Here is a 56687-nt window from a genome sequence, read left to right as displayed (position 1 = left end):
AGTCAATCAGGGCGTTACGGAAGGTCCGACGCTGCTGATTCACTGCTGCGCCAGCGCTTCCAGCTGGTCACGGAAGCCGGTAACGGACAGGGCCCGGTTATCCGCGCGCCACCGGTCTTTTGCCGCCGGCGCAGAACTCTGGACACCAATCAGCTGCCAGCCGCTATCGGTTTTGAGCATCAGCGGCGAACCACTGTCACCCGGCAGCGTATCGCACTGGTGCGAGAGAACGCTGGTTTGCGCCCAGCCCGTCACAATACAGTCGGTGTGCGTATAAAGCGTATCCAGGTGATCGACAGGATAGCCTGACTGCGTCACCTTTCGGTCGGCGGCTTTCAGCGCGGCCGTAAGCGCGGCTTTGTCACCGTCAAATAGCGGCAGCGGCGTAATGCCGGAAGGCGGGTAGCGTAAAACGATCAGGCCGAAATCCCACGAGGCGGCCGCCGGCGGCACTATCCAGCCGTCGCCGTCCGGTTTCAGGCGTTTACCGAGAGACGGATCGACCCGTCCTTCAATACCGTGAATTTCATAGCGCCAGGTCCCTTTTTGCGACACAAACCGCAGGGCAACCGCTTTATCCGGCTTGCCGTTCGGGGGCGTTAACAGACAGTGGCCTGCCGTCAGGGCAAGCTGCGGGGTGATCAGCGTCGCGGTACACAGGTTACCGCTGGCGGTTTCCAGTTGACCTATGGCATCCCAGGGCGCCTGGGTGGGGTCGGTAACGCGGGTACGATCGTCATGACCGAAAAAAAGCGTCTTTAGCTCTTTCGCGCTAATGGTGCCATCACCGCCATCATCCGCATGTGAGAATCCAGAAAAAAGACCAAACGTTCCCAGTAACAACACAACAGATTTACGCATATCACACTCTGGTGGGGGTAATTATGATTATTAAAAGTGAACCCTATGAAAATACTATAGACGGGACAGCGCTAAAGTGGGAGTAAAATCAGCGTGCTACATTCAGGAAAGATAAAAATGGCTGGCGATGAGCGCGCATAAAATAAGCAGGATCAGAATCAGCTCAAACCGATAGCGTCGCAGCATACGCCCTCCGGATAAAAAAACGGCGCGGAACCTGTTCCGGTTCAGCGCCGGTTTACCAACGTGCCCCGAAGGGCACGGTTTAGCCTGTACGCTTATGCAGCTGGCTGTGCAGCGGGTTTAGCAGCGTGATGTTTTACTGCTTTTTTGTGGTGCTTTTTAGCAGCCTGCGCTTTCTGCTCTACAGCCGGTTTAGCGGCTTTTTTGTGGTGGTGCTTTTTAGCAGCCTGTGCTTTCTGTTCTACAGCCGGTTTAGCGGCTTTTTTGTGGTGATGCTTTTTAGCAGCCTGTGCTTTCTGCTCTACAGCCGGTTTAGCGGCTTTTTTATGGTGCTTTTTGGCAGCCTGAGCTTTCTGCTCGGTTGGTGCTGCGGTTGCTGGTGCAGCGGCTTCTTTTTTCGCTGCAGCTTTGTGATGTTTCTTATGGTGAACCGCTTTTGCTGGCGCAGCGGTGGTGGTTGCAGCAGGTGCGGCAGCCGGTGCAGCAGTTGCGGTAGTGTCAGCAGCAAATGCAGCAGAAGACAGACCCATAGCAGCGGCAACAACCAGAGCTAATACTTTATTCATTCTCATACCCTCGAATTTGGTTTTTCATTTAACCCCACTGCGGGGCCGTTGAAATAACTATATGCCTGTAAATTCGAGGTTTCCGTGAGTGATTGGTATCGGCGTGTAACCATATGTACATCGCCTGGGTTCCCCACAAAATAATGCCAGCATGGATGACCCCCTCTCCCTTGAGGGAGAGGGCTGGGGTGAGGGGGAACATACGGCTGTGGTGGTCATTCCGTTCACTTTATGTTCCTTGCTACTCTGTAACGACCACACCGGTGAACGTGCCAGGGCGGCTCAGCGATTTACAGCCGGACCAGGGCATCGCTGAAAGCCTTTAGTCGTTCTGAAACAAGGTTATCGCTTCTGCTTAAAAAATTTACTGGCGGTTCCTCACTCCTGCCAAACAGGTTACAAATAGCGCGAGGTGAGATGTTCGCGGAAGTAACGAATATTCAGATCTTCGCCCGTCGCCTGGGTAATCAACTGCGACGTGCTGAAGCGGCTGCCGTGCTGCCAGATGTTCTGGCGCAGCCAGTCAAACAGCGCCGAAAAATCGCCTTGAGCGATGGAAGCCTGCAGGCCCGGCAGCGCCGTTTTCGCAGCATGGAACAGCTGCGCGGCATACATGGCGCCAAGCGTGTAGGACGGGAAGTAGCCAAAACCGCCGTCGGTCCAGTGGATATCCTGCATACAGCCGTTGCGGTAGTTATCTTTGGTCGATAACCCGAGCCAGGCCTGCATTTTCTCATCCCACAGGGCGGGAATATCGTCCACCTCAATCTCGCCGTTGATCAGCGCGCGCTCGATCTCATAGCGCAGCACCACGTGTGCCGGGTAGCTCACTTCGTCCGCATCGACGCGGATATAGCCCGGCTTCACGCGCTGGTTCCAGGCAATAAAGTTCTCTTCGCTGAACGCCGCCTGGCTGCCAAAGCGGGCGTGCACCGCAGGGAGGAGATGTCTGAGGAAGGCTTCACTGCGTCCCAGCTGCATCTCGAAGAACAGGCTCTGGGATTCGTGGATCGCGGTTGAGCGGGCGAGGGCAACAGGCTGCCCGGCCCACGCGCGCGGCAGGTTCTGCTCGTAGCGCGCGTGTCCGGTTTCGTGGATCACGCCAAACAGCGCGCTGAGCAGTTCATCCTCGTCATAGCGCGTGGTGATGCGCACGTCCTCCGGTACGCCGCCGCAAAACGGGTGCGCGCTCACGTCCAGGCGACCGCCGTTAAAATCGAAGCCGAGCATCTTCATGGCTTCCAGACCCAGCTCACGCTGGGTCGCCGTCGGGAAGGGGCCCTGCGGGGGAATAAAGGCGCGCTGGGCCTGTTTTTCCACCACGTTTGCCAGCAGGTCCGGCAGCCAGGATTTCATGTCGCCGAACAGGACGTCCAGACGCGCGCTGGTCATGTCGGGTTCAAAAATATCCAGCAGCGCGTCGTACGGCGTACAGCCTTTGGCTTCTGCCCGCAGGCGAGCTTCTTCGCGGCTGAGTTTAACCACCTCTTTCAGGTTGGCGGAAAAGCCCTGCCAGTCGTTGGCGGGGCGCTGCGTACGCCAGGCGTGTTCGCACCTGCTGCCCGCCAGCGATTTGGCCTCCACCAGCGATTCCGGCAGCAGGGTCGCCTGCTGGTAGTGGCGCGTCATTTCACGCAGGTTGGCCTGTTCGACGTCATTCAGATCTTCCCCTGCCGCCGCTGCTAACAGGTCGCCAACCTTTTTATCGGTTAGGATCTGGTGCTGCAGGACGCTCATTTCCGCCAGCGCCTCACCGCGCGCGGCGCTGCCGCCGGGCGGCATCATGGTGAACATGTCCCAGCTGGCGATGGAGGAGAGGTGAGAGAAGCGAGAAAGGCGCTGGAAGGTTTTCACAACTGACTGATAGGCTGATGATTTTTGCAATTCTTATTACCTCTTGCCGGGGATGTGTTTCAGTGAGCATACAATGAAACGGACCCAATTCCCCAACACTTCCTCCGTAGAAACCGTCTCCCGGACTTCCGGAAGACGGTTCTCAGTGGGCACTTAGGCCTTATCACGCATAACCTGTTGCAGGATCGCCAGCGCCTGGGTGAACTGGGCATCCGGAATGGTCAGCGGATAAAGGAAGCGGATCACGTTGCCGTACTGGCCGCAGATCAACAGCAGCAGGCCCTGGGCGAGCGCCTTTTGCTGGATAGCCTGCGCGATGGCGGCTGAAGGTTGACGGCTCTCGGGATCAAAAAACTCCGCCGCAATCATCGATCCTCTTCCCCTTATTGCCACGAGCGCGGGGAAGGTGCCCTGAATTTCCTCCAGCGTAGCGTTCAGCCGCTCGCCCAGAAGGCGGGCGCGGGCGCAGAGCGACTCGTTGTCGATAACATTCAGCACCGCGTGCGCGGCGGCCACCGCAAGCGGGTTGCCGGCATAGGTTCCCCCAAGACCGCCGGGAGCCGGCGCATCCATGATCTCGGCGCGGCCCACCACGCCGGACAGCGGCATTCCGCCCGCCAGGCTTTTAGCCATCGTCATCAGGTCGGGCTTGTCCGCGTAGTGTTCCATGGCAAACAGTTTACCCGTGCGGGCGAAGCCGCTCTGCACTTCGTCGGCAATCATCACGATCCCGTGCTCGTCACAGATCCGGCGGATGGCGGCCACCAGCTCTGGCGGAGCGACGTTGAACCCGCCTTCACCCTGAATGGGTTCAAAAATAATCGCCGCCACCTGTTTCGCCTCAATATCGGCTTTGAACAGGCGTTCAATCGCCGTGACGGCATCCTGCGTCGTGATGCCGTGCAGCTCGGAAGGATACGGCACGTGATAAACCGACCCCGGGAAGGGGCCAAATCCCAGCTTGTAAGGCGCGACCTTGCCGGTGAGCGCCATGGTCATATAGGTTCGGCCGTGAAAGCCGCCCCCGAAGGCAATCACGCCCGGTCTGCCGGTATGGGCCCGGGCGATTTTAATGGCGTTTTCCACCGCTTCCGCGCCCGTGGTGAAGAACGCCGTTTTGGCCGGGCCCTGCACCGGGGCCAGCTCGTTAAGCTTTTCAGCTAATGAAACGTAGCTTTCATACGGCACAATCTGGTAGGCCGAGTGGGTGAACTGGTGAAGCTGTTTTTCCACCGCGGCCACCAGTTCGGGATGACGATGGCCGGTATTCAGTACCGCGATCCCGGCGGCGAAATCAATATAGTCGTTGCCTTCCACGTCGGTAAGCGTGGCATTCTCCGCCGAGCGGGCAAAGAAATTACACATTACGCCTACGCCGCGCGGGGTGGCAGAAAGTCTGCGCTGATGAAATTCCTGGTTACTCATGTCATATACCCTTTTGTCGAAACGATCATACGCCAAGACGATCGCGCAGGCTGTAATACGCCGCGCCCATCGCCGTGAAGGGGATCCGCAGGCTGCGGCCGCCAGGGAAGGGGTAGTGCGGCAGGTTGGCAAACGCATCAAAGCGTTCGGCGTCACCGCGCAACAGTTCCGAGATCAGCCGTCCGGCCAGATGGGTGCAGGTCACGCCGTGGCCGCTGTAGCCCTGCATGTAATAGATGTTTTTATCCAGACGACCAAACTGCGGCATACGCGACAGGGTCAGCAGGAAGTTGCCCGTCCAGCGGTAGTCGATTTTGACGCCAGCCAGCTGAGGGAAGGTTTTCAGCAGCTTTGGCATCACCAGGCGCTCGACATCGTCCGGATCGCGCGCGCCGTACACTACGCCGCCGCCGTACAGCAGACGGTTGTCGGCGGTGAGACGGTAGTAGTCCAGCAGGTAGTTGCAATCTTCCACGCAGTAGTTATTGGGGATCAGCGTGCGGGCGACCTCTTCCGGCAGCGGGGCGGTGGTGACCACCTGCGTGCCGCAGGGCATGCTGCGTTTTGCCAGCTCCGGTTCGATTTTATCGCCCAGATAGGCATTCCCGGCGACGATGACATAGCGGGCCGTCACCTGGCCCCGTTGCGTACTGACCACGGCCGGGCTGGTGTGCTGAATGGCGGTCACCGGGGACTGTTCATACACCCGCCCGCCGTTCAGGCGAATGGCGTCCGCTTCGCCGATCGCCAGGTTCAGCGGATGAATGTGCCCCCCGCTGCGGTCCAGCAGCGCGCCGGTATAGCGTTCGCTGTCGACTTCCCGGCGGATGGCGCTGGCGTCCAGCAGCTCCAGCTGCGTGTTGCCGTAGCGTTCCCAGTTGGCTTTTTGCTCCTCCAGCGTCTCCAGCTGCTTATGGTTTAGCGCCACAAACAGCCCGCCGGGACGATAGTCGCACTGGATCTGATAGCGCTGGATACGCTCCCGGATAATTTCCCCGCCTTCAAACATCATGCTCCCGAGGGCTCTGGCGGCATCGGGGCCGTAGTTTTTCTCAATAACGTCGATATCGCGGCTGTAGGAGTTAACCAGCTGGCCGCCGTTGCGCCCGCTGGCGCCATAGCCGATGCGCGCCCCTTCAAGGAGCACCACGTCGTAGCCCATTTCGGCGAGATGCAGCGCGGAGGAGAGGCCGGTATAGCCGCCGCCCACCACGCACACGTCGCAGCTGATTGACTCGTTAAGCGTCGGGAAAGGTTCGTACGCGTTCGCGCTGGCCGCGTAGTAGCTGGTGGTATGTTCGGTCATGATTGAGGCTCCAGGGCAATCCAAATGGTTTTCAGTTCGGTGAATTTTTCGAGCGCGTGCAGGGACTTATCGCGACCGTTGCCGCTCTGCTTATAGCCGCCAAAGGGGACGGTCATATCCCCGTCGTTATAGTTATTGACGAAGACCGAGCCAGCCTTCAGGCGGCGGCTCATGCGGTGCGCGCGGGAGAGATCGCGGGTCCAGACCGCCGCGCCAAGCCCGTATTCACTGTCGTTGGCCAGCGTTAAGGCTTCCTCTTCGGTTTTAAAGCGGGTAACGACCAGCACCGGTCCGAAAATCTCTTCCCGGCACAGCGGGGAGGCGGGGTCGATGTCGACAAAAATGGTTGGGCCTACCGCGGAAGGCCAGGGGTGTTCCCGCCCGTCCAGCAGCAGCGTCCCTTTCCGGGTTCCCTCGCGAATAAACGTGTGGACGGTATCGGCGTGCGCAGCGTCGATGAGCATGCCCATCGTGCTGTCGGGGTCGAGCGGATCGCCCGGCTGCCAGTGACGGGCCTGCTCTTTGAGCCTTGCCAGAAAGTCATCGGCGATGCTGTCTTCGAGCAGCAGGCGGGTACCGGCGATACAGACTTGCCCCTGATTGTAAAAAATGCCGGCGGCGGTCGCGCTCACGGCCTTGTCCAGGTCAGGACAGTCGGCAAAGATAATGTTGGCGCTTTTGCCGCCAGCCTCCAGCCAGACGCGCTTCATGTTGCTTTCTCCGGCGTCCTTCAGCAGCTGCTTGCCGGTTCGGGTCGAGCCGGTAAACGTCAGCACCTCGACCTCTGGATGCAGCGCCAGCGCCTGGCCCGCTTCGTGGCCGTAACCGCTTATCACATTCAGCACGCCGTCCGGCAGGCCCGCTTCTTTCGCCAGCCCGGCCAGGCGCAGGGCGGTGAGGGGCGATTTCTCCGACGGCTTCAACACCACGCTATTGCCCGCGATCAGCGCCGGGCCCAGCTTCCAGCAGGCCAGCAGCAGCGGAAAGTTCCAGGGGACGATGGCGGCGACAACCCCGATCGGCTCGCGCACGATCATCGCCAGCTCGCCCGGCCCGGTAGGCGCCACTTCGCCGTAGACTTTATCCGCCGCTTCGGCGTACCAGCGGATGGCGCGCGTCGCGCCGGGAATATCGTCGCGCAGGCTGTGGCGGATGGGTTTACCGGTGTCCAGGGTTTCCAGCAAGGCCAGCTCTTCGCCGTGGCGTTCCATCAGATCGGCGAGCTTATTGAGCACGTATTTGCGCTGCGCCGGGGACGCCTGCGACCAGTCGCCGCGCTCGAATACCTCACGCGCGGCCTGAACCGCGCGGTCCACGTCCGCCTGCTTGCCCCGGGCTACGTGCGCCAGCGTCTTTTGGGTAGCGGGATTGACGGTATCAAACGTGGTATTATCGGCGGCGTCGCAATAGGCACCGTTAATAAATAATCGGGTCTCGATGGCGCTGTTTTTTGCTTTATCCTGCCAGTAAGTCAGGTGCTGAAAATGCATATTCACTCCTTTCTTTCGCAATCAGATAAATAAAGTCATGGCCGTTTCAGGCAATACGAAGCCGTAAGGCATCCCGGGAATTAACCCGTAAAATGCCGATATCGATCGTTTTTATGTGTCCCGGCGTAAGCGCGCTTACGCCGGGAACGAGTGGTGATTAGAACGTGGTGGGGGTGTGGGCACTGATAATGCGGCAGATGCCTGCCGAGGTATTGCTGAAGCTGTGCGGTATGCCGGTATTGATGGCATAGCTCTGCCCCGCAACCAGGTGATAAGGCTGGCCATTTATGGTCAACACTATTTCACCTTCCAGTATCGTACCGATCTCCTCACCCTGGTGTTTGATCCTCTCTCCGGTCGTGGTTCCAGGCTGGTAAGTTTCAAAAATCATCGCCAGCGTACGGTTCGGATTTCCGTTATGAACCAGCTTCATCGAAACCCCCTGACTGCCAATTTCGATAAGGTCTTCCTGATTAATAACCACCTGCGGTTCATCAGGTTTTTCCGGTTCCGAAAAGAATTCCGAGAGCGACAGCCCATAAACTTTCAGCAGCTTTTGCAGCGTACTGATGGCAGGACTGACTTTATCCTGCTCAATGGTGCTGATGGCACTGTGTGTTAACCCAGACAGTTCGGCGGCACGCCGCTGCGAGAGACCCAGCTGCTGGCGGATCTCAGACAGACGTTTCCCTGGCGCCAGTCCGTCATCGCTCATAGTTGCATTTCCTTTACGGTAGTGGTCAAAGCCGTTGCTTCTCGGCAATGTGGCTTTGACAGGCGGTGATAAAACCTTCAAACAACATACGGGACAGGGCGTACTCGCTGCTGTTCCATTCGGGGTGCCATTGCACGCCGAGGGCAAAAGGGTGGTCATGAACGCTGACCGCTTCGACCAGCCCGTCCGTCGAGCGGGCCTCCACGCGAAGCCGTGGTCCTAACGTCCGTGCACCTTGCCCGTGTAACGAGTTTACCCAAAATGTGTTACAGCCTGGTATTAATTGAGACAGCAGTCCTCCCTCCTGAACCTGAACTTCATGAGACGGGGCGTATTGTAGCTCAACCGGCAGCTCAGGATCTTCCCGGTGCTCAAGCAGGTCGTTCTGCTCGAACAGGCGGCGATACAGCGTCCCTCCCGTCGCAACAACCAGCTCCTGCAGCCCCCGGCAGATGGCGAAAATGGGGATGCGCCTTTCGAGCGCGGCGGCAATCAGCGCCATACTCAGAAGATCTCGCCCGGGATCGGCGTCAGGCTCATCGCCGTTTTCACCATAAAGGTGCGGCTGCACGTTACTTGGGCTGCCCGGCAGGTAAATTCCGTCCAGGGTGGGCAGCAGGGCAGCAAGGAGCTCTGGCTCTGCGAGCGCATGCGGTAGGGCAATTGGTAAGCCCCCCGCGTTTATAATGGCATTCAGGTACTTTTCTTGCAGGGTTTGGGTCTCATGACCCTTAAGCCTGTTTCTACACATCACCACGCCAATGACTGGCTTGTTCATTATATTTTCCATTATCGCTCTCACAAAGTGGACTAAATTTAGGCCATTTTCGCCTGCTAAACGGCCTTTTCGTTCAATATTTTCTCAATCTAGCAACGGGATCTGCCTTTTGCAAACTTAATTTAACATTTGACAAACAATTTATTTGCATACAGATTCGATAGGGTGGACATTATATTTGACGGTCCAGCGCAGCGAACACACATCCCAAAACGGTGGTAAATCATGGAAACCAATATCGTAGAAGTTGAGAACTTTGTGCAGCACACGGAAGAGAGGCGGGGCAGCGCCTTTACGCAGGAGGTGAAGCGCTATTTAGAAAAGTATCCTGACACCCAGTTTATTGATGTCCTCCTGACCGACCTCAACGGCTGTTTTCGCGGTAAACGCATCCCGGTTGCCGGACTGAGCAAGCTTGAAAAAGGCTGCTATTTCCCGGCATCGGTTTTCGCCATGGACATTTTGGGGAACGTCGTGGAAGAGGCGGGCCTGGGGCAGGAGCTCGGCGAGCCGGACTGCATCTGCGTGCCGGTGCCGGGTACCCTGACGCCGTCCGCCGCCGACCCGGAATACATTGGTCAGGTGCAGCTCACCATGGTCGATGAAGATGGCGCTCCCTTTGACGTTGAGCCGCGGAACGTACTCAACCGACTCTGGCAGCAGCTGCGCCAGCGCGGTCTGTTCCCCGTGGTAGCGGTAGAGCTGGAGTTCTATTTACTTGACCGTAAACGCGATGCCGACGGCTATCTGCAGCCACCCTGCGCGCCGGGCACCGACGTGCGCAACACGCAAAGTCAGGTCTACTCGGTTGATAATCTCAACCACTTTGCCGACGTGCTGAACGACATTGACGAACTGGCGCAGCTGCAGCTGATCCCCGCCGACGGCGCGGTGGCTGAGGCCTCCCCGGGCCAGTTTGAGATTAACCTGCACCACACGGAAAACGTGCTCGATGCCTGCGACGATGCGCTGGCGCTAAAACGTCTCGTCAGGCAGATGGCGGAAAAACATAAGATGCACGCCACGTTTATGGCAAAGCCGTATGAAGAGCATGCGGGCAGCGGGATGCATATCCACATCAGCATGCAGAACAACCGAGGCGAAAACGTGCTCGCAGACGCCAGCGGCGAGGATTCCGCGCTGCTGAAACGCGCGCTGGCCGGGATGATCGATCTGATGCCAGCCTCCATGGCGCTGCTGGCACCGAACGTTAACTCGTACCGCCGTTTCCAGCCGGGTATGTACGTGCCGACGCAGGCGTCATGGGGACACAATAATCGCACGGTTGCCCTGCGCATCCCCTGTGGCGATCGCCATAACCATCGGGTCGAGTACCGGGTGGCGGGCGCAGACGCGAACCCGTATCTGGTAATGGCGGCAATTTTTGCCGGTATTTTGCACGGGCTGGACAACGATTTACCGCTGCAGGAAGAGGTGGAAGGCAATGGTCTGGAGCAGGACGGCCTGCCGTTCCCGATTCGTCAGAGCGATGCGCTGTGGGAGTTTATGCAAAACGATAGCCTCCGAGAGCGTCTGGGCGAACGTTTCTGCCACGTCTATCACGCCTGCAAAAATGATGAATTACTGCAGTTTGAGCGCCTGATCACCGAAACTGAAATCGAGTGGATGTTGAAAAACGCCTGATGACGTGCCCCGGCAAGGGGCCGCTTTGTTACATCTTGTACGTATTACCATACGGCCTGCGCGGAGCCTGGCCGAACTGTTCGCTGGCACGCCAGCTATCTCCCGGGAGTCGCGTTATGGAGCGCAGGCGGCACAGGGATTTTCTTAACGACACTGTGTGACGAGGTAGGAAATGATGCAGATGTTCAACTATCCGCAGGGCGAAGGGGGCCAGTCTGGCGCCTGCTGTGAGTGCGAGCCAGAGACGGTGAGCTGGTACGATCGCGTGAGTTCTTTACAACTTCCCCCTTTGCTAAGCAGGTTTGCGTTAAGGTCAACGCGATTGCAAACCACGGTAAGCATGGGGGGGACGGTTTATGGCGACTAACACCTCTCTTGATTCGCCGCGCATGGCCGGAAGAACCCGGCTGCGCAGCTCCCTCAAGCTCTGGCAGGTGGTCATGATGGGGCTGGCTTACCTCACCCCGATGACCGTGTTTGATACCTTCGGCATTGTGTCCGGTATCAGCAATGGTCACGTGCCCGCCTCGTATCTCCTGGCGCTGGCTGGCGTCATGTTTACCGCCATCAGCTACGGCAAGCTGGTACGGCAGTTCCCGGAAGCGGGCTCCGCGTACACCTACACGCAGAAATCGATCGGACCTCACTTAGGCTTTATGGTTGGCTGGTCATCGCTGCTGGACTATCTCTTCCTGCCGATGATTAACGTGCTGCTGGCGAAAATCTACCTTTCCGCGCTGTTCCCTGACGTCCCGCCGTGGGTCTGGGTGGTGGGGTTTGTGACCATCCTGACGCTGGCGAACCTGAAGAGCGTGAATCTGGTCGCCAACTTTAACACCCTGTTTGTGCTGGTGCAGGTCGCGATCATGGTGGTGTTTGTCATCCTCGTGGTGCATGGCCTGCACAAGGGGGAGGGCGTCGGCACCGTCTGGTCGCTCCAGCCGTTTATCAGCGAGAACGCCCACCTGATCCCGATTATTACCGGCGCGACGATCGTCTGCTTCTCTTTCCTCGGCTTCGACGCGGTCACCACGCTGTCGGAAGAGACGCCAAACGCGGCGCGCGTGATCCCCAAAGCCATTTTCCTGACCGCACTGTACGGTGGGCTGATATTCATTGTTGCCTCGTTTTTCATGCAGCTCTTTTTCCCGACGATCGCGCGCTTCAAGAACCCGGACGCCGCGCTGCCGGAAATTGCGCTGTACGTGGGCGGCAAGCTCTTCCAGTCGGTGTTTCTTTGCACCACGTTTGTCAATACGCTTGCTTCAGGCCTGGCCTCGCACGCCAGCGTCTCACGCCTGCTTTACGTGATGGGGCGTGATAACGTCTTTCCGGAGCGGGTGTTTGGCTACGTGCATCCGAAATGGCGCACGCCGGCCCTGAACGTCATTATGGTAGGGATGGTTGCCCTGTCAGCCCTGTACTTTGACCTCGTAACCGCGACGGCGCTGATCAACTTCGGTGCGCTGGTGGCGTTTACGTTTGTTAACCTGTCGGTGTACAATCATTTCTGGCGGCGCCAGGGGCTGAACAAAACGTGGAAAGATCGGTTCCACTATCTTCTGCTGCCGCTCGTGGGTGCCGTCACGGTCGGCGTGCTGTGGATAAACCTCGAAGCGACCTCCCTGACGCTTGGCCTCATCTGGGCGGCTCTGGGGATCCTTTACCTGACATGGCTCACGCGCCGTTTCCGAAAACCGCCTCCGCAGTTTGAGGCCGGCAAGATAGAGCAGGCCTGGGACTCCTGAACGAGAAACGGCACCAGTTCGCTGGTGCCGTTTTTATGGATATCAGCCCGCCCGCATGTTATCTCAAACGCTGATGCAGACTTGCCCCCACCAGCAGCGCGGCACAGAGCATCAGCGCAATAAACCCGCCCACGCCGTTCCAGCCGTAGCTATGCCAGAACACGCCGCCGAGCGTCCCGGCGATGCTGGAGCCCAGATAATAGCTGAACAGATAAAGCGACGACGCCTGGCCTTTGGCACGACGGGCGCGCGGGCCAATCCAGCTGCTGGCGACCGAGTGGGCGGCGAAGAACCCGGCTGAGAAGAGCAGCATCCCGGCAAAAATCAGCCACAGGGAGGAGAAGAGCGTCAGCAGCAGGCCGAGCAGCATGAGTGCCGTAAAGAACAACATGACCGGACCGCGTCCGTAGCGCGCGGTCATCGCGCCGGCTTTTGGTGAGCTCCACGTGCCGGTCAAATAGGCAACCGAGAGTAAACCGACAACGGCCTGATTCAAATGCCACGGCGAGAGCATCAGCCGATAGCCAATATAGTTAAACAGCGTGACGAAGGCGCCCATCAGCAGGAAGCCCATCAGAAACAGGCGCGGCAGCCCTTTATCGCGCCAGTGCAGGCGGAAGTTGATAAACAGCGTTTTCGGGCGCAGCGATGTCGGGCGAAAATGGCGCGATTCCGGCAGAATTTTCCAGAACATCAGCGCGGAGGCCAGCGCGAAACACCCAATCACCGCCAGCGCAATACGCCAGCTAAAGAAGTCCGTGAATACCCCGCTCAGCAGGCGTCCGCTCATCCCGCCAATCGAGTTCCCGCTGATGTAAAGCCCCATCGAGAAGGCAACAAAGCTCGGGTGGATCTCTTCACTCAGATAGGTCATCCCGACCGCCGCCACGCCGCTGAGCGAGAGCCCAATCAGCGCGCGCATCACCAGAATGCCGTGCCAGCTGGTCATCATGGTCGAGAGTAGCGTGCAGACCGAGGCCAGCATCAGCGCCGTCACCATCACCGGTTTACGGCCAATGGCGTCGGACAGCGGCCCGGTAAAGAGCAGTCCAATCGCCAGCATGCCGGTTGATATAGAGAGCGAAATGCTGCTGCTGGCAGGCGATACGCCAAACTCATGGGAGAGGACGGGCAGGATCGGCTGAACGCAATAGAGCAGGGCGAAGGTGGCCAGACCGGCGGAAAAGAGCGCCAGCGTGACGCGCATAAATTGGGGGGTACCACGTTTAATGAACTGAACCGGCTGCGATGCTGGAGGTAAATCATTGATATCGCTTGCCGGATCGACATCAATAGTAGTTGTACGACTCACACAGTTTCCTTGCTTAAACATCCCCGTGATTTCTGGTGACGGGTATGACCACCCCTTCAGGGTAGGAAAATGTAAATATTCTGTCTAATATATTAATAATCTCAAATGATACTTTAGAAATATGAATATCGAGCTGCGTCATCTTCGCTATTTTGTCGCCGTCGCCGAAGAGCTGCATTTTGGACGCGCGGCGGCGCGGCTGAATATCTCTCAGCCACCGTTAAGCCAGCAGATCCAGATCCTGGAGCAGCAGGTTGGCGCGCGCCTTCTGGCCCGCACTAACCGCAGCGTGAGCCTGACGGCGGCGGGCAAGCAGTTCCTGATCGACAGCCGACAAATTCTGAGCATGGTCGATGAGGCCGCTGCCCGGGCAGAGCGGCTCTATCTCGGTGAAGCCGGCGAGCTGCGCATCGGGTTTACCTCGTCGGCACCGTTTATCAGCGCCGTCTCAGAAACCCTTTCGTCATTCCGCCGACACTTTCCGGATGTTCATATCCAGACGCGCGAAATCAACACCCGCGAGCAGATTGCGCCGCTGAACGAGGGGGCGCTTGATCTGGGGCTGATGCGTAACACCCAGCTCCCGGACACGCTGGCGTGGGAGGTGATCCTGCGCGAGCCGCTGATGGCGATGATCCCGCACGATCACCCGCTGGCGTCGCGTCCGGCGGTGTCGCTGGTGGAGCTGGCAAAAGAGCCGTTCGTCTTTTTTGACCCGCAGGTCGGAACGGGGCTGTATGACGATATCCTGGGGCTGATGCGCCGCTACGATCTTGCCCCGGTCATTACCCAGGAGGTGGGGGAAGCGATGACCATTATCGGTCTGGTCGCCGCCGGGCTGGGCGTATCTATTCTTCCGGCCTCCTTTAAGCGGGTACAATTGCGCGAAATGCGCTGGGTGACCATCGCCGAAGAGGACGCCGTTTCAGAGATGTGGCTGGTGTGGTCAAAGCATCGCGAACAGAGCCATGCCGCACAGCGATTCAAACACCAGCTCATCAGCGCCTCTGCCGGGCGACATTTACTGGAAAAAGGGGGCAGAAATGTGCGGTAAATCACATGGCTAAGTAAATATTTGACGACGGACAGGGAAGTGCTTCACCATAGCAAACAGTTTATTTCGAAGCTCGAAAATAAGGGAGTACGAGGTGGTTGCTGATAGTCAGCCAGGGCATATCGATCAGATTAAGCAGACCAACGCTGGCGCGGTATATCGCCTGATTGATCAGCTTGGTCCGGTTTCGCGTATCGATCTATCGCGCCTGGCACAGCTGGCACCTGCCAGTATCACCAAGATTGTCCGCGAGATGCTGGAAGCACACCTGGTCCAGGAGACAGAAATTCAGGAGCCGGGCAGCCGTGGCCGTCCGGCCGTCGGGCTGGTGGTTGAAACAGAAGCATGGCACTACCTGTCACTGCGCATCAGCCGCGGGGAGATCTTTCTCGCGCTGCGCGATCTGAGCAGCAAGCTGGTGGTGGAAGACCGGCTTGAGCTGCCGCTCAACGCGGAGCAACCGCTCCTCGACGCCATTGTCTCGCACATCGATCGCTTCTTTATCCGCCATCAGCAGCGGCTTGAACGCCTGACGGCGATTGCCATCACCATGCCGGGGATTATAGATACCGAAAACGGTATTGTTCACCGCATGCCGTTTTACGACGATGTCAAAGAGATGCCGCTGGGCGAGGTGCTGAAAAACCATACCGGCGTGCCGGTCTATATTCAGCATGACATCAGCGCCTGGACGATGGCGGAGGCGCTGTTTGGCGCATCGCGCGGGGCGCGGGACGTGATTCAGGTCGTCATCGACCATAACGTCGGCGCGGGCGTGATCACCGACGGACGCCTTCTTCACGCCGGAAGCAGCAGCCTGGTGGAAATTGGCCACACCCAGGTCGACCCGTACGGCAAGCGCTGCTACTGCGGCAACCACGGCTGTCTGGAGACCATTGCCAGCGTGGAGAGCGTGCTGGAGCTGGCGCAGGTTCGGCTTAGTCAGTCCATGAGCTCCTCGCTGCATGGACAACCCCTGACGGTCGATTCCCTGTGCGCCGCCGCGCGCCAGGGCGATCTGCTGGCGAAAGATATCATTACCGGGGTAGGAAATAACGTTGGCCGCATTCTGGCGATCATGGTGAACCTCTTCAACCCGCAGAAAATTCTGATTGGCTCGCCGCTCAGCCAGGCGGCGGAGATCCTCTTCCCGGCGATCTCGGCCTGTATCCATCAGCAGTCGCTTCCCGCCTACAGCAAAAATATTGCGGTTGAAAGCACCCAGTTTTCTAACCAGGGCACGATGGCAGGCGCGGCGCTGGTCAAAGATGCAATGTATAACGGCTCGCTGTTGATCCGCCTGTTACAGGGTTAATTCTTATCCGCAGATGTACGAAAAATTGCGCTATCTCAAGCCGGATAGCGCACGCATCCCGTAGACTTCCTCCACTGAATTATTTACCTGGTTTATATTTCGAAGCATACCCAAGAGGTGGAGTGAGTCATGCTTAAGCGTTTCTTTGTAACTGGTACAGATACCTCTGTCGGCAAGACCGTCGTATCACGCGCATTGCTGCAGGCACTCGCAGCAAGCGGTAAACGCGTGGCAGGGTACAAACCGGTCGCAAAAGGGAGTAAAGAGACGCCAGAGGGATTGCGTAATAAAGACGCCCTGGTGCTGCAAAGCGTCTCGTCGCTGGAACTGCCTTATCACGCGGTTAATCCCATTGCGTTAAGCGAAGAGGAGAGCAGCGTAGCGCACAGCGGCCTGATTAATTATCCCCTGTTGTCCGACGGTCTGGCGAGCCTGAGCGCGAAGGTTGATCACGTGGTGGTCGAAGGGACGGGCGGCTGGCGCAGCCTGATGAATGATTTGCGCCCGCTGTCTGAGTGGGTCGTGCAGGAGCAGCTACCGGTGGTGATGGTGGTGGGGATCCAGGAAGGGTGCATCAACCACGCGCTGCTGACGGCCCAGGCGATTGCCAATGACGGTCTGCCGCTGATTGGCTGGGTAGCAAACCGCATCAACCCGGGCCTGGCGCACTACGCTGAAATCATCGACGTGCTGAGCGCCAAACTGCCCGGGCCGCTGGTGGGTGAACTGCCGTATCTGCCTCGCGCCGAGCAGCGCGAGTTAGCGCAGTACATCGATCTCTCTGCCCTCGGTGGCGTGTTGACCGTAGATCGAGTCGTGGCGTAACGTCCGCGACAGCACGGACGCCACCACGCAGGCGACCAGCAAGCCAGGCAGTAAAAAATACTGTCCGGTCATTTCACAGACCATCAGCGCCGACATAATCGGCGCATGCGTGGTCGCGGCGAGTAGCGTGGCCATGCCTGCCAGCCCCAGCAAGATTGCCGTCTCAGAACCCGGCAGCCACAGCGCGAAAAGCTGCGCAAACAGCATGCCTGAAGCCATTCCGACAAACAGCGTGGGCGTAAACACCCCGCCCGGCTCACCCGATCCGCTGCTCGCCAGCACCGCCAGTAATTTGCAGATAAATACCCCGGCAATCACCGACAGCAGCGGCGGCGCGAGCAGAAAAGCCTGAACCACGCTGTAGCCATTCCCCCACACCTTCGGCGTGAGGAGGGACAGCAGCCCGACGAGTAAACCGCCGAGCGCCAGCTGCCATGGCGGCGAAAGCTTAAGGCGCAGAAACAGTTCGTGGCTTAAATCCATCAGCCACATCAGCAGCGGCCCGCAGAGACCCGCCAGCAGGCCCATGGCGAGCAGCAGACCATAATCCGTTGCGGCGAGGAGACCGCTCAGATGAACCTCGTAAAGCGTTCCTGCTCTGGGGGCCAGGAGCTGCGTCGTGAGAAGCGCCACCACCGCCGCGATAACCACCGGGCCGAGCGAGGCCAGCATCAGCGTGCCAAACAGGATCTCCGCAATAAACAGGCTTCCGGCTAAGGGCGCATGGTAGGCGCTGGCCATGCCGGCGGCGGCACCGCAGGCTATCCATAATTTCCATTCGGATTTGGGCGTAAAGCGCCGGGCGAAAAACGAGGCGGCGAGGGCGGCAAGCAGGATCATCGCCCCTTCACGCCCGATGGCGCTTCCGCTGGCCACGACCAGCAGAGAGGCAAGGGATTTCACCAGGCTGGCGCCGTAATCAAACTGGCCGTCGCCGGTCTCCAGCGCTTCCATATAATCGGTGGGGGCATGAGGCCGCTGGGCGGTCAGCCGTTGCCATCCCCAGAGCAACAGTCCGGCAGCCAGCCCGCCCAGCGCGGGCGTCAGCGCGCGCCGCCAGGGGGAGAGCGACGCGGCGGCATTCACCAGGCTGCCGCTGTCGTTGCTGAGCAGCAGCCACTCCAGCAGGTACATGCTGTGGCGAAATACCGCAACCGCCAGCGCGGCCAGCACGCCGGTGACGGTGGCAATCAGCAGTCGACGAAACATCGCGCGGATGTCGGGGTAAACATGAAGACGTTGCATGAGTCGCGAATAACCTGGGACGATACAATATTGTGGCGGGAAATCGCGGGGTTAGCAAAAGGTATGCGTGCGAAAAAGCCGGGCGATGCCCGGCCAGAAAGGTTAACTGTCGCTATGAATATTCAGCGCCCGACGCGTGCGCCCGGAGCTCAGGTACTCGGCAATATAGTCCTGCGAAATCTCGCCGTTGTAGCGACCGTCCTCATCCACGATCGGCATCCAGCTGGTGTTGCTCTCGTACAGGCGCGACAGCACCACGCGCAGGTTGTCTTCCGCTTTGCCGGTCATGCGGAACGGATGCAGGATGTCGGCGCAGGTCCCGCTGGCGTTACGCGCTTCGCGACGCTTCACAAAGCCCAGCGGCTTGCCGTGCTCGTCGACCACGGTAATCGCGCGAATATCGTTATCATCCATCGTTGCAAAAGCTTCCGGAAGCGGCGTCGAACCCCGCACCGTAATGGTCGGCTGCTGGTCGGTGACGTCGCCTGCCGAGACCAGCAGCAGTCGCTTCAGCGTGCGGTCCTGGCCGACAAAGGAGCCGACAAACTCATTCGCCGGTTTCGCCAGCAGCTCATCCGGGCTGGCGCACTGCACGATTTTCCCCTGACGAAACACGGCAATACGGTCGCCTAGCTTCAGGGCCTCGTCGATGTCGTGGCTGACCAACATGACGGTTTTTTTCAGCTTGCGCTGCATCTCCAGGAACTGGTTCTGGATCACCTCGCGGTTGATCGGGTCCACCGCGCCGAAGGGCTCATCCATCAGCAGTACCGGCGGATCCGCCGCCAGGGCGCGGATGACGCCGATACGCTGTTGCTGGCCGCCGGACATCTCGCGCGGATAGCGATTCAGGAACTTGTGCGGGTCCATCGCCACCATATCCATCAGCTCTTCGGCGCGTGTTTTGCAGCGCGCTTTATCCCAGCCCAGCATGCGCGGCACAACGGTGATGTTCTCTTCAATGGTCATGTTCGGGAACAGGCCAATCTGCTGGATCACGTAGCCAATGTTGCGGCGCAGGGTGACGGTATCCATGCCGCTGGTGTCTTCACCGTTGATCAGGATCGTCCCGCTGCTGGGGGTAATGAGGCGGTTAATCATCTTCAGGGTGGTGGTCTTCCCGCAGCCGGAAGGGCCGAGCAGGACGCACATTTCCCCTTCGGGCACGTTCAGGTTGACGTTGTCGACGGCCTTAAAGGTCTGGCCGTGCTTCTGTGAAAATTGTTTGGTGAGGTTTTCCAGTTTTATCATTATCGAATCCCCTTCGGAGTCAGAACCACCTGCAGACGGTGCAGCAGCCAGTCGAGCACAATCGCTAAAAGACAAATCATCAATGCGCCAGCAATTAACATGCGGATGTCGCTTCCGCCGATGCCGTTGAGCAGCAGCAGGCCCAGACCGCCCGCGCCGATCACCGCCGCAATCGCCATCACGCCGATGTTCATCACCACGGCGGTGCGGATGCCGCCGAATATCACCGGCAGCGCCATCGGGATTTCAACCCAGCGCAGGCGCTGCCAGAAGGTCATGCCGATGCCGCGCCCGGCTTCACGCAGCCCCGGCGGCAGGCTGTCGAGCGCCGTGTGGGTGTTACGCACAATCGGCAGCAGCGAGTAGAGAAACACCGCCGCGATCGCGGGCAGGGCGCCAATGCCCTGACCGATCAGCGAAAATAGCGGGATCATCAGGCCAAACAGGGCGATGGACGGAATGGTCAGCACGATGGTGGCGATGCCCAGCACCGGCGTTGCCAGCCATTTATGACGGACGATCAAAATGCCCAGCGGTACGCCGATGATAATGGCTAAGCCCACGGCTAGCGCCACCAGCCACAGGTGCTGCAGCGTAAGGGTTAAGAGGTAATCCCAGTTGTCCAGAATATAGTGAACGGTATCCATAGCGCCTCCTACAGCAGCTGCTTGCTACGCAGGAAATCACGGGCGACCTGCTGCGGTGACTGATGGTCGATATCCACCTTCTTGTTCAGTTCGGTGATAACGTCGTTGTTGAGCTGGGCGGAGAGGGTGTTGAGCGCCTCTTCCAGACCGGGATGGGCCTCCAGCGTGTCCTTACGCACCACCGGCGTCACCGCATAGCTCGGGAAGAAGCCTTTATCATCCTCAAGCACCTTCAGGTCGAAGCCTTTTACGCGTCCGTCGGTGGTGTAAATCAGACCGGCGTCGACGAAGCCGTCGCGCACCGCGTTATAGACCAGACCGGGGTCCATCTGGCGGATCTGCGGGCGGTCCAGCTCCATCTTATACGCGGCCTGAAGCGGCTTCATGCCGTCGCTGCGCCCGGCAAACTCAAGGTCTAAGCCCAGCAGCCAGTTTTTGTCCGGGTTGGTTTTTCGGATCTGCTCAATCTTCGCCACCATCTCCGACATGGTGTTGATATGTTCCGCCTCGGCGCGCTTGCGCTGCATGGCGAAGGCATAGGTGTTGTTCATGTCGGCGGGCTTGAGCCAGACCAGGCCGTGCTTCGCGTCGAGGCGTTTTACCGTCTCGTAGGATTCTTCTGGCGACATGCGCTTGTTGATGTGGTTAAAGATGATCAGGGACGTGCCGGTGTACTCCCAGGTCATGTCAATTTGCTTGTTGATCATCGCGTTGCGGGAGATCACCGTGGCGATATTGGTTTGCGGCTGAACCTGGAACCCTTTCTTTTGCAGGTACTGCACGGTCATCGCCGAAAGAATGTGCTGCTCGGTAAAGCTTTTGGTCGCCAGAATCAGCGGGGCCGCCATCGCCTGGCTGGTGAACAGCGCCGCGGCACACAGCGCCGTCAGGCCGGAAAACAGTCTCATAGAAGCTCCTTGTTATTGTTATCGAGCAAGATGGGGACTCATCACGCGACCCAGCGCCGCCAGCAGGGTATCGAGGATCAGGGCGAACAGGGCGGTGGCCGCCGCGCCGAGGATCAGGGTCGGGAAATCGTTCAGATAAATACCGGGAAAAATCAGCTCGCCGTAGCTGCTGGCGCCAATCAGGAACGCCAGCGGCGCGGTACCGACGTTAATGGCGGTGGCAATGCGGATCCCCGAGAGCATCACCGGCCAGGCGGCGGGCAGCTCAACCTGGCGCAGACGCTGCCATTTGGTCATGCCGATGCCGTTTGCCGCTTCCAGCAGCGACGGCGGAACCGAGCACAGCCCGGCATAGGTATTACGCACGATCGGCAGCAGCGAGGCGAGGAACAGGGCGATGATGGCGGGCGTATCGCCAATGCCAATCACCACCATCGCCAGCGCCAGCACGGCCAGCGGCGGCAGCGTGTTGCCGACGTTGAAGATTTGCATCACATATTCGGCGATACCCCGCGCGGCCGGGCGGCTCAGCAGGATACCGGCCGGAATACCCACCAGCAGGGCAAAAAACATCGATGAGAAAACCAGAATTATGTGCTGTTGCCCGAGATAAACCAGGTCGACCTGGCGTGCCTTAATCGTCTCCAGCCCGATCCCCCAGACGAGGAGGGCGAGGACCACGATAATGGCGCTGACAAACAGCAGCGAACGTTTGAGTAATGGGTGCATTGCGGTGTGTCTCCCTGTGCGCATGCGTTATAGCAACCGCCGGTTGCCTGTTGTTATGCCATGTTTCGGCAGGGGGTCATTGACCTATAGCAAGCGTTTGGGAAGGGTTCCAGCGAAGGGGTAAAATCTGTAACCCTATGAATGCAGGGGAAACCTTGTGCCAGCCCTTATGGCGTAAGGGCTGATTGAGGTGCGGGCGGAATAGTCTTAAAACGAATTCTTAAAAGTGACAGCGTCACAAGGGCGTGCCTAATGTCGGCCCTATCTTCAGAGAGAGACGCGAACCCGGCGAACCCGCACCGTGATGCTGACGATAGAACAGATAGCGACTACGGCGAGCATTAGCCCCAGCGCCAGCATGGCGTTAAACCCGATCCATCTGAACAGCAGCAGCCCTGCGATGCCGCCCGTGATAAACGAGAAAAGGGTGGTTAAGTGGGTTTTCAACTGACTTTTTTGTGCTGCCGTATCTTTGGAGTAATCCCTGCGCAGCATTGCCACCAGGACGGAAGCCAGGGATATTCCCGCGTCCGTCAGCGTGCCGGTAATGTGCGTCGATCTCACCCGTCCGCCGGAAAGCTGCGTGGAGGTGGAATTGTGAATGCCCATCAGGCCGCAGAGAAAAAGAATAATCTCGCGGTTGCTGGTGAGGGCATGAAAATACATCTCGTAGAGGGAGACGCCGGTCAGCAATATCCCCTCGACGAACAGGATCTGGCAAAAAATCAGCCTGACGTTATGGATAATGCCCCATATCACGATCGCGCGCGCAACAATGGCGCCTGCGACAAATGAAAGAATAATCGAGCCGAAGAAAATAATATCGCTCAGGTCGGTGGAAGAGACTTCGCTGGATAACTGTGAGGTATTGCCGGTCATGTGTGAGGGGAAAAAACCAAATGCCCCGAGGGCGATGGCGTTCAGCAAACCTGCCGAGGTCGCCAGCCAGAGGGCAAGCCGGCGATCCTCCTTATGCGTTCGTTCTTTCTTGAGTTTAATCAGCAAGAATACCTCCGGGTTACGCTTTGCCTGAATAGTCAGGCTAGCAAAGCGGTGCAACGGGCTGTCCAGGATATGGCTTAATTATTATTCCCTCTGACGATCTCGAGGGTTTAATAATTAAATAAAATATCCTTACTCAAGATATGGTCGTAAATATTTTAAATCATGCCGTTATTGCCGTGACGCAAGAATGCCGGACGCTGGTTAAGGCGTTCAAACCAGGCCTCGATCGCGGGCACGTCGGGCTTGTCAAACGGCGTCATTCTCCAGCGATTCACCGAAAGCCCAAGCACCACGTCCGCGAGGGTAAACGTCTCGCCCGCCGCAAATGCCCCGGTGCGCTGCAGCTGGGTTTCCAGAATGGTGATGCAGTGGTTCCACTCTTTTATTCCCGCCGCAATGCGCTCGGGGTCGTTAAAGTCGGGGTTTTGACGCCCCAGCGCCGGGAAGACATAGCGCCAGGCGGTGTTAAACTCGGTTGCCTGCCAGTCCATCCAGCGCTCAACGTTGGCGCAGGCCTGCGGCTCTGCGGGCAGCAGATCGTGACGCCCGGCCTTGCGCGCCAGATACCGGCAGATGGAATTGGACTCCCACAGCACGAAATCGTCGTCCATCAGCACCGGCACCATGGCGTTGGGGTTCAGGGCGCGGAAGGCGTCGGTTTCCGTCGAGGCAAAACCGCTGCCGTAATCTTCCTGCCGGTAGCTGATGCCCGCTTCTTCGCAGGTCCAGAGCACTTTACGCACGTTGATGGAGGTGGTTTTGCCGAGGATGTTAATCATGTCGCCGCTTCTCTTCAGAGTGATGAATCGTTTAAAAACACTACACCAGTTGCGAAGGAAAGCGACAACAATTCATCCGGCGAGTGATTTGTGAAGACGCGAAAGCAGAAGCGTCAACACAACCGCGCCGAGGAGCAACATGCCGCTCAAGGCAAACGTGCTCTGCCAGCCGCTACGATCGAACACCATACCGCCCGCCGTTGAGCCGAGCGCAATGGCGAGCTGGATTACGGCGACCATTAATCCGCCGCCGGCCTCAGCATCTTCCGGCAGCGTTCGCGCAATCCATGTCCACCATCCCGTGGGCGCCGCTGTCGCCAGCATCCCCCAGAAGCCTAACAGCAGGGCAACGATCCACACGCTGTGGCCGGTCAGTATCAACGCGCCTGCAATGACGGCCATCAGCAGAGGAATGGCGATTAACGTCGGGTAAAACGCGGCGTTGAGAACCAGCGCAACGAGCAGCGTGCCAACAAAACCCGCGACGCCGATGGTCAGTAAAATAAGCGATAAGCCGGAGGGGGAGACCTGCGTGACGGTTTCGAGAAACGGGCGCACATAGGTAAACAGCGCAAACTGTCCCATAAAGAACAGGCCGCAGGCCAGCAAACCGAGGGAAACCACCCGCTGGCGGAATAGCCGAAAGACGGTTGACCGTGACGCCGTCTTTGTATTGCCGGGCATGTTGGGCAGGCTAAAACGTTGCCAGAGAAACGCCAGCGTCGCCACGGGCACCAGGCACAGGAAGGCGCCGCGCCAGCCAATGGTGGCGCCGAGATAACTCCCGAGCGGGGCGGCGACCACCGTCGCCAGCGCGTTCCCCCCGTTGAATATCGCCAGCGCGCGCGAGACCTGATGCTGCGGAACGAGGCGAATGGCCGTTGCGGCAGACATGGACCAGAATCCGCCTATCGCGATCCCGATCAGCGCACGGCCTGTCATGTAAACCAGGTAGTTTGGGGCGAAAGCGATAAGCATCCCCGAGAGCGCCATCAGGATCGTCATGCCCAGCAGAAGGTGTTTGCGGTCCATATTCCCGGCAAGCCGGGAAAGGGAGAGGCTGGTCAGCACCGCCAGCGCGCCGGAAATGGCGATACCCTGGCCCGCAAGCCCCTCCGTTACGCCTAAATCTCTGGCAAGAGGGGTCAGCAGGCTGACGGGCATAAATTCCGAGGCAATCAGGACGAAGACGCACAGGGTCATGGCAAAAACACCGCCCCAGTGCGCGTGCTCCTCGTTCTTCGAGGAAGTTGGTTTCAGAGTGGACATAGTCATCTTTCACGAAGAGCCGCCCGCGAAAAACGGGCGGCGAAGAGGTTTATTTCAGGCTGGTTTTGAAGAACTGCTCAAACTGCGCGAAAGGGAGCTTTCCGGCAGCATTGTCGTAGAGGTCGACGTGGTTTGCGCCAGGGACAATCACCAGCGCTTTCTGCTTGCTGCCGACCGCTTTAAACGCATCCTCTGCAAAGTAGCGGGAGTGCGCCTTTTCACCGGTGACGATAAGCGTCGGGATAGTAATCTCCCCGGCATAGCTCAGCAGCGGCATATTCATAAAGGATAATGGCATGGTCGCGGTCCACGCGCCGGTGGAGTTGACGGAGCGGGCATGGAAGCCGCGCGGCATGCGATAGTAGTCATAAAATTCCTTCAGTACCGGATGCGGATCTGCTGGCAATGCCTCCGGCAGAATACGGTCAGCCGCCGATACCTTGCCGTTCTCATCGACATAAATGTCATGCCCGCCGTGCGCGAAGGTGCCGTTCTCGGCATCCTTCCAGCGCTGTTCGTTCAGATACTGCAGAACGGCGCGGCGGTCTGAGGTTGAATAGCGATCTTTCCCGTCGCCCACGCCGTGGCCCATCGCCCGGCTCATGTCGTACATCACGCTGGTGGCGACCGCTTTCACGCGGGTGTCCATGGAGGCCGCATTCAGCGCCATACCGCCCCATCCGCAGATGCCGAGAATACCGATACGGTTACGATCAACCTCTTTCTGCAACCCCAGGAAATCCACCGCCGCGCTAAAGTCTTCGGTGTTGATATCCGGAGACGCGACGTTGCGCGGCTGGCCGCCGCTTTCACCCGTATAGGACGGATCGAACGCCAGGGTCACAAACCCTTTCTCGGCCAAGGTCTGCGCATACAGACCGCTGGACTGCTCTTTGACCGCGCCAAACGGCCCGCTGACCGCAATTGCCGCCAGCTTGCGGTCAGCGCGGTTTTTAGGCAGATAGAGATCGCCTACCAGGGTGATCCCGTAACGGTTCTGGAAGGACACCTTACGGTGATCGACTTTGTCACTCTCGGGGAAGGTTTTATCCCAGGCGGACACCATTGAAACAGGGGCGTTTGGGCTGGTGGTTTCGGCATAACTCATTGTTGTCACTCCACTTAATGATGCACAGAGCAGCATCGCAACGGACAGTTTTTGGGTGAATGTTTTCATGGAAATTAACCCTGGGTTGTTGTGTTGCGGTCATTATAGTGAGCATAAATAGTGCTGATTAGAGGCCAGAATCTGCTAAGATTCATATCATATTGTTATAAATTGGGGGCGTGATGGCGAAGCGGGAAAACTATAATGAGCTATACCTGTTCATGCAGGTGGTGCGGGAGGGGAGCTTCACGGGGGCTGCGCAGCGGCTTGGGCTGGCGCAATCCGGGATTAGCCGCTCGGTTCGCGAGCTGGAAGAGCGGTTGGGCGTTCAGCTTCTGGTCCGCACTACGCGCAAGCTGTCGCTCACCCATGCCGGGGAACAGCTTTATCGGACCGCCGAGTCCGCGTTCGATACGCTCGATACGGGCCTGGCGACCCTGGCACACTACCGTCAGACGCCCTCCGGCACGGTGCGTATCAATGCCAGCCAGCACGCCATCGACAAATGCCTGCTGCCAAAGCTTGCCCTTTTTAAACAGCGTTACCCGGACATCAGGCTGGAACTGATCAATGAAAGCCGCTTCGTCGACATTATCGCCGAGCGGTTTGATGCGGGCGTCAGGCTCGGGCCGGAGGTGGGGCAGGGAATGATTGCGGTGCGTATTACGCCTGATATGGAAATGGCCGCAGTGGCTGCCCCGGACCACTTCAGGCGCTACGGCTTTCCCCAGACGCCTGCGGATTTAGTGGCTCATCCCTGCATTGCCTACCAGTTTGCCGACGGGAGTGACTATCAGTGGGAGCTGGTGCAGGACGGGAAAAAAATCACCCATCGGCCTGAAGGGCAATGGGCGCTGTCCGATAGCTACATGGAAGCGGAAGCTGCCCGCCTGGGGCTGGGGCTGGCCTATGTTCCGGTAGAGCTGGTGGCTGGCGATCTGGAGCGCGGAACGCTTATCCGGGTGTTGCAGCGCTACAGCCTGCGCATGGACGGATTGTATCTTTATTATCCTCATCGCAACGTGTCGCCTGCGCTCAGAGCGGTGATTGATACGCTTAAAATGTAGGGCAGCGTTACCATTCTGGAAGACGCCTCGCAAACCGCAAAGTAACCGCGTGAAATTCAGGGTTATCTCTTTTCTTCAACCGACCGGGGTCGTAAAGTGCCTGCGTTGCGGCACATCCGCAATCGGGCGTAGGAACCCGTATCTACAGAGCGATATTTATATGTCGCGGCAGCGCCGAACTCGTTAAAATTGCGGTGGCGCTGGCGGAGCAGCCTTAAGGCTGGCCGTTTTCTCTGTGGGCGGCATTCCTACCTCTGTCAGCGCTACCCCCTCGAGCGTAGGAACTCATCGGGTGGTTCACCCAATTTTCACACTGAGGATGCCTTAAGATGGCTGCTATCCCAACCCTGACTTATCTTCCGTCTGACGAAAACGTCATTCTACAACTTATTTCCCGACCGCTTCCGGCGGATGCCGATCTGTTTGACGTCGCCGACAGCTGCGCCGCGCTGGTGAGCGTGCTGGTTGAAACCGATGATGTCGCGAGCCGTACTGCGCTCTGCGAGCGTCTCCTTCAGACCCTGCGCAAGCTGCGCGAACTCTGCGATGTCGATCTTCCTCCCTACCTGATCGAACAGCTGATCATGGGTGAGAAAACCAGCTCCTGCGTGCCCGACTGCTGGCAGGACACCCTGACTCAGGTAGACTATGTTCTGGCGCTGACACAGGCGGTCAGGGGGGGAACGCTGCCCGCTCACGTCGCGAAAGAGCTGACGGGCCTGCTGCACGATATGGTGTGGCTGCTGGCTGAGTTTGTGAAGGAGCCGCGCATTACTGCGCACTAAGGGCACTGGCATGGAGGGGCGGTTGCGCCCCTGTGAAGCTCTGATTAATGCGATGAGTTTGCCGTATCCAGCAGCGACGTGCCGTAGGAGTTGTCGATGGTGCACAGCCAGCGACCGTCGCTTTCGTGGCGAAAAACATAGGTCGCGCGACGCGACATTTCCGTTATCCCACCCTGACCATCAGGAAAACGCAGAACGGTTTCCATGATCACGAGGGCATTATCGCCGCCTTCGATCACCTGCATATCCCCTTGTTCGACGATGAGCCGATCCTGAAAATAATCTGAGATGGCAATAAACGCGCTACGGATATTCTGTTTGCCTTTAACCGTCATGCCGGGCTTGACCACTAGAGCGGCGTCCTCGGCGTAGTATTCCATCAGGGCATCGTAGTTTTTGGTGGTGATGGCGCGATCGCAGGATTCGATTATCTGCCGTAGCGGATGTGGGGCCATGCTCATTTCCTTTTTAAGTCATTAACGCGTATTAACGTAACAGCCAGGCGCGTTTGTATAGCTACCAGGTTTTATGGGGGAGTTCGGGGTAGGGCGACGATGAGCGATGAGCGGACAATCCACATCTTATGCCAGTCAACCTGGAGGGAATCCCACTTGTCGCAGATGATTTCTAAGCACTCGGAATCTGTCAGACCGAAAAATGCATCATCAAAGCATTATCGAAGTGTTATCTAACCAGGCGGGGAGATTTTCTCTGTACCAGTTGAGATATAATTGAAAATCAATTTTCTGCCGTTCATCCAGCAATACGATTACTTCGGTAACAATCCATGCTTTAGCAATCGCAATTTCTTTAGCTAAATCACCAGGATTATAATTACGTGATAAACAGGTATAGCGCTCAGCAAACTCAATAAACTTTTGTTTCGATCCCATTCCCTTTATAAGTGGGGCAAGGTCAATCGCTGGGCTACCGGTGCTGAATCTTTCCCAGTCAAAAAGAACGAAATCGCCATCATCCCTTTTTCCCCAATTACCCGCATTGCTGTCGCCGGAAATTAAACACTGACCACTAAACAGAACATCACTTGCCTGCTGAAAGTAACGTAACCGTTTCGCTGCTCTGTCCGGTAATGCCAAAAGGTGGAGCGATTTTTCGAGGGCTGCTTCTGACCAGGTGTGATTGTGATAAACCCAGGATGGGTCAGGCCGATAGCCATGTAAGCGTGACAAAACCGACAACACTTCATCTCCTCCAACTTCGTCCTGATCAACCTGGTGTGGGATATATTCCAGTCTTAACCGGCGTGTAATTGGATCGGCAAACAACAGTCTTGGCGTGTAAATACCTGCTCGAGTGAGATGCCTGGCTGCGTGTTGATAAAAACTAAATTCGACATCACTCACCGGCAATTTTTCGATTACCTTATGACCAGTTTCATCCACCAGAAGCGTCACTTTGGCAGTGCCCATGCGGGATAAATTATCAACAGACATACATCTTGCCTTTAACATTGGTCGGTTGGTTAATTAAGTAGAGTTTGAGTTTAGCGCAACCTGGGAGTCAAGCAGCCAGACCACATCTCTAAAGTAAGCAAATTGCGAGGTGTAAAATGTCCGCTTCTGGTATAGAGAGGAGCTGGTAACTGAGTTGAAGGTCAGTTAGGAGCGAGGAGCGGACCTCGTTTATGCTTTTGAATTAGAACCCCTGCTACATAACGTACATAATTGATATGCTATCAGAACTTACAAATCAGGAAGAAATTCATGGACAATAACACACTGGTTACACTTCTGAAATTCAAGCGCTGGATTGATGATGAAACGCTAAAAGCAGTTAAAGGTATCAGCGAATCTGCTTATGCAGAAAAGCGTCATCTAATGCTAAGACTGATGAACCATATTCATGTGGTAGACATGATTTTTAGAGCAAATATTTCGGGTGAGCAGCATGGTTACACTGCCCTGAACACCCCTGAAACACCCTCAGTAGATGAGCTTGAGATTAAAATGGACGACTGTACAAACTGGTATATCCGGCGCGTAAGCTCAATGCCTCCTGCTGATTTAAGAGAAACGATTAAGTTCAACTTTGTGGATGGTAGTGAAGGGGAAATGACCGCTACAGATATGCTAAATCACATGCTTTTTCATGGAACTTACCACCGTGGGGCCGTAGGCTGGTTAATTTCTGAGTGCGGAGGTGTTCCGCCGAAAGATGTGCTGACCGTTTTTCTGAGGGATCATAATCACTGACAGGTATGTTCTTCAGCTCATCACCTATCCAGCGGCTTTGAGAGCCGCTTTGGCGAGAAGTCTACCTTAACGACCTGAGATGGCGATAAGTTTGGGCTAAATATTTTCGGAGATAATGCTTAGAGCTCTCTTAACAGTCTGGCTGGATTGCCAGCATACACCCCTTTAATTAACACAGGCTTTGTAACCACGCTACCTGCACCAATCACCGCGCCGCTGCAAATGTCCGTTGTTAAAATCGTTGCTCCGCTCCCTACGGTTACCGCGTTACCTAATACGATCTGTATCCAGCTTTCTGCAGAAGCATCAGGACCGCCATTCTTGAACAGGTCGTTAGCAAAGGTTACGCCATGGCCTATAAAACAGTCCTTACCCAGGATAACGTTCTCACAGATAAAAGTGTGAGACTGTACTCTGGTTCTATCGCCTATAATGCATCCCTTTTGTATCTCTACAAATGGCCCCACAAAAACATCATCGCCTAGTTCACACTCATAGATGTTTACCGGCGTGATTACTTTTACATTTTCACCTTGTCTTACGTCACGAATGCCACTTTCAATAACCTTCATATGAGCTGTGTCCTTATTCGAGATGGTTCAGCTAAAAGCTTGAACAGGTTTTTATCTTCACAAGGGGCCCAAAGTTACCTGTTTTCACTAATTCGCGCACTATGATGATCGAAATGTCCGTTTCTGGCTCAGGGCTGCTGTTGCAGCCCTCACACCAGATGTAGCTACATTGCCAATATTAAATCGCTAATGGATAAAATTTTTCCCAGTTATAACTTATCCTGGCTAATGTCAATTCTCCGACGACATCTCCGTAATCGCTTTCCTGACGTTTCAAAAAAAACTCACGCAACGTTCCGGGCATAAAAGCAGCGCTGTAGCGCAGGATCGTGCTGTGCCAGAATGGCGCCGGTAATGGACTTCTGCTATGGCGCTTCAGCAACTCAGCTTTCCAGTTAGACTCCAGAACTTTCTCGCAGAATGATTGACGCATGGCTACCGCTGGCTCATCTGGGATACCCGCCAGTAACAACTGGCTGGGCAAAGCGATTAAGCGAAGGTGCCTGATCGCAATTTTTTTCGAATGATATCCAGACCAGATATTTTTCAACTGATCCACTTTCGAGGGTAATCGCTCGTTTGCCTTATAGAGTGGCAGAGTCAGCGGTAAGAAGGTGAAATGAAAACTGTGTGCTGGCTGGATGTCGGCGAGTGGATCGCCCTTTGTGAGCTCGTTCAGTTCATCAATTAGCTGCGAGACCGAAAGTGGCATACGCGGTTTTATGCCTGTTGCCAGAGCGAGTTTTACCGGGTCGTAGTAGTTTTCCTCTCTGATTTGCCCGATTCCAGCATTATCTTCCCATATCCCAATGGTATTTGAATTTGTTGAACGGTATATGTCTGGCAAGCTAACGGATTTCATGATCGGCCTTATAGGATATTGGACACAGGCTATAAATTGCAGTTTTATGAGATATTTTAGGCCATTCTATAACTATTTCAGCGCTGATTAGCACTTGAGACAGGATTCTATCTCTGCTTATTTTCCCCCTCAAAGGGCAAGTTGTTGAACCACGCGAACATGCGGGACGTCCTGATGTTCAGCAATTGAATGCCGGAGGTAGCGGGTCGGCGTTGTTCCCGTGTATTGGCGGAAGAAGACAATAAAGGCACTGTCGCTGACAAATTCTAGCTGCTGTGCAACCTGACTTAGCGACAACCCCTCACACAACATTTCCATTGCTTTCAGCAGCCTCCACTGTTGCCTCCAGTTCTGATAACTCATTCCCGTTTCCCGGATAAATATACGGCTTACCGTGCGTTCACATGCACCGACCTTCTGGACTAATTGTCCCGGACGTGGGGGTAACTCGCCCTTACGGATCTTGTCCAGCCAGGTATTCAGGCGAATATCCGAGGGAAACCGTAACGTCCAGTTTTCGTGATGGGCATTTTTTATTTCTTCACAAAAAACATTGATTAGACTGCTTTGTCGTTCTGTGGGCATTCCCCATGGCCAGAATGCCATCCGTTCGATTACCTCAAAGAACAGGGGATTAACTTCAACAATCTGCAGAGGTAAAGCAGATAGAGCCAGGCCCTGAACCTGTATTGTGAACAGGCCGGAGCAGCTGGAGCGCTGTTTGGATTAGTCTACTATATGTTGCTGGGAATGACGCTGGGGCTTGCCGGTATCGTGCAGCAGCTCGGATTAGTTCTGACAGCTTGTGCAGTAACAGCCTGTTTTTGCAGCCTTTCGCGCCACTAAGCGTGCGGGCAAACCCATTCAGCCAAGCGCTAATAGCGTAGCGCGTAATTTCTCTGCGCCACCGTAAAGAGCATGTCCACCGATCATATGCTCCGTGCCATTAACCGTCGCCAGCAGTGCAGGGACTCCCCGGATACCTCGCTGATCCATAAGGCGCTTCACTTCCGCGATCCTCGCGTCCGTGATATGCCGCAGCGCCTTATCGGTATCAAGCGCCAGGATAACCTGTTCATGCTTTAACGCGAGGTTGTTTTTTCCGGCCCAGTCCTCAACGATATCACCCACCACGTCAGGTCTCGAGGTGTCTCGCCCCTCAACATAGCGGGCATGCTGTAGCGTATGAAGAAGTTGTGGCTCGGCCGACGGGGTGATGTCACGAACCATGGTCAGAGCACGATTCATAAACGTCGAATCAAACCGCGTGCCGGTCAGCAGAAGCTGATGATAGCGCTCGCTGAAAGGCTGCCCGGTGAGTGAAGCGATGCGCCGATCGTTGGACCAGGCGTACTCCGCCCATTCCGCAGTGATGTCCCGGGCTCCCTCATCGCTGAAAAGCCCGCTGGGCATGAGCTCAAGTTGATCAGCGTGGTGTTGTGCAAGGTAACTCAGCGCCGGCGCGCTGGCGTAGCACCAGCCGCAAAGTGGATCAAATAAATACTGCAGCTTCTCAAAATGCATGTTGCCTCCTTCATAACGGAATAGCGCCATCATAATGCGTTTGAACCTCGTTAAAAACGGGCGTTCAGTGAATGCAGTGTTGCGTAAAATGAGCGAATCGCGGTGAATCAAAGGCTAAACGTGAATCATGACTTAAGCCGGTATACCCACGATTTTATTATCTGACCGGCAGTCGTCGTGACGTCTACCGGCACTCGCTCATATTCAGCCCCTTCAAACCGATCGAGTACATCCCAGTGATTATGCAAATTTGCTGAAGTGAAAATAAAACCCTGAACACGATTACCTGAGCGATCCAGTACGATCCCCGGATACCCCATCTCTGCCCCCCAGCCTTTATTTAACAGAGACCCGCCAACGTGTCCTTCCTGCCACGACCCACCGATATTCTCAAGAATATGCGCATTAGGTCGGCCTGGGCCGAGCGTCCCGTACACGAACAAACTCTCCATTATTCCTCCGATAACATGATGAAAATTAAATGGTTGTTTATGTCGATTTTGAGTTGGGGACGAGGGCCTGACAAATCATTTGTTCTCACACCATGCGTGAATTATTATCACGCGTATGATGTTTGAACGCCTCCCACCCTTGCAAACGCTTCGGGCTTTTGAAGCCACTGCCCGGCTCTCCAGCATGACGCTGGCGGCAGCGGAGCTGCACGTTACGCACGGCGCGATAAGCCGGCAAATCCGGAAGCTCGAAGAGCATCTGGGGGTAAAGCTATTTCACAGACTGACGCGACAGATAATCCTGACGGAGGAGGGGGCTGAATTCCACCCTGCGGTTACCCGCCTTCTGGGTGATTTAATGAGAGAGTCCGAGCGTTTACGCGCAAGGCTCCCGGCAAAAAGTTTGCGTATCAGCACAACGGTGTCATTCGCCAGTAAGTGGCTGGCCCCGCGTCTCAGCCGCTTCAGGCAGCGGTATCCTGAACTCGATATTCAGCTCGATGTTACTGACGTTAACGTGGATCTTAACGATGGTCTGGTCGATGCCGCAATTCGCTATGGCCTGGGCAATTATCCGGAGGTCTGCTCTGAGCGAATCTTGAGTGAAACAGTCACCCCTGTCTGTAGCCCTGACTTTCTTCAGGAACATAACGGTCTGAAAGAAATTAAGGATCTTTCAAACTGCGTGCTGCTTCATGAGTACAGAATGCTGGCGAACTGGGAGGCATGGTTTGAAATGGCCGGAGAAAGCACTTTCAGCGACCATCAGGGAACCTTGTGGACGCTTGGCAGCATGGCGACCGAAGCCGCTATACGCGGCGAGGGTGTGGCTCTGGGAAGGAGTGTACTGACTGCAGATGATGTCGCTGCCGGAAGGCTTGTTGTTCCGTTTCCGCAATACAAACTTAAAGCCGAACGGGGATACGATTTAGTTTACCGGTTCGATGATAAGGATTCTTTTAAAATACGAACGCTAAAGCAATGGCTGTTCGAAGAAATAAGCCTGCTGAAAGATACGGACAGCTAAAAAGCCGTAAGCAGTTATCTCCTTACGGCTTTGGAACAGATAATGATTATTCCGGCCATCAGGCCGCTTTCACTGCCCTGATTTTTTTGGTGTCGGCCGCATCGGATTCTGTATTATCCGCTGCAGCGGGGGCATTGAGATCGGGAAGCTTGCTGGTACGCAGAATATGCTGCACGGTCTCTTTCTGCTCGGCGAAATACAGGCCAAGATTTTCAGCCTGCGTTTCATCCATCTGCATACCGCTTTGCAACAGCCAGTCGGTGAACGCGTCTGCCATATCGAGCAGCTTGTCGTGAGCGTCAGCCTCTTTCTTGCTGGCAAATGTCATTTTCTCTTCACCTTTTCTTACGACTACATATTTTATTTCAACAGCCATTATGCGTACCTCATACTGTAATTATATACAGTATAGCAGCTCCGGGTTTATGTTGCAGCTAAAAAATGCGTACAGTTCTAGCGAGCAGGGGGCGCATTCGAAAAGCGTGCGCTGATCGCATCACGTTCATATCCCTGCGGCTGGGTCAGTATCTGGTATAAATCGGGGCGGCGACCGTGGATCCAGCGCCGTCCGGTACTCATCGCGAGCAGGCTTAAATCCAGTTCAGCGCTCACCATCGCATCCTCTGCCGCCCAGGTTTCATTCACGATCCTTCCGTAAGGATCGAGGATCATGGCATTGCCCGTGCGCACTTCATCGTCGTCAGCACCGACACCGTTGCTGAAGAGAAGAAACAGTCCGTTGTCGTGCGCGCGGGCAGGCAGCCAGCGCATAAGCCACTCCCGACCGCCTGGACCTTTAAATGCGGCGGTAATGTCCTCCTTGCGCGTTTCCCGCGCCTCCCATAGCGCCAGCGGAATGGGCTTCATCCCGTGGGGGCTGCGGGAATCGGTACCGCCCGTCTGGTGCGGCGCGAGAAGAATATCGGCGCCCAGCAGCGCCGTTGCGCGCACGTTTTCGACCAGATTATTGTCCCAGCAAATCAGAATACCGACCTTCACGCCCCACGGCGTATCAAAAACGGTAAAGCTGTCCCCGCTGCTGATGGCCGGATGTTCAAAAGCATGGAGCTTACGATGCGTATGCATTGTGCCGTCCGGCATACAGGCAACATAGGCATTGTAGAGGCGGCCATCGTCGGCGCGTTCAATAAGACCGACGCCAATCAGCATCTGATGTTTTATCGCCAGGGAGCGAATGAGCGTCAGGGAAGGGCTTTCTGCTACTGGCTCAGCCAGCGCAGACACCTCCGCTGCACTGAGCTTAGGGACGTGCCAGTAGCCGGGAATACACATTTCAGGGAAGGTGAGAATGTTCACCTGCTCAAGCGCCGCCTGTTCAATAAACTTCTCTATGATCAGCAGATTGTACTTTTTGTTATTAGCCTGATGCTGAAACTGGACGGTTGCCGCCTTTAGGGATTGAGGTTCGTTCATGATGTGTCTCCGGTTGTCATCGAGACTCGATTACATAACGATTACCAATAACTGTATAATCAAATGATTTCTTATTTTGATAACCATCTGGAATCTAAAAAATGAACACCCGGTTGCTCAACGCCTTTTTGATGCTGGCTGAAAAGGGGAACTATGCCGATGCGGCGCGGGCGCTGTTTATCTCGCAACCGGCATTGACCAAACAGATTAATCTCCTCGAATCCCAGGTGAATATGTCTCTTTTTTCACGGGGGCGTCACGGCGCAATGCTGACGGCCGGCGGCAGGCGTTTGCTGCCAGAGGCTGAAAAAGTGGTGAGGCAAAGCCAGCTCTTTATGCAGCATGCCGAGCGGGTCTCAAAAGGGGTGGAGGGACATATTGCCGTTGGGTTCGGGCTCTCAAGCTTTTATCTTGCGCCGCGCTGTATCGCTGACTTTCGTCGGGACTACCCGGGCGTAGAAATGTCGTTGACGGATCTGCCTTCCTTCCAGCAGTACGAGCGATTGCAAAATGATGAGCTACAGGTCGGTTTTGTCAGGGTGCCAGCCCCCGCGGCGCTTGACTCCCTGCCGCTATTTACCGACCGTCTGGTGCTGGTGGCGCCCGCCGCGTCGCCGACGCTGCCTCCCGCAGAGTGGCTCACGAAACGCCCTCTGCTGCGGCTTTATGATGAGCGGGGACGGGGGTTGAACGCGCAGATTGACCGCTTCCTTCATGACAACGGTCTTTTCGTCTCATCGACTCAGCTGACTGACGACATTCAAACCATCGTCGCGATGGTGGTGGCGGGCATCGGTGTGGCGATTCTCCCCACCAGCGTAACGCATATCGCGCCGCCGGAGCTGGCGATTATTCCGCTAACGGGGGAGTCAATCAGCTGGAAGGTGGGCATTGCCTGGGACGCAGGCAGGGAAGACGTCATCCGTGACAATTTCATTGCTAGCGTAGCGGCTGCGTTTCCGGGCCAGCCATGCTGCGCCGCCATGCCCCAGGCGCCTGACCGTACTGACGCTTAAAGCTGCGGTTGAAGGACTGCTGGGAGTCAAAGCCCAGCGCGATCGCCACGTTCAGAATGGGCTCGTCGCTGCGGGTTAAGCGCTCCATCGATCTTTGCAGCTTCTGCGCGCGGATATACCCGGCAAGGGGATAGCCCGTATGTTCCTTAAACAAACGCTGAAGATGCCATTTCGAATAGCCGGAGCGCCTGGCGACGGACTCAATGTCCAGACGGCTGTCCAGGTTGTTGTCGATCCAGTCGAGTAAATCATGCATAAATGCGCCAGTGTTCATCGGGTTACTCCCACGCAGCATAGTAAAAGTATCTTTATCTGTTGCATTTAAAGGTGGCGCGTTTTTGCAGTAATTGCAAGTTTTATTGTTGCATTTAAATCCCTGGCCGAAACGGGTCTTTTCACATCCGCTCAAATAGCACATAAAGTGCAACAATTATTCTTGCACTTAGTTAAGCGCCTTCCTACAATCGCCGCGAATAGTGTATTCGCAACTGTTACAGTTTTGTGGCGATGAACGACACAAATGGCCTTAAGACAGCCCCCGGACAAAGGAAGTGGCGCGGTGCCTCCTGCTGCGTCTTGCCCGGCGGCGACAATTATCGGAATAAAAATAATGAGCCTGCAAAAAACCTGGGGTAACTCTCCACTGAGCGCGCTGGGGGCACTGTTGCTCTCCGCGCTGCTCGTCGGGTGCGATAACAGCGTCGCGCAAAACGCCGCGCCGCCTGCGCCAGCCGTGAGTGCCGCTGACGTGGTGGTGAAATCGATCAGCCAGTGGGATAGCTTTAACGGCCGGATTGAAGCGGTGGAGAGCGTTCAGCTGCGTCCGCGCGTGTCCGGCTACATTGATAAGGTGAATTACACCGACGGTCAGGAAGTGAAAAAGGGTGAGGTGCTGTTCACTATTGATGACCGAACCTATCGCGCGGCGCTGGAACAGGCGCAGGCGAATCTGGCGAGAGCCAAAACGCAGGCAAGCCTCGCGCAAAGTGAGGCAAACCGTACCGATAAGCTGGTCAATACCAACGTCGTCTCCCGCGAAGAGTGGGAGCAGCGTCGTTCGGCCGCCACGCAGGCGCAGGCCGATATCCGCGCCGCGCAGGCGGCAGTGGACGCCGCGCAGCTCAACCTGGACTTCACCAAAGTCACCGCGCCTATCGACGGTCGCGCCAGCCGGGCGCTGATCACCAGCGGGAACCTGGTGACGGCGGGGGACACCGCCAGCGTCCTCACCACGCTGGTCTCGCAGAAGACGGTCTACGTCTACTTTGACGTAGACGAGTCGACCTATCTTCACTACCAAAACCTGGCCCGCAGCGGGCAGGGGGCGTCCAGCAACCACACGGCGCTTCCGGTTGAGATTGGCCTGACGGGCGAAGAGGGCTATCCCCATCAGGGCAAAGTGGACTTCCTGGATAACCAGCTCACGCCGAGCACAGGCACCATCCGCATGCGCGCGCTGCTGGATAACGCGCAGCGTCAGTTCACGCCGGGACTGTTTGCCCGCGTACGCCTGCCGGGCAGCGCGGAGTTCAAAGCCACGCTTATCGACGACAAGGCGGTGCTGACCGATCAGGATCGTAAATACGTGTATATCGTGGATAAAGAGGGGAAAGCGCAGCGCCGCGACATCACGCCGGGGCGTCTGGCAGACGGTTTACGCATCGTGCGGCAGGGGCTGAACCCTGGCGACAAAGTCATCGTCGAGGGTTTACAGAAAGTGTTTATGCCGGGTATGCCGGTTAACGCGAAAACCGTTGCCATGACCGCCAGCGCCGCCCTCAACTGATCCCTTGACCTGAGAATCCAACCCATGGACTTTTCCCGCTTCTTCATCGACAGGCCGATTTTTGCCGCCGTCCTGTCGATTCTGATTTTTATCACAGGATTGATCGCCATCCCGCTGCTGCCGGTGAGCGAATACCCTGACGTCGTGCCGCCAAGCGTGCAGGTGCGCGCGGAGTACCCGGGCGCCAACCCGAAAGTGATTGCCGAAACCGTGGCGACGCCGCTGGAAGAGGCAATCAACGGCGTTGAGAACATGATGTACATGAAGTCCGTTGCGGGCTCGGACGGCGTGCTGGTGACCACCGTCACTTTCCGTCCGGGAACGGACCCGGATCAGGCGCAGGTTCAGGTGCAAAACCGCGTCGCGCAGGCCGAAGCGCGTCTGCCGGAAGACGTGCGGCGTCTGGGCATTACCACCCAGAAGCAGTCCCCGACGCTGACGCTGGTAGTGCATCTGTTCTCGCCTGGCGGTAAGTACGACTCCCTGTATATGCGCAACTACGCCACGCTGAAGGTGAAGGACGAGCTGGCGCGCCTGCCCGGCGTCGGCCAGATCCAGATTTTCGGCTCCGGCGAGTACGCGATGCGCGTCTGGCTGGATCCCAACAAGGTGGCGGCCCGCGGGCTGACCGCGTCGGACGTGGTGACGGCGATGCAGGAGCAGAACGTGCAGGTCTCCGCCGGACAGCTTGGCGCCGAGCCGCTGCCGAAGGAGAGCGATTTTCTGATCTCCATTAACGCCCAGGGCCGTCTGCATACCGAAGACGAGTTCGGCAATATTGTCCTGAAAACGACGCAGGACGGTACGGTTGTCCGCCTGCGCGACGTGGCGCGTATTGAAATGGGGTCCGGCAGCTATGCGCTGCGTTCCCAGCTGAACAATAAAGACGCGGTCGGGATTGGTATCTTCCAGTCTCCGGGGGCGAACGCCATCGATCTCTCCAACGCGGTGCGCGCGAAAATGGACGAACTGTCCACGCGCTTCCCCGCGGACATGAAGTGGGCAGCGCCTTACGATCCGACCGTCTTCGTGCGCGACTCCATCCGCGCGGTCGTGCAAACGCTGCTGGAAGCGGTAGTGCTGGTGGTGCTGGTGGTGATCCTGTTCCTGCAGACCTGGCGCGCGTCGATCATTCCGCTGATTGCGGTGCCGGTGTCGGTGGTGGGTACCTTCAGCATTCTTTATCTGCTGGGCTTCTCGCTGAATACCCTCAGCCTGTTCGGGCTGGTGCTGGCTATCGGCATCGTGGTGGATGACGCCATCGTGGTGGTGGAAAACGTCGAGCGCAATATCGAAGAGGGGCTTGCGCCGCTTGCGGCTGCGCACCAGGCGATGCGCGAAGTGTCCGGGCCGATTATCGCGATTGCGCTGGTGCTGTGCGCGGTGTTTGTGCCGATGGCGTTTCTCTCCGGCGTTACCGGGCAGTTCTACAAGCAGTTTGCGGTGACGATCGCCATTTCCACGGTCATCTCCGCCATTAACTCGCTGACGCTCTCTCCGGCGCTAGCGGCACTGCTGTTAAAACCGCACGGCGCGCCGAAAGATTTCCCGACCCGGCTTATCGATCGTCTGTTCGGCTGGATTTTCCGTCCGTTTAACCGCTTTTTCCACCGCAGCTCGAACGGCTATCAGGGGCTGGTGGGCAAAACGCTGGGACGACGCGGTGCGGTATTCGTGGTTTACCTGCTGCTGCTTAGTGCCGCAGGCGTTATGTTTAAGGCGGTCCCCGGCGGGTTCATACCCACGCAGGACAAGCTGTACCTGATTGGCGGCGTGAAGATGCCGGAAGGCTCTTCGCTGGCGCGCACCGACGCGGTGATCCGCAAGATGAGCGAAATCGGGATGAATACCGAAGGCGTGGACTATGCGGTCGCATTCCCGGGGCTGAACGCGCTGCAGTTCACCAACACGCCGAATACCGGTACGGTCTTCTTTGGCCTGAAGCCGTTCGATCAGCGTAAGCATACTGCGGCGGAAATAAACGCCGAGATCAACGCGAAAATCGCGCAAATCCAGCAGGGCTTTGGCTTCTCCATTCTGCCGCCGCCGATTTTGGGGCTGGGGCAAGGGTCAGGCTATTCGCTGTACATTCAGGATCGCGGTGGTCTGGGCTATGGCGCGCTGCAAAATGCGGTGAACACCATGTCCGGCGCGATTATGCAGACGCCGGGAATGCACTTCCCGATCTCCACCTATCAGGCTAATGTTCCGCAGCTGGACGTGCAGGTCGACCGCGACAAGGCGAAAGCGCAGGGGGTGTCGCTGACCGATCTTTTCGGGACGCTGCAAACCTATCTGGGCTCGTCGTACGTGAATGACTTTAACCAGTTCGGGCGCACCTGGCGCGTGATGGCGCAGGCCGACGGGCAGTTCCGCGACAGCGTGGAAGATATTGCCAACCTGCGCACCCGTAACAGCCAGGGCGAAATGGTGCCGATTGGCAGCATGGTGAAAATCACGACCACCTACGGGCCGGATCCGGTGATCCGCTACAACGGTTACCCGGCGGCGGACCTGATTGGCGATGCCGACCCGCGCGTGCTCTCATCCGCGCAGGCGATGACGCAGCTGGACGCGATGTCTAAGCAGATCCTGCCGAACGGGATGAACATTGAATGGACGGACCTGAGCTTCCAGCAGGCCACGCAGGGCAATACGGCGCTGATCGTCTTCCCGGTCGCGGTGCTGCTGGCGTTCCTGGTGCTGGCGGCGCTGTATGAAAGCTGGACGCTGCCGCTGGCGGTGATCCTCATCGTGCCGATGACCATGCTCTCCGCGCTGTTTGGCGTCTGGCTGACCGGAGGCGATAACAACGTGTTCGTGCAGGTGGGGCTGGTGGTACTGATGGGGCTGGCCTGTAAAAACGCCATTCTTATCGTCGAGTTTGCCCGCGAGCTGGAAATTCAGGGGAAAGGGATTATGGAGGCCGCGCTGGAGGCATGCCGCCTGCGCTTACGCCCGATTGTGATGACCTCCATCGCCTTTATCGCCGGGACCATTCCGCTGATCCTCGGCCACGGCGCGGGTGCAGAAGTGCGCGGCGTCACCGGGATCACCGTGTTCTCCGGGATGCTGGGCGTAACGCTGTTTGGCCTGTTCCTGACGCCGGTGTTCTACGTGACGCTGCGTAAATTCGTGACGCGCGGGAAAAAAGAGGAAAGGGAAGTGCTGCCCGCGTAGGGACGCTCTAGATAATAAAAAACCGCCTTCACGATGAAGGCGGTTTTTTTACATCAGAATGTAGGCCGGGTAAGCGTAGCACCACCCGGCAAAATGGTTACGACGTCTTTTGATACTGGGCAATAAGTTCTGGGAGCGGATCGCATCCGCTGCTGTCGGCGTTTTTAACCTCTTCCAGCGCGCTTGCCACGGTATGGCGGGCGAGTACCGCCAGCGAAGCCTCCTCGGCCTCTTCGGAAATCGACTTGAAGTACCAGCAGGCGTTAGCGCTGACCACGCAGCGGGCCGGTACGTCAGGGCGCGACGCCCACAGCTTTTTATCTTCGATGACCGACAGGTAGATGTCGCGCAGGGTTATCTCTTCCGGCGGGCGGCCAAGATGAATGGAGCCGTTACGGCCTAGCGTTGAAACGATAATGCCGTCACGCGTCAGCGGAACCATCAATTTACGGATAAAGCTCGGGTTGGCTTCCAGGCCGTAGGCCAGAATGGCACTCGTCGAACGTTTTCCTAATTGCTCCGCCATCGCTACGCTGAGAACCATCTGCAAAGCTGTCGGGAAGCGGTAATCTAACATTTCTCTGTCCTGGGTCGCGGTGAATCTTGTTCTTTTTGGCACCGCAGAGGTGAATAAGCAATAAACAACAATATAACAAACAGGGGAATTTTTTTGAAGCAATCTGCGGCATTTGCGATCAAACACCCTGTTTCGGTTTAGCAAAACGTGCGGTTCTGGAAGCCAACGACATGTTTCCTCTTTAAATGGATTTTATCAAAAAACGAGAGGCGGCGTCTCAGTCCGGAGCATTTGAAAACCAGAACCTCAGTGAAAAGTGTGCCAACATCTTCTGAGTAATGTCCAGGTCCGGAGAATAAGGTGTTCGGAAAACTGTTGTTAAACTACATGCCAGGCTTACAAAATTTGTTAGCCTACGATAAAAGCTGGCTAAAACAGGATGTTAAAGCCGGGTTATCCGTTGCGGCCGTCGCGCTGCCCGTTGCGATTGCCTATGCCGAGCTGGCGGGGGTAGGGGCAATCGTAGGGCTGTACTCCTGCGTGTTACCGATGATCGCGTATGCCCTTTTTGGTTCTTCACGTCAGCTTATTGTGGGTCCTGATGCGACAACCTGCGCGGTGATTGCGGCCGTCGTATTTCCCCTTTCTGCGGGCAATCCCGAACTGCACTGGCAGCTGACGATCGTCATGACATTGATGATGGGCGGGTGGTGCCTGCTTGCCAGTAAATTTCGCCTGGGCGCACTGGCCGATCTCCTTTCTCATCCCATTCTTACGGGTTTGCTCAATGGCGTTGCCGTGACGATTATTGTTGGGCAATTGGGCAAGGTGTTGGGGATCAAGCTTGAGCAGGCGCAGGTTATTGAAAAAATAATGGCCTTGCCGGGGCAAATTTCAGATAGCCATTTATTAACCTTAGCAATATCACTCTTTACGTTAATTATTTTAATCGTTATCAGGACGTACCGCAGCCAGTGGCCAGCACCGTTGATTGCCATTGTGTTAACAACGTTGCTGGTGTGGGCGACATCCGCGCAGCAGTATGGCATTGCCACAATTGGCGGGGATGGCTTCCAGTCTGGTTTACCCATTGTTCACTGGGGAGCGTTCCAGCCGGGACCGATGCGTGATTTAGTGATCCCGGCGCTGAACCTGGCGTTGGTCAGTTTTGTCAGTCTGATGCTGACCGCCCGCAGTTTCGCCGCGAAAAATGGCTATGAAATTAATGCTGATGCCGAGTTTCGGGCGCTGGGGATTGCGAACATTATGTCTGGGTTATCTCAGGGGTTTGCTATCAGCGGTGCCGATTCCCGAACCGCGGTGAATGATTCCGTCGGGGGAAAAAGCCAGCTGGTCTCCATCGTCGCCGCCTTCATCATCGGTATCGTGGTGGTCTTTTTCACTCGACCATTACAGTTTATTCCCGTTTCTGCGTTGGGCATTGTTCTCATGTATGCGTCGTGGTCATTGATTGATTTACGTGGATTATGGAACCTGAGGCGCAGAAATAAACAGGCATTTCGCCTGGCCTTTTTCACATTTGGCTGTGTGTTAATTATCGGCGTTATCCAGGGGATCGGCCTTGCGGTGTTGCTTGGCCTGCTGCAGTTCCTTCGAACAGTATTTCGTCCCTCTGAGCACCTGCTGGGTACTGACGAAGAGGGAATGATTCACTCGTTAGGCAATACAACTGATATTAAAATGGTCCCGGGCGTGCTGATGTATCGGTTTAACTCACCGTTGACCTATTTTAATGTGGCCTATTTTAAACGTCGGGTTTTGAACCTGGTTGACGGCGCCGCATTACAACCTAAATGGGTGGTCATTGATGCCGTTGCGTGCTTCACCTATTCAGACATCAGCGTGCTGGCAACCATTAATGAGCTAAAGCGTGACCTGAAAGAGCGACAGATTACGTTAATCCTTGCGGGCAGGAAAACGGAGTTAACGCGCTGGTTTAAAGAGAGCCGGCCCACAATGAATGATGATGACATGATTCTGGCCCCAGACCTCTACCTGGCACTGCGGTTCATTCAAAGCAAAGAGAGCGTGAGTAAATCAGGCGGAGACGTCTAAATGCTAGCCTGGCTTGCCCGCCATCCGCGAGCAAGCCACATCCCTTACCGATACAGCGTCTTTTCCGCCACCGGAATAAGCAGTCCGGAGCGCCAGTCTGCGAGCGTCAGCTGCGCAAGCTTGCCCAGCGCGGTATAAAACGGATGCCCGGCGTTATCGACAAATTCCGACAGGAAGCGGGTGCTCCAAGGCAGCAGGTGCCATGCCAGAAGCTGAGCGCATTCCGCATCGCGGCCGTTCTCGGCCAGCCACGCCGCAAGCATCAGCAGCGTACCGAAGTGATCTTCTGGCTCATTCTGCTGCATCTCAAACGCGATAGCGTTCTCCCGCATCCACTGGCGTAGCGCAAGGGTCGAGTCGCCAAACAGCACGGATTCGCGGTCCAACCAGACGGAGCCCCACGGCGGAGCGGGCAGGGCGTAAGGGCCAATGAACAGCCGTTGCCACGCGTCCGTCAGCGGCTCATCGCCAGGAGTGGCAAAGGTATCCGCGACGGGCTGCAGCGTTTCCGGCGGCAGAGGCCAGTCCGGAACCCATTCGCCCGCCGTGAGGGCCTGCACCAGCGGCGCAGCCTGCTCGCTGTCTGGCGAGAAATAAAACAGCGCGCCCAGCACCCGGGCGCTGAACGCGAACGATTCACGATGTGAGACGTCTTTCATTAAATCTTCCTTGCTCGCGCGGAGGGCGTCCGCGCGACTGTGTTAACCGATAATACAAACCATAGAATAAACTACGGCTACGTAATGCACCCACTACACCTTTTCGATCTGCACCAGATTGGTGTGCTGCGGGTTGCCTTTTGCCAGGGGAGAAGGACGATGCGTCGTCAGCGTGTTGATGCATGAGCCATGGTCAATACGATCGCCCCGCATATCGGCATCATGCCAGGCCCCCTGACCCATGGCGCTTACGCCGGGCATAATGCGCGGCGTCACTTTCGCTTCAATTCGCACCTCGCCGCGATGATTAAAGACGCGCACCGTATCGCCGTTCTTAATGCCGCGTTTTTCGGCATCGACAGGATTAATCCAGACCTCCTGGCGACAGGCCGCTTTCAGCACGTCGACGTTGCCGTAGCTCGAGTGGGTACGCGCTTTGAAGTGGAAGCCAAACAGCTGCAGCGGGAACTGCGCGCGCGCGGGCGCATCCCAGCCGTCAAAGGTTGAGGCGTAGACGGGCAGCGGGCTGATGGTCTCGTCTTTTTCCAGCTCCCAGGAAGAGGCGATCTCCGCCAGCTTGCTGGAGTAAATTTCAATCTTGCCCGATGGCGTTTTCAAAGGATTGGCTTCCGGATTTTCGCGGAATTTTTTATAGGCCACAACGTGTCCGTTCGGATCTTTGCGCTTATAAATGCCCATTTTTTTCAGCTCGTCATAGGACGGCAGCTGAGGATCTTTTTCGAGCATTTTGGCGTACAGGAACTGCAGCCACTGCTCCTGCGTGCGCCCTTCGGTGAATCTCTGATGGACATCCGGCCCGAGGCGTTTCGCCACCTCGCTCATGATCCAGTAGATGGGCTTACGCTCGAACTTCGGCGCGGTCACGGGCTGGAGGAAAATCAGGTAGCCCATATTGCCCGCATAATCGTTAGGAATGATGTCTTCCTGCTCGACGGTCATCAGGTCCGGCAACAGGATATCGGCGTACTTCGCTGACGAGGTCATAAAGTTGTCGATGACGACAATCATTTCGCACTTGCTTTCATCCTGCAGGATGTCGTGGGTTTTATTGATATCGGAGTGCTGATTGATGAGGGTGTTACCCGCGTAGTTCCAGATGAACTTAATCGGCACGTCCAGCTTATCTTTACCGCGCACGCCGTCGCGCAGGGCGGTCATCTCCGGCCCGCGGGCGATAGCGTCCGTCCAGCTGAAGCAGGAAATTTGCGTTTTGACCGGGTTATCCGGCAGCGGCATGCGCTCGATGGTGATGGTGTAGGTTGACTCACGCGCGCCGCTGTTCCCGCCGTTGATGCCCACGTTTCCGGTGAGGATCGGCAGCATCGCGATGGCGCGGGACGTCAGCTCGCCGTTCGCCTGACGCTGCGGTCCCCAGCCCTGGCAGATGTAGGCAGGTTTCGTTGAGCCAATCTCGCGGGCTAGCTTAACGATGCGATCGGCAGGGATACCGGTGATGTGCGAAGCCCACTCCGACGTTTTTGCCGTGCCGTCATCGCCCTGGCCGAGAATGTAGGCCTTGTAGTGACCGTTAGCGGGCGCGCCTTCCGGCAGCGTTTTTTCGTCATAGCCGACGCAGTATTTGTCGAGGAACGGCTGGTCGACCATGTTTTCGTCGATTAATACCCAGGCAATGCCCGCCACCAGCGCGGCATCGGTTCCCGGACGGATCGGGATCCATTCGTCTTCACGTCCGGCTGCCGTGTCGGTGTAGCGCGGGTCAATAACGATCATGCGGGCGTTAGAGCGCTCGCGAGCCTGCTCCATATAGTACGTAATTCCGCCGCCGCTCATGCGCGTTTCCGCCGGGTTATTGCCGAACATCACCACCAGCCTGGTGTTTTCGATGTCCGAGGTGCTGTTGCCGTCGTTACTGCCGTAGGTGTAGGGCATCGCGCAGGCAATTTGCGCCGTGCTGTAGGTGCCGTAGTGGCTCAGGAAACCGCCGTAGCAGTTCATCAGGCGCGCCACCAGCGAAGCGTAAGGGGAGGAGCGGGTGATATTGCCGCCGACAATGCCGGAGGAGTAGTTTATGTACACCGCTTCGTTGCCGTAGTGAGCGACCACATCTTTCAGGCTGGCGGTGATAGCGTTCAGCGCTTCATCCCAGGAGATGCGCTCAAACCTGCCTTCGCCACGTTTGCCCACGCGCTTCATCGGGTAGTTCAGACGGTCAGGATGATTGATACGACGACGAATAGAACGGCCGCGCAGGCAGGCGCGGACCTGATGATCGCCATAAATATCTTCACCGGTGTTATCCGTTTCGACCCAGTACACTTCGTCATCACGGACGTGCAGTCGCAGGGCACAGCGGCTGCCGCAGTTGACCGAGCAGGCGCCCCACACGACCTTATCTTGTGCAGGCTGGACGGCGTTCTTCACCGCTGCGGCCGCGCTTTTTAATCCAAATGGAAGCGAGATCCCACCGGCGGCAAGCGCCAGAGAACCTAATGCGGTAGATTTCACGAGAGTTCGACGGCTAATTCCGCCGTGATGTTCGCTATCGGACATGGCTCACCCCATCATTATAATTGCGTATTATTTTTCCCGAAATGATGACCGGGCTAATGATGGGGTGAGTGTTACTTATTTGGGGGTATTAAATCTTAATCCTTATCAATTCAAAGGGGATTCAGGCTAAATTACTGAGATTCAGCAGCCCCGCCGCCGGTTCGGGTGTACAAAATTTTAAAGGTGTCGTTGGCGCAGTGACCTACCACCTGCGTGCCCGCCTGGTCGGCCTGATCGTTCGGCACAATGGTCAGGGTAAAGCCTGATTCAGGCACGCCGTTGTTAATAATCTTTTGCTGTATGTCGCTTTTCACGCGCTCGCAGGAATCCGGTGCCGCCAGCGCGGCCGTTGAGGCACTCATTAACAGCAGGGCGGTAATCCAGGGTAACCGTTTCATCTGTCGCTCCTTTTCTCTGTGTGTAGATTTATTCTAGCAGGCTTCGTGTAAACAACTGTATTTGCTAATATGATTGAGAATAATCTCCCTGAGCGGTAATAAATGTGAAGAAATACGCAGCGATAACGCTACTGGCAGCAACACTCGCGGGGTGCGACAACAGCTCCGCACCGCTGTCGTTTACGCCCGAGATGGCGAGTTTTTCGAACGAGTTTGATTTTGACCCGCTGCGCGGCCCGGTTAAAGACTTTACCCAGACCCTGTTCAACGAGAAGGGCGAAGTGTCCAAAAGGGTCACCGGCACCGTCTCGACGGAAGGGTGTTTCGATACGCTGGAGCTGCACGACCTTGAGGCCAACACCGGCGTGGCGCTGGTGCTGGACGCCAACTACTACCTTGATGCGGAAACCCAGCAGCGCAAAGTGAAGCTGCAGGGGAAATGCCAGCTGGCCGAACTGCCATCAGCCGGGGTGACGTGGGATACCGACGACAACGGTTTTGTGGTGGCGGCGCACGGCAAAGAGATGGAAGTAAAGTATCGCTACGACGCGGATGGCTACCCGCTGGGCAAAACCACCGTCTCCGGGGATCAGCATCTGTCCGTCCAGTCGACGCCGTCTAAAGATCTGCGCAAAAGAATGGATTACTCGGCAGTGAGCGTGCTGAATGACAAGCCGCTGGGCAACGTGAAGCAGAGCTGCGACTACGATCGACACAACAATCCGGTGAGCTGCGATCTGACGATTACGGACGAAAGCGTTAAACCGGCCGTCGAGCGCAAGTACACCATCAAAAACACGATTGAATATTACTAAGCAAGGTATTGATATTATTTCACAAAGTAGGCCGGGTAAGCAAAGCGCCACCCGGCAATAAAGACCGCGCCATTATTGATGACAGGGTCTGTCATCCCTCTCATTGCGCGGTCGGCTTCAGCAGGCTGGCGCCAGACGGTTTATGCCCGGCCAGGTGCTGATGCTGGAAGATGCACATGCGGATGGTATTGCGGTATTCACCGTTGATAAAGAACTCGTGAATCAGCTCGCCTTCCACCATAAAGCCCAGCTTGCGGTAGATATGGATCGCTTTCTCGTTCTCTTTGTCCACAATCAGGTACAGCTTGTAGAGGTTCAGAACGTTGAAACCGTAGTCCATTGCCAGCTTCGCCGCCCGTGAGGCCAGGCCTTTTCCCTGATGCTCAGGGGAGATGATGATCTGGAACTCCGCCCGACGGTGAACGTGGTTGATCTCAACCAGCTCTACCAGCCCGGCTTTTTCGCCTCCACACTCCACCACAAAACGACGTTCGCTCTGATCGTGAATGTGCTTATCGTAGAGATCGGACAACTCAACAAAGGCCTCGTAAGGCTCTTCGAACCAGTAGCGCATCACGCTGGCGTTATTGTCGAGCTGGTGGACGAAGCGCAGGTCTTCCCGCTCCAGCGGACGGAGCTTAACGTCACACGAAGCCGACATTACGGAGCTACCGTGCGGCCAGTGCGGCGATCGAGGCAGCGCAGGGTGTTAGGCTCCCAGTAGGCATTGACGTTTGCGCTTTGCTGACACTTATCGCGCGCGTCAAAAGCGACATCTTCTTTGTCCCACTCTTTTTCAGCACGTTTGTTGACCTTCTGACGAAGGCTGCGGGTGTCATTCCATTGTTCTTTGTCCATGGCGGCATTCTGGCGGCTTTGCGCGCTGTCACCAGACTCAATAACGAGCTTGCTGGTTTGTGCTGTCGCAGAGGCGGCAAAAGCGAACGATGACATCGCCAGCAGGGCTGTCAGACAAAGGCGTTTGCTTAATGTGGTCATAGCGTTTCCTTTTAAATGGGTGCAGATAATCGAGTTACCCCGTACAGATTCTACACCAAAGCGAAATAACGTCATACCCGCGGGGCAAGTATGGAAAAGTAAAGGGCATCATCAGGTATGATGCCTAAATAATTCCTCACCTGACGTGAAATATGCTTAAAACGACGCTGCTTTTTTTTGCTACCGCCCTGTGCGAAATCATCGGCTGCTTCCTGCCCTGGCTCTGGCTGAAGAAGGGGGGAAGCGCGCTGCTGCTGATCCCGGCGGGCGTTGCGCTGGCCCTCTTTGTCTGGCTGTTAACCCTGCATCCGGCGGCCAGCGGGCGCGTTTACGCGGCTTACGGCGGTGTTTATGTGTGTACTGCGCTGCTGTGGCTACGGGTGGTAGACGGCGTAAAACTCAGCGCGTACGACTGGGCCGGTGCGCTGATTGCCCTGTGCGGTATGCTGATTATTGTCGCGGGATGGGGGCGGGCCTGAGCCCCCGTATTTTTGTGATCGTTAGCTGATTTAACGATCGTTATACTTGTATGGTAGTAGGGTTGGTGGGTAAATTTCCAGCATCACAACGACCGATGTAAGGAAAGGAATTATGAAGATTGTCGCGGCTGACGTGTTTGTTACCTGCCCGGGGCGGAACTTTGTCACCCTAAAAATCACTACCGACGAGGGGATTGTCGGCCTCGGTGACGCGACCCTGAACGGACGCGAGCTTTCCGTGGCATCCTACCTCAAGGATCACCTCTGCCCCCAGCTGATTGGCCGCGATGCGCACCGCATCGAAGACATCTGGCAGTTCTTCTATAAGGGGGCCTACTGGCGTCGCGGTCCGGTCACCATGTCGGCCATCTCCGCCGTGGATATGGCGCTGTGGGATATCAAGGCGAAAGCGGCCAACATGCCCCTTTACCAGCTGCTGGGCGGCGCTTCCCGCGAGGGAGTCATGGTCTACTGCCACACCACCGGGCACACCATCGACGACGTGCTTGAAGACTACGCTCGCCATAAGGAGTTGGGCTTTAAGGCGATTCGCGTCCAGTGCGGCGTGCCGGGCATGAAAACCACCTACGGCATGGCCAAAGGGAAGGGGCTGGCCTACGAGCCCGCGACCAAGGGCGACTGGCCGGAAGAGCAGCTCTGGTCCACCGAAAAATACCTCGACTTCACGCCAAAGCTGTTCGACGCGGTGCGCAATAAATTCGGCTTTAATGAACATCTTCTGCACGACATGCACCATCGCCTGACGCCAATCGAAGCGGCGCGCTTCGGCAAAAGCATCGAAGCGTTTCGTATGTTCTGGATGGAGGATCCCACGCCTGCCGAAAATCAGGCCTGCTTCCGCCTGATCCGCCAGCATACCGTCACGCCGATTGCGGTGGGCGAAGTGTTTAACAGCATCTGGGACTGCAAGCAGCTCATTGAAGAGCAGCTTATCGACTATATCCGCACCACCATAACCCATGCGGGCGGCATCAGCGGAATGCGCCGCATCGCGGACTTCGCCGCGCTCTACCAGGTGCGAACCGGCTCGCACGGCCCGTCCGATCTTTCACCCGTTTGCCACGCCGCCGCGCTGCATTTCGACCTGTGGGTGCCGAACTTTGGCGTGCAGGAATATATGGGTTATTCCGAACAGATGCTGGAGGTCTTCCCGCACGGCTGGCGCTTTGATAACGGCTATATGCATCCGGGCGACAAGCCGGGTCTGGGGATCGAGTTTGATGAAAAGCTGGCGGCGAAATACCCGTACGATCCGGCCTATCTGCCGGTAGCCCGTCTTGAAGACGGCACGCTGTGGAACTGGTAAGCGAGGAGCAAACGATGAAAAGCGTAGTGATTCAGCAGCCGAACGAACTGGTGATTGAGGAACGGCCGCTCCCAATGCCGGGCGCAGGTGAAGTTCGCGTCAGGATTAGACTGGCCGGGATCTGCGGGTCGGACAGCCACATCTACCGCGGCCATAACCCCTTCGCGAAGTATCCGCGCGTGATTGGTCATGAGTTTTTTGGCGTGATTGACGCCGTGGGCGAGGGCGTTGACGGTGACCGCCTGGGCCAGCGCGTCTCGGTTGATCCGGTGATCAGCTGCGGGCACTGCTACCCGTGCTCCGTCGGAAAGCCCAACGTCTGCGCCTCGCTGGTGGTGCTGGGCGTCCATCGCGACGGCGGCTTCAGCGAATACGCGACCGTGCCCGCAAAAAACGCCTGGCCCATCCCGGATGCAATACCGGATAAACACGCCGTTATGATCGAGCCCTTTACCATCGCCGCCAACGTGACGGGGCAGGCGAGGCCGACTGAACAGGACGTCGCGCTGATTTACGGCGCGGGCCCGATGGGGCTGGTCACCGTGCAGGCGCTGAAAGGCGTCTATCGGGTGAAGCAGGTTATCGTGGTTGACCGCATCGATGAGCGCCTGAACATGGCCCAGCGCAGCGGCGCGGACTGGGTGCTGAATAACGGCGAGCAGTCGCTGCAGGCCGCGCTGGACGAAAAGGGCATCAAACCGACGTTAATCATCGATGCCGCCTGCCATCCGTCCATTTTGCAGGAAGCGATAACCCTCGCTTCTCCGGCGGCGCGCATCGTGCTGATGGGCTTCTCCAGCGAGCCGAGCCAGATCGTTCAGCAGGGCATCACCGGCAAAGAGCTGGCGATATTTTCCTCACGCCTCAATGCCAACAAATTCCCGGTCGTCATCGACTGGCTGGAAAAAGGGCTGATCCACCCGGAAAAACTGATCACCCATACCTTTGACTATCACCACGTTACGGACGCCATTGAACTGTTTGAGAAAGACCAGCGGCAGTGCTGCAAGGTTCTGCTCACGTTCGGCCAATAATCATTTTCGCGGTTAAGAGCCCGCGCAGACGGGCTCTATGTGGTACGCATCTTACCTTCAGAGATAGCCATTATGACGCAAGCACAACCACAAAGAACCACCTCCGATCTGGTGAAAGCCGCCGTTTCCGGCTGGCTGGGCACCGCCCTGGAGTTTATGGACTTTCAGCTTTACTCGCTGGGGGCCGCCCTGGTTTTCCACGAGATCTTCTTCCCGGAACAGTCGGCCGCGATGGCGTTGATCCTCGCCATGGGGACCTACGGCGCAGGCTATATCGCACGCATTGTCGGCGCCTTTATCTTCGGCAGAATGGGCGACAGCATTGGCCGTAAAAAAGTGATGTTCATCACTATCACCATGATGGGGATCTGCACCACGCTGATCGGCGTCCTGCCGACCTACGCGCAGATCGGGATTTTTGCCCCCGTTCTGCTGGTGACGCTGCGTATTATTCAGGGGCTGGGCGCCGGGGCTGAAATTTCCGGGGCCGGGACCATGCTGGCGGAGTACGCGCCGAAAGGGAAACGCGGCATCATCTCCTCGCTGGTGGCGATGGGCACTAACTGCGGAACGCTGAGCGCGACGGCGATCTGGGCCATTATGTTCTTTGCCCTCGACCGTGAAGAGCTGATTGCCTGGGGCTGGCGCGTGCCGTTCCTCGCCAGCGTGGTGGTGATGATCTTCGCCATCTGGCTGCGTATGAACCTGAAAGAGAGCCCGGTCTTTGAGAAAGTGAACGATGCGCAAACCGTACAGCCGGACACCTCGATGGGTTCGATGGTGAAAAGCAAATCCTTTTGGCTGGCGACCGGCCTGCGGTTTGGTCAGGCGGGCAACTCGGGTCTGATCCAGACATTCCTTGCGGGCTATCTGGTCCAGACGCTGCTGTTCGATAAGGCCATCCCTACCGATGCGCTGATGATCAGCTCCATTCTCGGGTTTATCTCTATCCCGCTGCTGGGCTGGCTATCCGATAAAGTGGGACGCCGCCTGCCGTACATCATCCTCAATATCTCCGCCATTGTGCTCGCGTACCCGATGCTGTCGATTATCGTCGATAAGAGCTATGCGCCGGGGACGATCATGCTCAGCATCATCGTTATCCATAATTTCGCGGTGCTGGGGCTGTTTGCGCTGGAAAATATCACCATGGCGGAGATGTTTGGCTCGCGAAATCGCTTTACCCGTATGGCGATTTCCAAAGAGGCGGGCGGTCTGGTGGCGGTAGGCTTTGGTCCGGTACTGGCGGGGATTTTCTGCAATATGACCGGCTCCTGGTGGCCGATTGTCGCCATGCTGGTGGTCTATTCCGCGATTGGGCTGGTCTCGGCAATCCTGATGCCGGAAGTGCGCGACCGGGATTTGAGCGCGGCGCAAGACGCGGCGGAGTCCACACCAGTAGAAAACGTGGGTTACGGCGCGGTCTCCTCGCGGCGCTGATGGTTTATAGCCTGCGTGACTTATCACACAACTTTATCTTTATGTCACACCACATGCGTAAAAGTTAATATAAATCAAAATCTCCTACGGCAGTATCAGTATGGTTAATGGCAGTGATTTTTTTACCCCAGCTGCCATTCTAGTTGGTGTAGTCAGCAGGCGCAGCCGCTTCAACATGAGCGGCAGCGATCCACCGCTTTCTAATTAACGAGTATTAATGATGGAAAATACCTTATTACAGGCCAACGCGACGCTGCCTCAGTACGATCGCAACAGCCTTAACGCCCGCATTGTTCATTTAGGCTTTGGCGCATTTCACCGCGCGCATCAGGCGGTGTATGCCGACATTCTCGCTGCGGAACACGGCAGCGACTGGGGCTACTGCGAAGTAAACCTGATTGGCGGCGAACAGCAGATTGCCGATCTCAACGCACAGGATAACCTCTATACCGTAGCGGAGATGTCCGCCGATGCGTGGACTTCCCGCGTGGTGGGCGTGGTCAAAAAGGCCCTTCATGCGCAGGTTGACGGGCTGGAGAGCGTGCTGGCCGCGATGTGCGAACCGCAGGTGGCGATTGTCTCACTGACCATCACCGAAAAAGGCTACTGCCATTCTCCCGCAACCGGGCAACTGATGCTCGATCACCCGTTTATCGTCGCCGACCTGCAAAACCCGCACCAGCCAAAATCTGCGCCGGGCGTGGTGGTGGAAGCGCTGGCGCGCCGCAAAGCGGCGGGTCTGCCCGCGTTCAGCGTGATGTCATGCGACAACATGCCGGAGAACGGCCACGTGATGCGCAATGTGACCTGTGCCTATGCCCGAGCGGTAGACGCTGAGCTGGCGGACTGGATCGAGTCTAACGTTACCTTCCCGTCAACCATGGTGGATCGTATCGTACCGGCGGTGACGCCCGAGACGCTGGATAAAATCGAAAAGCTGACCGGCGTGCGCGATCCGGCGGCGGTGGCCTGCGAACCGTTCCGCCAGTGGGTTATCGAAGATAACTTTGTGGCGGGGCGTCCCGAGTGGGAAAAGGCCGGCGCCGAGCTGGTGTCAGACGTGATCCCGTTTGAAGAGATGAAGCTGCGTATGCTCAACGGCAGCCACTCCTTCCTGGCGTATCTCGGTTATCTGGCCGGTTATCAGCATATTAATGACTGCATGGAAGATGCGAACTATCGCGCCGCGGCGCACGCGCTGATGCTCAACGAGCAGGCGCCTACGCTGAAAGTGAAGGGCGTCGATTTAGGCCGCTATGCCGATCTGCTGATCGCCCGCTACAGCAACCCGGCCCTGCGCCATCGGACATGGCAAATCGCAATGGACGGCAGCCAGAAGCTCCCGCAGCGCATGCTGGATTCCGTGCGCTGGCACCTGGTACACCAGAAGCCGTTTCCGCTGCTGGCGCTGGGCGTGGCAGGGTGGATGCGCTATGTCGGCGGGGTGGACGAACAGGGTAACCCTATCGAGGTGAGCGATCCGCAGCTGGCGGTGATTCAGGCGGCGGTGAAGGGCAGTGGGGAAGGGGAAAGCCGGGTCAAGGCGCTGCTCGGCATTGAGGCTATCTTTGGCAAGGAACTCCCGCGTGAAGCAGGCTTCGTTGATGCAGTCATGAAGGCGTACAGGACGCTGCTGCAAAAGGGTGCGAAAGCGACCGTGGCGCAGTACGTTTCTCAACGCTAATTCAGCACATGCCGCCGTGCGCGGCGGCATGTCTGCGCACCGTTAGTGCATACCCAGGCGAATCAGCTCAATCGGTTCGAACTTACCTTCGCATCCTTCCACTTCAACCGTTTTGCCGCGGCGCACCTGCTCGGCATTGAGGCCGTCGCTGTGGATCGCTTTAATCACGCCGAACTGGTTTGTGCCGCTGATCATGACGCGGCTGCCTGTGGTGATTGCATTGCGGTTACGGTCGTATGTCATCATGGTATTTTCTCCTTTCTAACCTGTTCGTTACGGCGTTATTTCAGGGTTGCCGTTCACGGAGCATATAAATACGCCTGTCTGCATCACATGTTTTTGTTTTTGATCAAACTCACACTTTTTTCTTTATTGCGTTGGGCGCTGACCGTTCACGACGGAAATTGACAAAGCAGACCGTAATTTTCATTTGTTGATAGTTTCAGCAGGCAAGCGTTGAGTGTTGGTTTATATTCCAGCTGCCATTCTGGTTGCAGGAAATAACCCTTTCATCGGAATAAGGAGTCAGGCTTATGTATAAGAAGATTTTGATGCCTGTTGACGTGTTTGAAATGGATTTGAGCGACAAAGCGGTTCGCCACGCGGCAAACCTCGCGAAGGCGGAGGGCGCCTCGATCACCCTGGTCAATATCCTGCCGGCCAGCAGCCGGTCCCTGCTGCGCGGATTTAACGCCGATATTAAAAAGTTCGAAGAATATATGACGGAGGAATCCGGCAAGAAAATGAACGCGTTAAAAAGACTGTTCGATATCTCGCCGGAGAAAATTGACA

55 protein-coding genes and 1 pseudogene (2 of these 56 running past the window's edge) are annotated in these 56687 nt (G+C 56.7%); 21 read left to right on the top strand and 35 right to left on the bottom strand.

Annotated elements, in window-relative coordinates:
- On the top strand, nucleotides 1–38 hold the 3' end of the coding sequence (locus ACJBF3_RS04275) for a bifunctional diguanylate cyclase/phosphodiesterase (protein ID WP_045329084.1). The gene continues 2125 nt to the left of window position 1, outside the view; the window shows 38 of its 2163 coding nt (coding positions 2126–2163); its start codon lies beyond the left edge, outside the window; it ends in the stop codon at nucleotides 36–38.
- 1 nt (nucleotide 39) lies between these two features.
- Here ACJBF3_RS04275 and ACJBF3_RS04270 read toward each other — a convergent pair whose 3' ends face one another.
- From ACJBF3_RS04270 to puuD, 8 genes are all read right to left on the bottom strand, one after another.
- On the bottom strand, nucleotides 40–861 hold the full coding sequence (locus tag ACJBF3_RS04270) for a serine protease (RefSeq protein ID WP_045329083.1): 822 nt from the start codon (nucleotides 859–861) through the stop codon (nucleotides 40–42).
- A gap of 278 nt (nucleotides 862–1139) precedes the next feature.
- Nucleotides 1140–1610, bottom strand: a complete 471-nt coding sequence (asr, locus tag ACJBF3_RS04265) for an acid resistance repetitive basic protein Asr (RefSeq protein ID WP_045329082.1) — start codon at nucleotides 1608–1610, stop codon at nucleotides 1140–1142.
- Between the two features lie 396 nt (nucleotides 1611–2006).
- Nucleotides 2007–3494 (bottom strand): carboxypeptidase M32, encoded by a 1488-nt coding sequence (locus tag ACJBF3_RS04260; protein ID WP_045329081.1) that lies wholly within the window; start codon nucleotides 3492–3494, stop codon nucleotides 2007–2009.
- Nucleotides 3495–3617: 123 nt separating this feature from the next.
- Entirely contained in the window at nucleotides 3618–4889 is a 1272-nt protein-coding gene (gene puuE, locus ACJBF3_RS04255) for a 4-aminobutyrate transaminase (protein ID WP_045329080.1), read from the bottom strand.
- Between the two features lie 25 nt (nucleotides 4890–4914).
- The gene (locus ACJBF3_RS04250; protein ID WP_045329079.1) at nucleotides 4915–6195 is read right to left on the bottom strand and encodes an FAD-binding oxidoreductase; all 1281 of its coding nucleotides are present in this window, start codon (nucleotides 6193–6195) and stop codon (nucleotides 4915–4917) included.
- Nucleotides 6192–7685: an aldehyde dehydrogenase PuuC gene (gene puuC, locus ACJBF3_RS04245; RefSeq protein WP_045329078.1), complete on the bottom strand. Its 1494-nt coding sequence runs from the start codon at nucleotides 7683–7685 to the stop codon at nucleotides 6192–6194. The genes ACJBF3_RS04250 and puuC overlap by 4 nt, the downstream gene beginning before the upstream one ends.
- A 157-nt stretch (nucleotides 7686–7842) precedes the next feature.
- Nucleotides 7843–8400, bottom strand: a complete 558-nt coding sequence (gene puuR / locus ACJBF3_RS04240) for an HTH-type transcriptional regulator PuuR (RefSeq protein ID WP_013096835.1) — start codon at nucleotides 8398–8400, stop codon at nucleotides 7843–7845.
- A 25-nt stretch (nucleotides 8401–8425) separates the two neighbouring features.
- Nucleotides 8426–9190: a gamma-glutamyl-gamma-aminobutyrate hydrolase gene (gene puuD / locus ACJBF3_RS04235; RefSeq protein WP_045329134.1), complete on the bottom strand. Its 765-nt coding sequence runs from the start codon at nucleotides 9188–9190 to the stop codon at nucleotides 8426–8428.
- 213 nt (nucleotides 9191–9403) lie between these two features.
- Between puuD and ACJBF3_RS04230 the strand changes: the two genes are divergently transcribed.
- Both ACJBF3_RS04230 and ACJBF3_RS04225 read left to right on the top strand, forming a co-directional pair.
- The gene (locus ACJBF3_RS04230; RefSeq protein ID WP_032640513.1) at nucleotides 9404–10822 is read left to right on the top strand and encodes a glutamine synthetase family protein; all 1419 of its coding nucleotides are present in this window, start codon (nucleotides 9404–9406) and stop codon (nucleotides 10820–10822) included.
- Between the two features lie 356 nt (nucleotides 10823–11178).
- Complete coding sequence (locus tag ACJBF3_RS04225; RefSeq protein WP_045329076.1) at nucleotides 11179–12570, top strand: APC family permease; 1392 nt, start codon at nucleotides 11179–11181, stop codon at nucleotides 12568–12570.
- Nucleotides 12571–12628: 58 nt separating this feature from the next.
- Here ACJBF3_RS04225 and ACJBF3_RS04220 read toward each other — a convergent pair whose 3' ends face one another.
- Nucleotides 12629–13882, bottom strand: coding sequence for an MFS transporter (locus ACJBF3_RS04220; protein ID WP_045329075.1), 1254 nt, complete (start codon nucleotides 13880–13882; stop codon nucleotides 12629–12631).
- 121 nt (nucleotides 13883–14003) lie between these two features.
- Between ACJBF3_RS04220 and ACJBF3_RS04215 the strand changes: the two genes are divergently transcribed.
- The 3 genes from ACJBF3_RS04215 to bioD all read left to right on the top strand — a co-directional run bounded on the left by ACJBF3_RS04215 (nucleotide 14004) and on the right by bioD (nucleotide 17076).
- Nucleotides 14004–14936, top strand: a complete 933-nt coding sequence (locus ACJBF3_RS04215) for a LysR family transcriptional regulator (RefSeq protein ID WP_045329074.1) — start codon at nucleotides 14004–14006, stop codon at nucleotides 14934–14936.
- Between the two features lie 94 nt (nucleotides 14937–15030).
- The gene (gene mlc, locus ACJBF3_RS04210) at nucleotides 15031–16251 is read left to right on the top strand and encodes a sugar metabolism global transcriptional regulator Mlc (RefSeq protein WP_045329073.1); all 1221 of its coding nucleotides are present in this window, start codon (nucleotides 15031–15033) and stop codon (nucleotides 16249–16251) included.
- Nucleotides 16252–16380: 129 nt separating this feature from the next.
- Entirely contained in the window at nucleotides 16381–17076 is a 696-nt protein-coding gene (gene bioD, locus ACJBF3_RS04205) for a dethiobiotin synthase (protein WP_032640502.1), read from the top strand.
- Here bioD and clcB read toward each other — a convergent pair.
- From clcB to ACJBF3_RS04160, 9 genes are all read right to left on the bottom strand, one after another.
- Nucleotides 17011–18321: a voltage-gated ClC-type chloride channel ClcB gene (gene clcB / locus ACJBF3_RS04200; protein ID WP_045329072.1), complete on the bottom strand. Its 1311-nt coding sequence runs from the start codon at nucleotides 18319–18321 to the stop codon at nucleotides 17011–17013. The genes bioD and clcB overlap by 66 nt on opposite strands.
- Nucleotides 18322–18423: 102 nt before the next feature.
- On the bottom strand, nucleotides 18424–19572 hold the full coding sequence (gene osmV / locus ACJBF3_RS04195) for an osmoprotectant ABC transporter ATP-binding protein OsmV (RefSeq protein WP_024909128.1): 1149 nt from the start codon (nucleotides 19570–19572) through the stop codon (nucleotides 18424–18426).
- On the bottom strand, nucleotides 19572–20219 hold the full coding sequence (osmW, locus tag ACJBF3_RS04190; RefSeq protein ID WP_045329071.1) for an osmoprotectant ABC transporter permease OsmW: 648 nt from the start codon (nucleotides 20217–20219) through the stop codon (nucleotides 19572–19574). The genes osmV and osmW overlap by 1 nt, the downstream gene beginning before the upstream one ends.
- An 8-nt stretch (nucleotides 20220–20227) precedes the next feature.
- Nucleotides 20228–21127 carry an osmoprotectant ABC transporter substrate-binding protein OsmX gene (gene osmX, locus ACJBF3_RS04185; protein WP_045329070.1) on the bottom strand — a complete coding sequence of 300 codons (900 nt, stop codon included), beginning with the start codon at nucleotides 21125–21127 and terminating at the stop codon, nucleotides 20228–20230.
- Between the two features lie 18 nt (nucleotides 21128–21145).
- A complete protein-coding gene (gene osmY / locus ACJBF3_RS04180) occupies nucleotides 21146–21856 on the bottom strand; it encodes an osmoprotectant ABC transporter permease OsmY (protein ID WP_045329069.1) in 711 nt (236 codons plus the stop codon).
- 267 nt (nucleotides 21857–22123) lie between these two features.
- Nucleotides 22124–22861, bottom strand: a complete 738-nt coding sequence (locus tag ACJBF3_RS04175; protein ID WP_045329133.1) for a YoaK family protein — start codon at nucleotides 22859–22861, stop codon at nucleotides 22124–22126.
- Nucleotides 22862–23016: 155 nt separating this feature from the next.
- Nucleotides 23017–23640: a glutathione S-transferase family protein gene (locus ACJBF3_RS04170; RefSeq protein ID WP_045329068.1), complete on the bottom strand. Its 624-nt coding sequence runs from the start codon at nucleotides 23638–23640 to the stop codon at nucleotides 23017–23019.
- A gap of 72 nt (nucleotides 23641–23712) precedes the next feature.
- Complete coding sequence (locus tag ACJBF3_RS04165; protein ID WP_045329067.1) at nucleotides 23713–24909, bottom strand: MFS transporter; 1197 nt, start codon at nucleotides 24907–24909, stop codon at nucleotides 23713–23715.
- Nucleotides 24910–24958: 49 nt separating this feature from the next.
- Nucleotides 24959–26086, bottom strand: a complete 1128-nt coding sequence (locus ACJBF3_RS04160) for an alpha/beta hydrolase (RefSeq protein WP_045329066.1) — start codon at nucleotides 26084–26086, stop codon at nucleotides 24959–24961.
- Between the two features lie 113 nt (nucleotides 26087–26199).
- Here ACJBF3_RS04160 and ACJBF3_RS04155 point away from each other — a divergent pair, with 113 nt between their 5' ends.
- Together ACJBF3_RS04155 and ACJBF3_RS04150 are read left to right on the top strand one after the other, a co-directional pair.
- Nucleotides 26200–27084 carry a LysR family transcriptional regulator gene (locus ACJBF3_RS04155; protein WP_045329065.1) on the top strand — a complete coding sequence of 295 codons (885 nt, stop codon included), beginning with the start codon at nucleotides 26200–26202 and terminating at the stop codon, nucleotides 27082–27084.
- Nucleotides 27085–27413: 329 nt separating this feature from the next.
- Nucleotides 27414–27869 carry a hypothetical protein gene (locus tag ACJBF3_RS04150; protein WP_045329064.1) on the top strand — a complete coding sequence of 152 codons (456 nt, stop codon included), beginning with the start codon at nucleotides 27414–27416 and terminating at the stop codon, nucleotides 27867–27869.
- 44 nt (nucleotides 27870–27913) lie between these two features.
- On the opposite strand, the gene ACJBF3_RS04145 is transcribed toward ACJBF3_RS04150, so the two are convergent.
- A complete protein-coding gene (locus ACJBF3_RS04145; RefSeq protein WP_045329063.1) occupies nucleotides 27914–28324 on the bottom strand; it encodes an SgcJ/EcaC family oxidoreductase in 411 nt (136 codons plus the stop codon).
- Nucleotides 28325–28534: 210 nt separating this feature from the next.
- A complete protein-coding gene (locus ACJBF3_RS04140; protein ID WP_045329062.1) occupies nucleotides 28535–29323 on the bottom strand; it encodes a phosphotransferase family protein in 789 nt (262 codons plus the stop codon).
- 270 nt (nucleotides 29324–29593) lie between these two features.
- On the opposite strand from ACJBF3_RS04140, the gene ACJBF3_RS04135 reads away from it, so the two are divergent.
- Complete coding sequence (locus ACJBF3_RS04135) at nucleotides 29594–30082, top strand: DinB family protein (protein WP_045329061.1); 489 nt, start codon at nucleotides 29594–29596, stop codon at nucleotides 30080–30082.
- A gap of 119 nt (nucleotides 30083–30201) precedes the next feature.
- Here the strand turns inward: ACJBF3_RS04135 and ACJBF3_RS04130 are convergent, their stop codons facing one another.
- From ACJBF3_RS04130 to ACJBF3_RS04110, 5 genes and pseudogenes are all read right to left on the bottom strand, one after another.
- Entirely contained in the window at nucleotides 30202–30654 is a 453-nt protein-coding gene (locus ACJBF3_RS04130) for an acyltransferase (RefSeq protein ID WP_045329060.1), read from the bottom strand.
- A 178-nt stretch (nucleotides 30655–30832) separates the two neighbouring features.
- Nucleotides 30833–31516: a hypothetical protein gene (locus tag ACJBF3_RS04125; RefSeq protein WP_045329059.1), complete on the bottom strand. Its 684-nt coding sequence runs from the start codon at nucleotides 31514–31516 to the stop codon at nucleotides 30833–30835.
- A gap of 129 nt (nucleotides 31517–31645) precedes the next feature.
- Nucleotides 31646–32191: pseudogene (locus tag ACJBF3_RS04120) on the bottom strand (helix-turn-helix domain-containing protein); the annotation flags it as partial.
- A gap of 189 nt (nucleotides 32192–32380) precedes the next feature.
- Nucleotides 32381–33040, bottom strand: a complete 660-nt coding sequence (locus tag ACJBF3_RS04115; RefSeq protein ID WP_045329058.1) for a DsbA family protein — start codon at nucleotides 33038–33040, stop codon at nucleotides 32381–32383.
- 125 nt (nucleotides 33041–33165) lie between these two features.
- Nucleotides 33166–33492 carry a gamma-glutamylcyclotransferase gene (locus tag ACJBF3_RS04110; protein WP_045329057.1) on the bottom strand — a complete coding sequence of 109 codons (327 nt, stop codon included), beginning with the start codon at nucleotides 33490–33492 and terminating at the stop codon, nucleotides 33166–33168.
- Between the two features lie 115 nt (nucleotides 33493–33607).
- On the opposite strand from ACJBF3_RS04110, the gene gcvA reads away from it, so the two are divergent.
- Entirely contained in the window at nucleotides 33608–34519 is a 912-nt protein-coding gene (gcvA, locus tag ACJBF3_RS04105; protein WP_223239929.1) for a transcriptional regulator GcvA, read from the top strand.
- Between the two features lie 58 nt (nucleotides 34520–34577).
- Here the strand turns inward: gcvA and ACJBF3_RS04100 are convergent, their stop codons facing one another.
- Complete coding sequence (locus ACJBF3_RS04100) at nucleotides 34578–34895, bottom strand: YebG family protein (RefSeq protein ID WP_045329056.1); 318 nt, start codon at nucleotides 34893–34895, stop codon at nucleotides 34578–34580.
- Nucleotides 34896–34972: 77 nt separating this feature from the next.
- Nucleotides 34973–35953: a nitrilase family protein gene (locus ACJBF3_RS04095; RefSeq protein WP_045329055.1), complete on the bottom strand. Its 981-nt coding sequence runs from the start codon at nucleotides 35951–35953 to the stop codon at nucleotides 34973–34975.
- Nucleotides 35954–36054: 101 nt separating this feature from the next.
- Between ACJBF3_RS04095 and ACJBF3_RS04090 the strand changes: the two genes are divergently transcribed.
- A complete protein-coding gene (locus ACJBF3_RS04090) occupies nucleotides 36055–36969 on the top strand; it encodes a LysR family transcriptional regulator (protein ID WP_199558860.1) in 915 nt (304 codons plus the stop codon).
- Here the strand turns inward: ACJBF3_RS04090 and ACJBF3_RS04085 are convergent.
- Nucleotides 36893–37243, bottom strand: a complete 351-nt coding sequence (locus tag ACJBF3_RS04085; RefSeq protein WP_045329054.1) for a helix-turn-helix domain-containing protein — start codon at nucleotides 37241–37243, stop codon at nucleotides 36893–36895. The genes ACJBF3_RS04090 and ACJBF3_RS04085 overlap by 77 nt on opposite strands.
- 336 nt (nucleotides 37244–37579) lie before the next feature.
- On the opposite strand from ACJBF3_RS04085, the gene ACJBF3_RS04080 reads away from it, so the two are divergent.
- Nucleotides 37580–38755 (top strand): efflux RND transporter periplasmic adaptor subunit, encoded by a 1176-nt coding sequence (locus ACJBF3_RS04080; RefSeq protein ID WP_045329053.1) that lies wholly within the window; start codon nucleotides 37580–37582, stop codon nucleotides 38753–38755.
- 24 nt (nucleotides 38756–38779) lie between these two features.
- Complete coding sequence (gene oqxB, locus ACJBF3_RS04075; RefSeq protein ID WP_045329052.1) at nucleotides 38780–41935, top strand: multidrug efflux RND transporter permease subunit OqxB; 3156 nt, start codon at nucleotides 38780–38782, stop codon at nucleotides 41933–41935.
- 97 nt (nucleotides 41936–42032) lie between these two features.
- Here oqxB and ACJBF3_RS04070 read toward each other — a convergent pair whose 3' ends face one another.
- On the bottom strand, nucleotides 42033–42512 hold the full coding sequence (locus ACJBF3_RS04070; protein ID WP_032640456.1) for an Rrf2 family transcriptional regulator: 480 nt from the start codon (nucleotides 42510–42512) through the stop codon (nucleotides 42033–42035).
- Between the two features lie 300 nt (nucleotides 42513–42812).
- Here ACJBF3_RS04070 and ACJBF3_RS04065 point away from each other — a divergent pair, with 300 nt between their 5' ends.
- Nucleotides 42813–44528 carry a SulP family inorganic anion transporter gene (locus tag ACJBF3_RS04065; protein WP_045329051.1) on the top strand — a complete coding sequence of 572 codons (1716 nt, stop codon included), beginning with the start codon at nucleotides 42813–42815 and terminating at the stop codon, nucleotides 44526–44528.
- Nucleotides 44529–44572: 44 nt separating this feature from the next.
- On the opposite strand, the gene dmsD is transcribed toward ACJBF3_RS04065, so the two are convergent.
- The 3 genes from dmsD to ACJBF3_RS04050 all read right to left on the bottom strand — a co-directional run bounded on the left by dmsD (nucleotide 44573) and on the right by ACJBF3_RS04050 (nucleotide 48117).
- Nucleotides 44573–45187 carry a Tat proofreading chaperone DmsD gene (gene dmsD, locus ACJBF3_RS04060; protein ID WP_045329050.1) on the bottom strand — a complete coding sequence of 205 codons (615 nt, stop codon included), beginning with the start codon at nucleotides 45185–45187 and terminating at the stop codon, nucleotides 44573–44575.
- A 93-nt stretch (nucleotides 45188–45280) separates the two neighbouring features.
- Complete coding sequence (gene ynfE / locus ACJBF3_RS04055; protein ID WP_047717730.1) at nucleotides 45281–47719, bottom strand: selenate/tellurate reductase subunit YnfE; 2439 nt, start codon at nucleotides 47717–47719, stop codon at nucleotides 45281–45283.
- 131 nt (nucleotides 47720–47850) lie between these two features.
- Nucleotides 47851–48117, bottom strand: coding sequence for a DUF1161 domain-containing protein (locus tag ACJBF3_RS04050; RefSeq protein ID WP_045329048.1), 267 nt, complete (start codon nucleotides 48115–48117; stop codon nucleotides 47851–47853).
- Nucleotides 48118–48221: 104 nt separating this feature from the next.
- Between ACJBF3_RS04050 and ACJBF3_RS04045 the strand changes: the two genes are divergently transcribed.
- Nucleotides 48222–48932 (top strand): YnfC family lipoprotein, encoded by a 711-nt coding sequence (locus tag ACJBF3_RS04045; protein ID WP_045329047.1) that lies wholly within the window; start codon nucleotides 48222–48224, stop codon nucleotides 48930–48932.
- Between the two features lie 100 nt (nucleotides 48933–49032).
- On the opposite strand, the gene speG is transcribed toward ACJBF3_RS04045, so the two are convergent.
- The gene (gene speG, locus ACJBF3_RS04040; protein ID WP_014883673.1) at nucleotides 49033–49593 is read right to left on the bottom strand and encodes a spermidine N1-acetyltransferase; all 561 of its coding nucleotides are present in this window, start codon (nucleotides 49591–49593) and stop codon (nucleotides 49033–49035) included.
- On the bottom strand, nucleotides 49593–49931 hold the full coding sequence (locus ACJBF3_RS04035; RefSeq protein WP_045329046.1) for a DUF1283 family protein: 339 nt from the start codon (nucleotides 49929–49931) through the stop codon (nucleotides 49593–49595). The genes speG and ACJBF3_RS04035 overlap by 1 nt, the downstream gene beginning before the upstream one ends.
- Before the next feature lie 152 nt (nucleotides 49932–50083).
- Between ACJBF3_RS04035 and ACJBF3_RS04030 the strand changes: the two genes are divergently transcribed.
- The 5 genes from ACJBF3_RS04030 (at nucleotide 50084) to ACJBF3_RS04010 (ending at nucleotide 55895) form a co-directional block, all read left to right on the top strand.
- Nucleotides 50084–50410 carry a YnfA family protein gene (locus ACJBF3_RS04030; protein WP_025757996.1) on the top strand — a complete coding sequence of 109 codons (327 nt, stop codon included), beginning with the start codon at nucleotides 50084–50086 and terminating at the stop codon, nucleotides 50408–50410.
- Between the two features lie 112 nt (nucleotides 50411–50522).
- Nucleotides 50523–51737 (top strand): D-mannonate dehydratase ManD, encoded by a 1215-nt coding sequence (gene manD, locus ACJBF3_RS04025; RefSeq protein WP_045329045.1) that lies wholly within the window; start codon nucleotides 50523–50525, stop codon nucleotides 51735–51737.
- Between the two features lie 14 nt (nucleotides 51738–51751).
- A complete protein-coding gene (locus ACJBF3_RS04020; protein WP_045329044.1) occupies nucleotides 51752–52771 on the top strand; it encodes a Zn-dependent oxidoreductase in 1020 nt (339 codons plus the stop codon).
- A gap of 72 nt (nucleotides 52772–52843) precedes the next feature.
- Nucleotides 52844–54211 (top strand): MFS transporter, encoded by a 1368-nt coding sequence (locus tag ACJBF3_RS04015; RefSeq protein ID WP_047723589.1) that lies wholly within the window; start codon nucleotides 52844–52846, stop codon nucleotides 54209–54211.
- 220 nt (nucleotides 54212–54431) lie between these two features.
- Complete coding sequence (locus ACJBF3_RS04010) at nucleotides 54432–55895, top strand: mannitol dehydrogenase family protein (protein ID WP_045329129.1); 1464 nt, start codon at nucleotides 54432–54434, stop codon at nucleotides 55893–55895.
- Nucleotides 55896–55937: 42 nt separating this feature from the next.
- Here the strand turns inward: ACJBF3_RS04010 and ydfZ are convergent, their stop codons facing one another.
- Nucleotides 55938–56141, bottom strand: a complete 204-nt coding sequence (gene ydfZ / locus ACJBF3_RS04005; RefSeq protein WP_045329042.1) for a putative selenium delivery protein YdfZ — start codon at nucleotides 56139–56141, stop codon at nucleotides 55938–55940.
- A 287-nt stretch (nucleotides 56142–56428) separates the two neighbouring features.
- Here ydfZ and ACJBF3_RS04000 point away from each other — a divergent pair, with 287 nt between their 5' ends.
- Nucleotides 56429–56687: the 5' portion of a universal stress protein gene (locus tag ACJBF3_RS04000; protein WP_032640434.1), read on the top strand. The gene runs 173 nt beyond the window's last position; only the first 259 of its 432 coding nucleotides appear in the window; it begins with the start codon at nucleotides 56429–56431; its stop codon lies off the right edge, out of view.

The organism is Enterobacter sp. PP-008-ECC_S150 (genome assembly GCF_045257065.1).
In the GTDB taxonomy this organism is placed as follows: domain Bacteria; phylum Pseudomonadota; class Gammaproteobacteria; order Enterobacterales; family Enterobacteriaceae; genus Enterobacter; species Enterobacter chengduensis.
The sequence above is the reverse complement of the archived record's forward strand: the minus strand, read 5'-3'. Positions and strand labels throughout refer to the sequence as shown.

Coding starts and splice junctions, on each gene's coding strand:
- ACJBF3_RS04270 (WP_045329083.1), bottom strand. CDS start 861: ATGCGTAAATCTGTTGTGTTGTTACTGGGAACGTTTGGTCTTTTTTCT.
- asr (WP_045329082.1), bottom strand. CDS start 1,610: ATGAATAAAGTATTAGCTCTGGTTGTTGCCGCTGCTATGGGTCTGTCT.
- puuE (WP_045329080.1), bottom strand. CDS start 4,889: ATGAGTAACCAGGAATTTCATCAGCGCAGACTTTCTGCCACCCCGCGC.
- ACJBF3_RS04250 (WP_045329079.1), bottom strand. CDS start 6,195: ATGACCGAACATACCACCAGCTACTACGCGGCCAGCGCGAACGCGTAC.
- puuC (WP_045329078.1), bottom strand. CDS start 7,685: ATGCATTTTCAGCACCTGACTTACTGGCAGGATAAAGCAAAAAACAGC.
- puuR (WP_013096835.1), bottom strand. CDS start 8,400: ATGAGCGATGACGGACTGGCGCCAGGGAAACGTCTGTCTGAGATCCGC.
- puuD (WP_045329134.1), bottom strand. CDS start 9,190: ATGGAAAATATAATGAACAAGCCAGTCATTGGCGTGGTGATGTGTAGA.
- ACJBF3_RS04230 (WP_032640513.1), top strand. CDS start 9,404: ATGGAAACCAATATCGTAGAAGTTGAGAACTTTGTGCAGCACACGGAA.
- ACJBF3_RS04225 (WP_045329076.1), top strand. CDS start 11,179: ATGGCGACTAACACCTCTCTTGATTCGCCGCGCATGGCCGGAAGAACC.
- ACJBF3_RS04215 (WP_045329074.1), top strand. CDS start 14,004: ATGAATATCGAGCTGCGTCATCTTCGCTATTTTGTCGCCGTCGCCGAA.
- bioD (WP_032640502.1), top strand. CDS start 16,381: ATGCTTAAGCGTTTCTTTGTAACTGGTACAGATACCTCTGTCGGCAAG.
- clcB (WP_045329072.1), bottom strand. CDS start 18,321: ATGCAACGTCTTCATGTTTACCCCGACATCCGCGCGATGTTTCGTCGA.
- osmV (WP_024909128.1), bottom strand. CDS start 19,572: ATGATAAAACTGGAAAACCTCACCAAACAATTTTCACAGAAGCACGGC.
- osmW (WP_045329071.1), bottom strand. CDS start 20,219: ATGGATACCGTTCACTATATTCTGGACAACTGGGATTACCTCTTAACC.
- osmX (WP_045329070.1), bottom strand. CDS start 21,127: ATGAGACTGTTTTCCGGCCTGACGGCGCTGTGTGCCGCGGCGCTGTTC.
- osmY (WP_045329069.1), bottom strand. CDS start 21,856: ATGCACCCATTACTCAAACGTTCGCTGCTGTTTGTCAGCGCCATTATC.
- ACJBF3_RS04170 (WP_045329068.1), bottom strand. CDS start 23,640: ATGATTAACATCCTCGGCAAAACCACCTCCATCAACGTGCGTAAAGTG.
- ACJBF3_RS04165 (WP_045329067.1), bottom strand. CDS start 24,909: ATGTCCACTCTGAAACCAACTTCCTCGAAGAACGAGGAGCACGCGCAC.
- ACJBF3_RS04160 (WP_045329066.1), bottom strand. CDS start 26,086: ATGAAAACATTCACCCAAAAACTGTCCGTTGCGATGCTGCTCTGTGCA.
- ACJBF3_RS04155 (WP_045329065.1), top strand. CDS start 26,200: ATGGCGAAGCGGGAAAACTATAATGAGCTATACCTGTTCATGCAGGTG.
- ACJBF3_RS04150 (WP_045329064.1), top strand. CDS start 27,414: ATGGCTGCTATCCCAACCCTGACTTATCTTCCGTCTGACGAAAACGTC.
- ACJBF3_RS04145 (WP_045329063.1), bottom strand. CDS start 28,324: ATGGCCCCACATCCGCTACGGCAGATAATCGAATCCTGCGATCGCGCC.
- ACJBF3_RS04140 (WP_045329062.1), bottom strand. CDS start 29,323: ATGTCTGTTGATAATTTATCCCGCATGGGCACTGCCAAAGTGACGCTT.
- ACJBF3_RS04135 (WP_045329061.1), top strand. CDS start 29,594: ATGGACAATAACACACTGGTTACACTTCTGAAATTCAAGCGCTGGATT.
- ACJBF3_RS04130 (WP_045329060.1), bottom strand. CDS start 30,654: ATGAAGGTTATTGAAAGTGGCATTCGTGACGTAAGACAAGGTGAAAAT.
- ACJBF3_RS04125 (WP_045329059.1), bottom strand. CDS start 31,516: ATGAAATCCGTTAGCTTGCCAGACATATACCGTTCAACAAATTCAAAT.
- ACJBF3_RS04115 (WP_045329058.1), bottom strand. CDS start 33,040: ATGCATTTTGAGAAGCTGCAGTATTTATTTGATCCACTTTGCGGCTGG.
- ACJBF3_RS04110 (WP_045329057.1), bottom strand. CDS start 33,492: ATGGAGAGTTTGTTCGTGTACGGGACGCTCGGCCCAGGCCGACCTAAT.
- gcvA (WP_223239929.1), top strand. CDS start 33,608: ATGATGTTTGAACGCCTCCCACCCTTGCAAACGCTTCGGGCTTTTGAA.
- ACJBF3_RS04100 (WP_045329056.1), bottom strand. CDS start 34,895: ATGGCTGTTGAAATAAAATATGTAGTCGTAAGAAAAGGTGAAGAGAAA.
- ACJBF3_RS04095 (WP_045329055.1), bottom strand. CDS start 35,953: ATGAACGAACCTCAATCCCTAAAGGCGGCAACCGTCCAGTTTCAGCAT.
- ACJBF3_RS04090 (WP_199558860.1), top strand. CDS start 36,055: ATGAACACCCGGTTGCTCAACGCCTTTTTGATGCTGGCTGAAAAGGGG.
- ACJBF3_RS04085 (WP_045329054.1), bottom strand. CDS start 37,243: ATGAACACTGGCGCATTTATGCATGATTTACTCGACTGGATCGACAAC.
- ACJBF3_RS04080 (WP_045329053.1), top strand. CDS start 37,580: ATGAGCCTGCAAAAAACCTGGGGTAACTCTCCACTGAGCGCGCTGGGG.
- oqxB (WP_045329052.1), top strand. CDS start 38,780: ATGGACTTTTCCCGCTTCTTCATCGACAGGCCGATTTTTGCCGCCGTC.
- ACJBF3_RS04070 (WP_032640456.1), bottom strand. CDS start 42,512: ATGTTAGATTACCGCTTCCCGACAGCTTTGCAGATGGTTCTCAGCGTA.
- dmsD (WP_045329050.1), bottom strand. CDS start 45,187: ATGAAAGACGTCTCACATCGTGAATCGTTCGCGTTCAGCGCCCGGGTG.
- ynfE (WP_047717730.1), bottom strand. CDS start 47,719: ATGTCCGATAGCGAACATCACGGCGGAATTAGCCGTCGAACTCTCGTG.
- ACJBF3_RS04050 (WP_045329048.1), bottom strand. CDS start 48,117: ATGAAACGGTTACCCTGGATTACCGCCCTGCTGTTAATGAGTGCCTCA.
- speG (WP_014883673.1), bottom strand. CDS start 49,593: ATGTCGGCTTCGTGTGACGTTAAGCTCCGTCCGCTGGAGCGGGAAGAC.
- ACJBF3_RS04035 (WP_045329046.1), bottom strand. CDS start 49,931: ATGACCACATTAAGCAAACGCCTTTGTCTGACAGCCCTGCTGGCGATG.
- ACJBF3_RS04030 (WP_025757996.1), top strand. CDS start 50,084: ATGCTTAAAACGACGCTGCTTTTTTTTGCTACCGCCCTGTGCGAAATC.
- manD (WP_045329045.1), top strand. CDS start 50,523: ATGAAGATTGTCGCGGCTGACGTGTTTGTTACCTGCCCGGGGCGGAAC.
- ACJBF3_RS04020 (WP_045329044.1), top strand. CDS start 51,752: ATGAAAAGCGTAGTGATTCAGCAGCCGAACGAACTGGTGATTGAGGAA.
- ACJBF3_RS04015 (WP_047723589.1), top strand. CDS start 52,844: ATGACGCAAGCACAACCACAAAGAACCACCTCCGATCTGGTGAAAGCC.
- ACJBF3_RS04010 (WP_045329129.1), top strand. CDS start 54,432: ATGGAAAATACCTTATTACAGGCCAACGCGACGCTGCCTCAGTACGAT.
- ydfZ (WP_045329042.1), bottom strand. CDS start 56,141: ATGATGACATACGACCGTAACCGCAATGCAATCACCACAGGCAGCCGC.